Origin of the sequence: Psychrobacter sp. P11F6 (assembly GCF_001435295.1) — a bacterium.
Taxonomy (GTDB): Bacteria; Pseudomonadota; Gammaproteobacteria; order Pseudomonadales; family Moraxellaceae; genus Psychrobacter.
This window is the reverse complement of the sequence record NZ_CM003594.1, coordinates 1,903,160-1,960,830: the sequence shown is the minus strand read 5'-3', so window position 1 is coordinate 1,960,830 and position 57,671 is coordinate 1,903,160. Positions and strand designations below refer to the sequence as shown.

43 protein-coding genes (2 of these 43 running past the window's edge) are annotated in these 57,671 nt (G+C 43.3%); 22 read left to right on the top strand and 21 right to left on the bottom strand.

Annotated elements, in window-relative coordinates:
• The 5 genes from AK822_RS08015 to AK822_RS07995 form a co-directional block, all read right to left on the bottom strand.
• Positions 1-129, bottom strand: partial view of a tRNA nucleotidyltransferase/poly(A) polymerase-related protein gene (locus AK822_RS08015; RefSeq protein WP_060491230.1) — the beginning only. The gene continues 1,047 nt to the left of window position 1, outside the view; 129 of the gene's 1,176 nt are visible here — the first part of the coding sequence; the start codon lies at positions 127-129; the stop codon falls past the left edge of the window.
• A gap of 207 nt (positions 130-336) precedes the next feature.
• Positions 337-2,658, bottom strand: a complete 2,322-nt coding sequence (locus tag AK822_RS08010) for an NADP-dependent malic enzyme (RefSeq protein WP_060491229.1) — start codon at positions 2,656-2,658, stop codon at positions 337-339.
• Between the two features lie 359 nt (positions 2,659-3,017).
• Positions 3,018-4,484 (bottom strand): protein adenylyltransferase SelO, encoded by a 1,467-nt coding sequence (locus AK822_RS08005; RefSeq protein WP_060491228.1) that lies wholly within the window; start codon positions 4,482-4,484, stop codon positions 3,018-3,020.
• 323 nt (positions 4,485-4,807) lie between these two features.
• Complete coding sequence (locus AK822_RS08000; RefSeq protein WP_201615329.1) at positions 4,808-5,986, bottom strand: acyl-CoA desaturase; 1,179 nt, start codon at positions 5,984-5,986, stop codon at positions 4,808-4,810.
• 449 nt (positions 5,987-6,435) lie between these two features.
• Entirely contained in the window at positions 6,436-7,164 is a 729-nt protein-coding gene (locus AK822_RS07995; protein ID WP_060491226.1) for a glycerophosphodiester phosphodiesterase, read from the bottom strand.
• A gap of 438 nt (positions 7,165-7,602) precedes the next feature.
• Between AK822_RS07995 and AK822_RS07990 the strand changes: the two genes are divergently transcribed.
• Positions 7,603-8,538, top strand: a complete 936-nt coding sequence (locus AK822_RS07990; protein ID WP_060491225.1) for a hypothetical protein — start codon at positions 7,603-7,605, stop codon at positions 8,536-8,538.
• A gap of 182 nt (positions 8,539-8,720) precedes the next feature.
• Here the strand turns inward: AK822_RS07990 and AK822_RS07985 are convergent, their stop codons facing one another.
• Positions 8,721-9,317: a cob(I)yrinic acid a,c-diamide adenosyltransferase gene (locus AK822_RS07985; RefSeq protein WP_060491224.1), complete on the bottom strand. Its 597-nt coding sequence runs from the start codon at positions 9,315-9,317 to the stop codon at positions 8,721-8,723.
• Between the two features lie 218 nt (positions 9,318-9,535).
• On the opposite strand from AK822_RS07985, the gene cysS reads away from it, so the two are divergent.
• The 5 genes from cysS (at position 9,536) to pdxH (ending at position 17,395) form a co-directional block, all read left to right on the top strand.
• Complete coding sequence (gene cysS, locus AK822_RS07980; protein ID WP_060491223.1) at positions 9,536-10,996, top strand: cysteine--tRNA ligase; 1,461 nt, start codon at positions 9,536-9,538, stop codon at positions 10,994-10,996.
• A 239-nt stretch (positions 10,997-11,235) separates the two neighbouring features.
• Complete coding sequence (locus tag AK822_RS07975; protein WP_228138986.1) at positions 11,236-13,248, top strand: mechanosensitive ion channel family protein; 2,013 nt, start codon at positions 11,236-11,238, stop codon at positions 13,246-13,248.
• Positions 13,249-13,650: 402 nt separating this feature from the next.
• The gene (gene guaB, locus AK822_RS07970; RefSeq protein ID WP_045454296.1) at positions 13,651-15,123 is read left to right on the top strand and encodes an IMP dehydrogenase; all 1,473 of its coding nucleotides are present in this window, start codon (positions 13,651-13,653) and stop codon (positions 15,121-15,123) included.
• A 213-nt stretch (positions 15,124-15,336) separates the two neighbouring features.
• Positions 15,337-16,707, top strand: a complete 1,371-nt coding sequence (gene glmM / locus AK822_RS07965) for a phosphoglucosamine mutase (RefSeq protein ID WP_060491222.1) — start codon at positions 15,337-15,339, stop codon at positions 16,705-16,707.
• Positions 16,708-16,750: 43 nt separating this feature from the next.
• Positions 16,751-17,395: a pyridoxamine 5'-phosphate oxidase gene (gene pdxH, locus AK822_RS07960; protein ID WP_060492228.1), complete on the top strand. Its 645-nt coding sequence runs from the start codon at positions 16,751-16,753 to the stop codon at positions 17,393-17,395.
• A gap of 672 nt (positions 17,396-18,067) precedes the next feature.
• Here the strand turns inward: pdxH and AK822_RS07950 are convergent.
• From AK822_RS07950 to AK822_RS07920, 7 genes are all read right to left on the bottom strand, one after another.
• A complete protein-coding gene (locus AK822_RS07950; protein WP_060491220.1) occupies positions 18,068-19,363 on the bottom strand; it encodes an HlyD family secretion protein in 1,296 nt (431 codons plus the stop codon).
• Positions 19,364-19,470: 107 nt separating this feature from the next.
• The gene (locus AK822_RS07945; protein ID WP_060491219.1) at positions 19,471-21,087 is read right to left on the bottom strand and encodes an efflux MFS transporter permease; all 1,617 of its coding nucleotides are present in this window, start codon (positions 21,085-21,087) and stop codon (positions 19,471-19,473) included.
• Between the two features lie 472 nt (positions 21,088-21,559).
• The gene (locus AK822_RS07940) at positions 21,560-22,189 is read right to left on the bottom strand and encodes a glutathione S-transferase family protein (protein WP_060491218.1); all 630 of its coding nucleotides are present in this window, start codon (positions 22,187-22,189) and stop codon (positions 21,560-21,562) included.
• A 47-nt stretch (positions 22,190-22,236) separates the two neighbouring features.
• Positions 22,237-22,914, bottom strand: coding sequence for a type 1 glutamine amidotransferase domain-containing protein (locus AK822_RS07935; protein WP_045446333.1), 678 nt, complete (start codon positions 22,912-22,914; stop codon positions 22,237-22,239).
• Between the two features lie 219 nt (positions 22,915-23,133).
• Complete coding sequence (locus AK822_RS07930) at positions 23,134-24,183, bottom strand: NADP-dependent oxidoreductase (RefSeq protein WP_060491217.1); 1,050 nt, start codon at positions 24,181-24,183, stop codon at positions 23,134-23,136.
• A 156-nt stretch (positions 24,184-24,339) separates the two neighbouring features.
• On the bottom strand, positions 24,340-25,560 hold the full coding sequence (locus AK822_RS07925) for an iron-containing alcohol dehydrogenase (protein WP_060491216.1): 1,221 nt from the start codon (positions 25,558-25,560) through the stop codon (positions 24,340-24,342).
• A 208-nt stretch (positions 25,561-25,768) separates the two neighbouring features.
• Positions 25,769-26,371, bottom strand: a complete 603-nt coding sequence (locus AK822_RS07920; RefSeq protein WP_060491215.1) for a TetR/AcrR family transcriptional regulator — start codon at positions 26,369-26,371, stop codon at positions 25,769-25,771.
• Between the two features lie 407 nt (positions 26,372-26,778).
• Here AK822_RS07920 and AK822_RS07915 point away from each other — a divergent pair, with 407 nt between their 5' ends.
• Positions 26,779-28,269 carry an aldehyde dehydrogenase family protein gene (locus AK822_RS07915; RefSeq protein WP_060491214.1) on the top strand — a complete coding sequence of 497 codons (1,491 nt, stop codon included), beginning with the start codon at positions 26,779-26,781 and terminating at the stop codon, positions 28,267-28,269.
• Positions 28,270-28,363: 94 nt separating this feature from the next.
• On the opposite strand, the gene AK822_RS07910 is transcribed toward AK822_RS07915, so the two are convergent.
• Positions 28,364-28,594 (bottom strand): hypothetical protein, encoded by a 231-nt coding sequence (locus tag AK822_RS07910; protein WP_045446342.1) that lies wholly within the window; start codon positions 28,592-28,594, stop codon positions 28,364-28,366.
• A 200-nt stretch (positions 28,595-28,794) separates the two neighbouring features.
• On the opposite strand from AK822_RS07910, the gene AK822_RS07905 reads away from it, so the two are divergent.
• The 3 genes from AK822_RS07905 (at position 28,795) to AK822_RS07895 (ending at position 32,424) form a co-directional block, all read left to right on the top strand.
• Positions 28,795-30,198, top strand: a complete 1,404-nt coding sequence (locus tag AK822_RS07905; RefSeq protein ID WP_087945600.1) for a DASH family cryptochrome — start codon at positions 28,795-28,797, stop codon at positions 30,196-30,198.
• Between the two features lie 199 nt (positions 30,199-30,397).
• Positions 30,398-31,630 carry an NnrS family protein gene (locus AK822_RS07900; RefSeq protein ID WP_060491213.1) on the top strand — a complete coding sequence of 411 codons (1,233 nt, stop codon included), beginning with the start codon at positions 30,398-30,400 and terminating at the stop codon, positions 31,628-31,630.
• 284 nt (positions 31,631-31,914) lie between these two features.
• The gene (locus tag AK822_RS07895; RefSeq protein WP_060491212.1) at positions 31,915-32,424 is read left to right on the top strand and encodes an Rrf2 family transcriptional regulator; all 510 of its coding nucleotides are present in this window, start codon (positions 31,915-31,917) and stop codon (positions 32,422-32,424) included.
• Positions 32,425-32,518: 94 nt separating this feature from the next.
• On the opposite strand, the gene AK822_RS07890 is transcribed toward AK822_RS07895, so the two are convergent.
• A complete protein-coding gene (locus tag AK822_RS07890) occupies positions 32,519-33,265 on the bottom strand; it encodes a hypothetical protein (RefSeq protein ID WP_060491211.1) in 747 nt (248 codons plus the stop codon).
• Between the two features lie 301 nt (positions 33,266-33,566).
• On the opposite strand from AK822_RS07890, the gene AK822_RS07885 reads away from it, so the two are divergent.
• Entirely contained in the window at positions 33,567-34,358 is a 792-nt protein-coding gene (locus AK822_RS07885; RefSeq protein WP_228138985.1) for an ankyrin repeat domain-containing protein, read from the top strand.
• A 151-nt stretch (positions 34,359-34,509) separates the two neighbouring features.
• Here AK822_RS07885 and AK822_RS07880 read toward each other — a convergent pair whose 3' ends face one another.
• On the bottom strand, positions 34,510-35,499 hold the full coding sequence (locus AK822_RS07880; RefSeq protein WP_060491210.1) for a dienelactone hydrolase family protein: 990 nt from the start codon (positions 35,497-35,499) through the stop codon (positions 34,510-34,512).
• A 412-nt stretch (positions 35,500-35,911) separates the two neighbouring features.
• Between AK822_RS07880 and AK822_RS07875 the strand changes: the two genes are divergently transcribed.
• The 8 genes from AK822_RS07875 to mmsB all read left to right on the top strand — a co-directional run bounded on the left by AK822_RS07875 (position 35,912) and on the right by mmsB (position 47,513).
• The gene (locus AK822_RS07875) at positions 35,912-37,111 is read left to right on the top strand and encodes an MFS transporter (RefSeq protein WP_060492227.1); all 1,200 of its coding nucleotides are present in this window, start codon (positions 35,912-35,914) and stop codon (positions 37,109-37,111) included.
• Positions 37,112-37,288: 177 nt separating this feature from the next.
• Positions 37,289-38,959: a fatty acid--CoA ligase gene (locus AK822_RS07870; RefSeq protein ID WP_060491209.1), complete on the top strand. Its 1,671-nt coding sequence runs from the start codon at positions 37,289-37,291 to the stop codon at positions 38,957-38,959.
• Positions 38,960-39,167: 208 nt separating this feature from the next.
• Positions 39,168-41,222, top strand: a complete 2,055-nt coding sequence (locus AK822_RS07865) for a propionate--CoA ligase (protein WP_060491208.1) — start codon at positions 39,168-39,170, stop codon at positions 41,220-41,222.
• A gap of 359 nt (positions 41,223-41,581) precedes the next feature.
• Complete coding sequence (locus AK822_RS07860) at positions 41,582-43,066, top strand: CoA-acylating methylmalonate-semialdehyde dehydrogenase (protein WP_060491207.1); 1,485 nt, start codon at positions 41,582-41,584, stop codon at positions 43,064-43,066.
• Between the two features lie 63 nt (positions 43,067-43,129).
• Positions 43,130-44,290, top strand: a complete 1,161-nt coding sequence (locus tag AK822_RS07855; protein WP_060491206.1) for an acyl-CoA dehydrogenase family protein — start codon at positions 43,130-43,132, stop codon at positions 44,288-44,290.
• Between the two features lie 81 nt (positions 44,291-44,371).
• Positions 44,372-45,154: an enoyl-CoA hydratase gene (locus AK822_RS07850; RefSeq protein ID WP_060491205.1), complete on the top strand. Its 783-nt coding sequence runs from the start codon at positions 44,372-44,374 to the stop codon at positions 45,152-45,154.
• Positions 45,155-45,215: 61 nt separating this feature from the next.
• Positions 45,216-46,445: an enoyl-CoA hydratase/isomerase family protein gene (locus tag AK822_RS07845; protein ID WP_060491204.1), complete on the top strand. Its 1,230-nt coding sequence runs from the start codon at positions 45,216-45,218 to the stop codon at positions 46,443-46,445.
• Positions 46,446-46,568: 123 nt separating this feature from the next.
• Positions 46,569-47,513, top strand: a complete 945-nt coding sequence (gene mmsB, locus AK822_RS07840; RefSeq protein ID WP_060491203.1) for a 3-hydroxyisobutyrate dehydrogenase — start codon at positions 46,569-46,571, stop codon at positions 47,511-47,513.
• 75 nt (positions 47,514-47,588) lie between these two features.
• On the opposite strand, the gene AK822_RS07835 is transcribed toward mmsB, so the two are convergent.
• Positions 47,589-48,347 (bottom strand): IclR family transcriptional regulator, encoded by a 759-nt coding sequence (locus AK822_RS07835; RefSeq protein WP_045446365.1) that lies wholly within the window; start codon positions 48,345-48,347, stop codon positions 47,589-47,591.
• A gap of 626 nt (positions 48,348-48,973) precedes the next feature.
• On the opposite strand from AK822_RS07835, the gene AK822_RS07830 reads away from it, so the two are divergent.
• Entirely contained in the window at positions 48,974-49,849 is an 876-nt protein-coding gene (locus AK822_RS07830; RefSeq protein ID WP_060491202.1) for a hypothetical protein, read from the top strand.
• A gap of 119 nt (positions 49,850-49,968) precedes the next feature.
• On the opposite strand, the gene AK822_RS07825 is transcribed toward AK822_RS07830, so the two are convergent.
• The 3 genes from AK822_RS07825 to AK822_RS07815 form a co-directional block, all read right to left on the bottom strand.
• Positions 49,969-50,769 (bottom strand): 4'-phosphopantetheinyl transferase family protein, encoded by an 801-nt coding sequence (locus AK822_RS07825; RefSeq protein WP_087945599.1) that lies wholly within the window; start codon positions 50,767-50,769, stop codon positions 49,969-49,971.
• 121 nt (positions 50,770-50,890) lie between these two features.
• Positions 50,891-51,409 (bottom strand): peptidoglycan-associated lipoprotein Pal, encoded by a 519-nt coding sequence (pal, locus tag AK822_RS07820; protein ID WP_060491200.1) that lies wholly within the window; start codon positions 51,407-51,409, stop codon positions 50,891-50,893.
• A gap of 155 nt (positions 51,410-51,564) precedes the next feature.
• Entirely contained in the window at positions 51,565-52,161 is a 597-nt protein-coding gene (locus tag AK822_RS07815; protein ID WP_060491199.1) for a DUF6231 family protein, read from the bottom strand.
• Between the two features lie 395 nt (positions 52,162-52,556).
• Between AK822_RS07815 and pepN the strand changes: the two genes are divergently transcribed.
• Positions 52,557-55,157, top strand: coding sequence for an aminopeptidase N (pepN, locus tag AK822_RS07810; protein WP_060492226.1), 2,601 nt, complete (start codon positions 52,557-52,559; stop codon positions 55,155-55,157).
• Positions 55,158-55,316: 159 nt separating this feature from the next.
• On the opposite strand, the gene AK822_RS07805 is transcribed toward pepN, so the two are convergent.
• Complete coding sequence (locus AK822_RS07805) at positions 55,317-56,399, bottom strand: 3-deoxy-7-phosphoheptulonate synthase (RefSeq protein WP_060491198.1); 1,083 nt, start codon at positions 56,397-56,399, stop codon at positions 55,317-55,319.
• A 427-nt stretch (positions 56,400-56,826) separates the two neighbouring features.
• Here AK822_RS07805 and lpxB point away from each other — a divergent pair, with 427 nt between their 5' ends.
• Positions 56,827-57,671: the 5' portion of a lipid-A-disaccharide synthase gene (gene lpxB, locus AK822_RS07800; RefSeq protein ID WP_060491197.1), read on the top strand. Its footprint extends 463 nt past the window's final position; 845 of the gene's 1,308 nt are visible here — the first part of the coding sequence; the start codon lies at positions 56,827-56,829; its stop codon lies off the right edge, out of view.

The following is a 57,671-nucleotide window of genomic DNA, read 5'->3' as shown; positions in this document are numbered from 1 at the left end:
ACCCACTTGCTGGAACCCTGCATCAAGCATTTCTGCAACAGTTGCACCAACGACGACAAAATCTTTATCTTTAATAGGACGTGCTAACAGTTGATCGCGTACCGCGCCGCCAACAAGGTAAATTTGCATGAATGCCTCTATCTTTTGTTTTTATTGAGCAAGTGATGACTGATATTGAATAAGGCTACGTTGCGTCTTAGCCAATGTATAACAAGCAAAAAAAACCAGTCAACGCTATTTAATAGCATTGACTGGTTTTAGTATAGCAGACGGTCTCTATAAATGAATAACAGAGACCATCTTGATAATACATACTACTAGGTAGCGCAGGATGAATTACTGATTTTCGCTCGCCAAATCTTGAGCTTCAGTAACGGAAAGAGCGGTCATATTAACGATACCACGTGCAGTTGCTGATGGTGTGAGAATATGTACCGGTTTGCTAGTACCTAATAAAATAGGACCAATAGAGGCGCTACCAGTTGCTGTCTTGAGTAGATTAAAGGCAATATTTGAGGCGTCAAGTGTTGGTAAGATGAGCAGATTTGCAGCACCTTTTAATGGACTTGATGGCATGTTGTTTAAACGAATATGTTCATTCAACGCGGCGTCACCTTGCATCTCGCCGTCGAATTCAAAGTCTACATTCATGTCTGTTAGCAGTTCATAGACCTTGCGCATTTTTACAGCACTGGTGCGATTTGAAGCGCCAAAGTTAGAATGAGAAACGAGCGCGACACGTGGTGTGATACCAAAGCGACGTAACTGATCAACTGCCAAGACAGTCATTTCAGCCAATTGTTCAGCCGTTGGATCTTCGTGGATATAAGTATCGGCGATGAAAATATTACGATCTTGCATGAGTACCGCATTCATAGCATAGAAGTCATTCACACCTTCTTTTTTGCCAATAACGCTTTGTACATATTTTAAGTGCAACTGATAATGGCTAAACGTACCACATACCATGCCATCTGCAGCGCCATTTTCGACCAATAGTGAGCCGATCAATGTGGTCTTACGACGAACATCACGACGAGCAAGTTCAATACTCACACCAAGACGTTTGTTCTTCTCGTAGTAACCCTGCCAGTAGTCTTTATAACGAGGATCGTCATCGATATTGACGATAGAGATGTTCACACCATCTTTTAGACGTAACCCTAGTTTTTCGATATTGGCTTCGATGACTGAAGGACGACCAATTAAAATAGGTTGGGCTAGCTTTTCATCAACGACCACTTGCACAGCAAGTAAGATATTATTGTCTTCACCTTCACAGTAAACGATGCGTTTTGGATCGGCTTTAGCGCGAGCAAAGATTGGTTTCATCACGAAGGCAGAGTTATAGACAAACTCAGACAGACGCTGACGATAAGCTTGCATATCAGCGATAGGTAAGGTTGCAACGCCTGAGTCCATCGCAGCTTGAGCGACCGCAGACGCGATCTCGATGATTAGGTTTGGCTCTAAAGGTCCTGGAATCAAGTAATCACGACCGAAACTTTGCATTTTTTCAATGTTTCTAGCGCTGGTGGTCGGCGTTGCTTCAACGTGTGCCATCGCAGCGATAGCTCTTACACAAGCAACTTTCATCTCTTCGTTAACAGTCGTGGCACCAACATCTAATGCGCCGCGGAAGATATAAGGGAAGCATAAAGCGTTGTTTACTTGGTTTGGATAGTCTGAGCGACCCGTTGCCATGATGACATCTGGACGTACGGCGTGCGCCAATTCTGGCATGATCTCAGGCGTTGGGTTAGCAAGTGCAAAGACGATAGGGTCTTTTGCCATACGGCGAACCATATCTTCAGATAACGTACCAGGCATCGATAGACCAAGGAACATATCGACATCATCCATCACTTCGTCGATAGTGGTCGCAGTCGTCTCACGCGCATAGCGCTGTTTGGTTTCGTCAAGATTTTCACGGATAGTCGTAATGATACCGCGTGAATCTGAAACAAAGATATTGTTTTTGTTTACACCAAGTGCGCAAATAATATCTAAACAAGAAATGGCGGCGGCACCGGCACCTGAACAGACGATTTTAATCTCTTCGATTTTTTTGCCAGTAATCAATAGCGCGTTGAGCATCGCTGCTGCAACAATGATTGACGTACCATGTTGGTCATCATGAAATACTGGAATGTTCATGCGCTTACGTAATTCACGCTCAATTTTGAAACATTCTGGTGCTTTGATGTCTTCTAGATTGATGCCACCGAAAGTAGGCTCAAGAGAGGCGACCGCTTCGATGAATTTGTCTGGATCATTTTGTGCAATTTCAATATCAAAAACATCGATACCTGCGAATTTTTTGAATAGAACCCCTTTACCTTCCATTACAGGCTTCGATGCCAATGGCCCGATATTACCTAGACCCAGTACCGCTGTACCGTTGGTGATAACACCAACCAAGTTGCTACGGGCGGTATATTTAGCCGCTAACGTCGGATCTCTTTGAATCTCAAGACAAGGAACTGCCACACCTGGTGAATAGGCAAGTGCTAAGTCACGTTGGTTTGCCAACTGCTTAATAGGGGTGACAGAGATTTTGCCTGGACGTGGGAACTCATGATAATGTAAGGCAGCTTGTTCAAACTGCTCTTTTTCTGTACTAAGGTTATCCGTATTCAAAGTGGTATCGTCATTCATAATAATTGCCATGGTTAGAATAAATTGGAATAAAGTAAATGGAGATAAAAATAACGTTTTACCCTCAAAAAATCATGGAATAATAATCCTCTAAGGGCAACGTGACGCTAAACAGTTAATAATTCAAAGTGTCAGGATTAGCGATTAAGCATTGAGCCAAAAAAGTAATCTAGTGGAATAGTTATTCTAGCACTATTGCCAATTCACTGCCTAGTCAGCTGCCGTGAACGGCGAGAATAATATAGTAAAATGATATTCATTATTTAGCCAATTAATAATGCCAAAAAATAGGGTTAAATATCAACCTTAATCTCATAATGTTTCAAAATATTACAGAATAGCAGTTTAATAACATATCATTAAGACGAGCAACTAATCGGCATTTGCGGCGCATGTGGGGTAGGCGGCATCGTGTCGAGAAGGGTAGCGATTGCTTGTACCTGATAAGGGTTAGCCAGTAAATCGAATACTCGACTCACTTCTTCAAACTGTCCTTGTTCTGCTGCCGTAATGGCACGCTGCGCCATACTATTACGCAGTACATAAACAGGATTGTTGTGCTGCATATCATCGATAACTTGCTCAAGTGGCAGCTGTTGTATTTGAGCCACATAACGAGTCGACCAATCTTGCCAGACTTGTTGGGCATCATCGCTAAGCTCATTTGTCATGGTTGACAATAGCTGCTCTTCATAATGGTGCTCATTCGGCGCGACCAAACCGAGTAGCGCACGGAAGCTATTGGTATAGTCCAGCAAGTTGTCTTCTAGTAAGGTTAGCCATTCGAAAGCCAAGGTTAGACTCTCTTTTGCATGCGGCAGCCCAAGTCTACGGCACAATCCTTGCTGATAATGCTGCATAAAGGTAGCCTCATAAGGCGCTAGACAGTCTGCTAACGCCTCACGCGTTACGCCCTCTAAGCGCATAAAATGTGGCAGCCAAGCATTGAGATTCCAGTGACCAATAGCAGGTTGATTCTGATAAGCGTAGCGACCAGTATGATCAGAGTGGTTGTTGATCCAAGCAGGGTTGAAGCGCTCCATAAAACCAAATGGACCAAAGTCTAAGGTGCTACCAGTGATAGAGAGGTTGTCAGTATTCATCACGCCATGCGCAAAGCCAATCAGTTGCCAGTCAGCAATCATTCGTGCGGTTCGCTCAACCACCGTGGTTAAAAATGTCAGTATGGGAGCGTCACTATCACGGCACTCTGGATAATAAGTGTCGATCATATAATCAGTGAACTCAGCGAGTAAATCAGGAGCAAAGCTGGCAATCCACTCGATATGACCTAAGCGAATGTGACTATCAGCCACGCGCATCAATGCCGCACCTGCTTCCATGCGCTCACGGCGCACCCTCGTATCGGAGACAACAAATCCCAAAGCATTAGAGGAAGGAACACCTAATTGTGTAAGGGCATGACCACATAAATACTCGCGAATAGTGCTGCGCAAGACAGCGCGACCATCACCCATCCGCGAATAAGGCGTCAGACCAATACCCTTAAGGTGCAAGTCTTGCAATTGATTATTGTGATCGAGCACTTGTGCCATCAGCAAGCCGCGCCCATCACCCAATTGACCTGCCCATTGTCCAAACTGGTGACCCGCATAAACCATGGCCAATGGCTTAAAATCCGCTGGCACGTATTGACCACCGAGTATCTCTACCCAATGTGTCATCAGATCTTCATCATCTGTCCAGCCTAACTGCTGCGCAACGTGCATGTTGAAGTGTCCAGCACGTGGATTGTCCAGCGGCGTCGGCGGTTGCTCATGATAAAGGCGTGTGTCTAGATTGATATAGGTATTTTGATAGCGCATACAAGCCGTTCCTGCTTTTGAAGTATAAGTAAAGTGTAGGGGCGATAAAAGCACTATAGCATAGCCTTGATATTACATCATTTCACTCTGTCCATCTCTTGTAATAGCGCACCCAAAAACCATGAGTAATATTGAATGCATTTAGCCTATCAAACAAAGATATTGCTTCCACTTGTCCTTTTGATTTCTATAAATCAATGTTCGACACGATCTATAAAAGATGAGCAAAAAAATCCCTCTATCTGTAGCAGATAGAGGGAAGGAGAAGCTTTACAATTATCGTTCATCACAAAGGTAATAAAATACAGTTTAATAATCAGCGATTATGCCGCTTTTTTACTGATTCCGATAGAGCGAAACGCGGTTTTTAAGTTGCTGTTATGCTCAAGGATTTTCTGTTCAATTTTGGCATAGTCATGCTTTAGCTCATCTTCCACTTCATGCAAGCGATCGGCATATTCTGTCTTTTTCAGCTCAATCGTTTTGGCTTTGAGTGCTTGCCATTCTTCAACAGTCTGCATAAAGGCATCATATTCAAACTTAATACGGTCTTGGAAGCTCTTCATCGCATGAGGAAGATCAATGCCGCTTACTGCTGCTGTATCGATTTGCTGCTGAGCCGCTTTAAATTGCATTTGTACTTCTGCATGCTTGATAGTGGTGTCATCAACGGTACGTAGCTCACTGGTTAAGCCCAGCTTTGATAGGCCAGCAATCAACCATTTAGTAGGATCATACTGCCACCATTTTACACCGTTACGATAATCGTATTGGAAGAAGTGATGGTAGTTATGATAACCCTCACCCCACGTAAAGATAGCTAAGAAGAAGTTATCGCGAGCAGTATTGGTATCCGTATAAGGACGCGTGCCAAACATATGACATAGCGAGTTAATAAAGAAGGTAAAGTGGTGCGTCAGTACCAGACGTAGTAAGCCTACGATGACCAAAGTACCCCAAACATCACCCAATAACCAACCGATCGCAGCGACTGCACCGATGTTCAATGCCGCAACCCAGAGACCGTAATATTTATGCTGAATCTGTAAGGTTCTATCTTTGGTTAGGTCAGGGATATTTTTATAGTCAAATTTACCGCTAGGATAATTGCGTAGCATCCAGCCCATATGACTAAAGAAAAAGCCACGCTTTGCTGAGTACGGGTCTTCTAAGCGGTCATCGACATGACGATGATGCGTACGGTGACCAGAAACCCAATCAAATGCTGAACCTTGTACGGCAAAGGTGGAACCTAGCAATAAAAAGTTTTTGACGATTGGATGCGCTTTATAAGCACGATGCGATAGCAGGCGATGATAACCAGCGGTAATACTAATGCCTGTCCATACCATAAAGGCACCAAATACGCCCCAAACTGGCGCGCTAACATCATGAGTAAACAAATACCATGGTGTAATGATCGCAGCAGCAATAGGTGTGGCTACCAAGATAGTCGCTGGAATCCAGTTGATCGGCGCTTTTGTAAACTCAAACTCGCGCATATCAATGCTGTCTTCTTTAGTAGAGACATCTTGCTCTCCCGCAGCATGGGCGTAGTTGCGTTTGGCAACAGGCTGCTCATTAAGCGAGCTTGCAGTTTTACTCTCGTCAAAACGTGTCTTAAAACGTGTGGCTTGAGTGCTGGCGGCTTTGATAAGCGTATCACCAGATTTGATAGCGAAACGTAAGCCTTTAAGCGGTAAGCCAAGTGCTTTTTTTGCAATCATATAATATCCCTAGCGGTATTAATTTAAGCCTATATGATACCTTAAAAAATCAATAAAGTGAACAGTTATACACTGTAAAAATATTGCTAAATAACAATAACTTGTATTGATTATGGAATGTATTAACGAAAATAATGGATGACTTATCAGGCATTGAGGAGAAGTGTAAGTAACACCGTAGATATGTAGATGATTTTAAATAAATCAAATAAAGGCGATGCTTATTAACCCAGCAGTAAATGACTTGGATAATCAGTGATGATGACGTCAGCTTGCCATGCGATCAGCTGTTTAATCGTGTCAATATCATTGACCGTCCACGCACTCACTGGCAAGCCATAACGGTGGCTATGTTTAATGACTGCTCGACTAATCAGCGGATAGTGGATACCTAGCTGAATACAGCCAAGTTGCAAGGCGGTATTCGGTGCAGTCATTAAGACTTCAGGTGTGCGAATGAGCAAGCCGCGGGAGATATGCTTTAGTAATGGATGACGTTGCAAGCGAGCATGTAGCTCTACATCGAAGCTGGTCAACACAATGGGTAGTTTGGCAAGTGGGCTATCGATGAGGTTGTGTGTCAATGCTTTTACCAATTTAGCATAATCAGTACGGTCATGCGTTTTAATCTCCAGTTCAATATCAGTAAAGCCCTTTAGCAACGGCGCTACCTGCCCTAATGTGATAATCTGATGACCAAACTGCGAATGGCGTTGAATCTCAGTAAGATTTAACTGATCAACACGTGCTTGCTGACCACACATGCGTTGCAGCGTGTCATCATGAAAGACGATTAAATGACCATCCGCACTCAGTTGTACATCAAACTCAACCCCTGCTAGACCCTGAATGTTAAGACGTTGAGCGTACTCAAAGCCTGAAAAGGTATTTTCTAATGCCTCGCCGCGCGCACCGCGATGACCCAATAAAAGCGTGTTTTCAAAATTTATCATAATTTATATGGTTGGTTAGTGATACGCGCAATCATATAGTGCTAAAACAACAGCGTCTAATAAAATTTGCTCGATAGAGCAATATTAATATGTGGTTCCTTTTATCCAAAAACTTTATAGATATGAGCTGAGCGAAATCTTAGAATAGGTTTACTGTCTGTCAAACATTCAACAGACCCTAGTTGATCGCGGTAGTCTAAAAGCGTATTTATAACGAATTCATAAGTATGTATTTGTTATGTTTTTGCAACTAAATACAGGTTTTACCTATAATGAGGGGCGTTATTTGTATATCCATGGACTACACTAATGAACATTTTATTTAAACACCGTATAATAATCTGGTTTTCAAACCTAGGGCAGCTAGGGTTGCGGTTTGAACATCAATCACTGTCCATCAGTGGCGGTACGTATTAGTAAATTGGGAGCAAAAGAAATATGAGCGTAGCAAATAAAAACGTGAGCAAGTGGTATAAAGTGGCTGGTATTGGCATGGTATGTGGTTTAGCGCTTGCTGGCTGTGATCGCTCAGAGAAGGAAGATACCACTGAGGCGGCAGAGCTCACAGAGCAAGAGTCTGCGTCTACTGAAAACACCGCAGCTACTGCGGTGAGCTGTGATGACCCAATGGTACAAGATCGTCTCAAAACGGCTCTAAAAAACACGCTCAATCAACAAGCACAAACGCTGGCTGCCAACTACGCAAATGATGCAGAGATCAGTCTCGCTAGCGGCGCTATCACTAATAAAACCAACGGCATTGTGATTGATGTACAAAATGCTGCAGTTTTACAAGCAGCCAATGACAATGGTATGACGACTTGTCAGGCAAGTGTGAGCATGACGTTGCCAAGCGAAGATTTGTATCAAGCCAGTCAAGTACAAGCAGCCAACAATCTGCCGAGCCTACAATCACGCTTAGCGCAAAATAACATTCGTATCAACAATAACATGTTGGTTGATGATGCCTTTACCTATGTCGTTGGTACTCAAGGCGGTCAAGTACGCACACGTATTGCTGGGCAGCCAGCATTGATTACTGTGGTCGCTGATGTGATGGCAGGTTCTGTATTTAAATCAGCGATGGATGAGCAGCGCGCCCAACGTAGCACTGAGCGCCGTGCAGCACAAAACGATGACAGTCAGTCAGCACCCGTTCGTCAGCCTCAAGTAGTTAAGCCAGTTGAGCCGATTCGTCCTACTCAGCCTGCCACGCCGCCGACTATTAACAATCCAAGCAGTAGTAATACGGATAGCAGCGCGTCAGCCACTCCTGAGGTTAAAACCCCAGCCACACCCGCTGTACCGAAATCAGTACCCAAAGATGAAAGTATCGATATGGTCATTATTGAAGATGACAGCGCTACTTACTAATTGGTAAGATTTAAGCTGTTCTCGAATGATATTGTCGTGACTGAATAGTATCGATTAGTCAGTAAAAAGCCCGCAGTGTTAAGGTTGCGGGCTTTTTTATATTTTATTCTAGGGCTTGATTCTAGGGCTTGATTCTAGGGCGTTATTTTAGCGTTTTAGTCCACTGAAGTATTCATGCGCAATTAGTTTTTATCAGCGAATTTTTGTAATACTTGACTGTCCCATAAGACTTCAGAGACTTTGTTGGGATCTGTACAAAAGCGAGCAGCGACAAACAACCAATCCGATAAGCGATTGATAAAGCTCACGGCCGTACTGCGAATCGCTTGTGGACGCTCTTGCTGTAATAGCACTGCTTGGCGCTCAGCACGGCGACAGACCGTACGCGCAACGTGCAGTTGGCTGACCAATACCGAACCTGTGGGCAAGATAAAATCTTTTAGCGGCGGCAAGGTCATATTCATCGCATCAATTTGCTGTTCTAACCATGTAATGTGAGTGGCATTGACGCCTTCATATTCTGGCATAGCCAGCTCACCACCGATATTAAACAATAAATGCTGAATGATGACTAACGCTTGAGAAAACTCTTTCTCTATAGATTGCCCTTTATTATGCTGTAACTGAGCACGTACCAGACCAATGTGTGAGTTAAGTTCGTCGATATCACCTATTACGCTAAATAGATTGTCTGCTTTGCTAACGCGGCTGCCGTCTGCCATGCCAGTACTACCGTCATCTCCAGTACGCGTATATATTTTGCTTAAACGATTGCCCATATCTAAATCCTTAACAGTTTTTTATGATTGAATGATGTTAGTTGCGGGCTCATTGTAGTATTTTATGGCTGTTTTCGCTAAGATAATGGGTTAGGTTTTATGTTGCCGCTATTTTTACAGTTATAGCGACCATAGTCAGTACTGTTTAATATCCAAACATTGATTATATTTTTGTTTTTATTTTATCTATTTCATTTATATTAAAAGGCTTTTTAACCATGACCACACCACTTGCCGATGCGATGTCTCAGCTTGCTATTCATGACTCACTGACTGGCGGAAAACGTCAGTTTGTACCACTCAAATCAGGGCAAGTAGGCATGTATGTGTGCGGTATGACCGTTTATGATTATTGTCATATTGGGCATGCGCGGGTGATGGTTGGTTTTGACATGGTAGTGCGCTGGTTGGCTCAGTTAGGCTATGACGTTAATTATGTGCGCAATATCACCGATATTGATGACAAGATCATCGCTCGTGCCACCGAAAACGGCGAAGAGATTGGTACGTTAACGCAGCGTTTTATTGAAGCCATGCACGAAGATGCAACCGCTCTTGGCTGCGAGATGCCAGACGCTGAGCCGCGCGCGACTGATCATATCGATGATATGCAGCAAATGATTGAGACCTTGGTCACAGGCGACTATGCGTACGCTGGCGACAATGGTGATGTCTACTATGCCGTCGATAATTTTGCAGATTATGGTAAATTATCTAAGCGCAATCTCGATGAGATGCAAGCAGGTTCACGTGTCGATGTCGAAAATGACAAGCGCAATCCGTTTGATTTTGTCTTATGGAAGGCAGCAAAACCTAATGAGCCACAATGGGCGTCACCATGGGGTCAAGGGCGTCCAGGTTGGCATATCGAATGCTCAGCGATGTCGACTAAGTGCTTGGGTAGCACCTTTGATATTCATGGCGGTGGTCATGACTTGCAATTTCCGCATCACGAAAACGAGATAGCGCAGTCTGAAGCCGCGACTGGCTGTGAATACGCGCGTAACTGGATGCATGTCGGTTTCATTAATGTCGATGGTGAAAAAATGTCCAAGTCGTTGGGTAACTTTTTTACCATTCGTGACGTGATGGCAAGATATCTGCCTGAAACGGTGCGCTTTTTCTTATTATCAAGCCATTATAGCAGCCAAGTTAATTTTTCTGATAACGCATTGGACGAAGCACATAATAGCCTAAGCAGATTATATAATGCGTTAAAATTGGCCGAGCAGCAAAAAGGGCAGATGCTCGTAGTCAGTGATACGCTGATAAATGATGCTTATAGCAGCAGTGCTGGACAAGACTTCATCAAAGCCATGAACGATGACTTTAATAGTTCAACGGCAATTAGTGTACTGTTTGGGCTGGCGCGTGATATTAATAAAGCCATTAAAGCCGAAGAGGTAGACACTGCATGGCAATTAGCAGAGCAGCTCAAAGCGTTGGCACAGGTACTCAATATTTTACAGCAGCCAGTTCAACAGTTTTTGCAAGCAATAATTGGTGAACAGGCGGATGATGGTTTAACCGATGACACTATCGATAATTTAATCATTGAGCGTGCGGATGCCAAAACCAATAAAAACTTTGCGCGTGCTGATGAGATACGTGAGCAGCTAAAAGATGCTGGCATTGAGCTTGAAGACAGCCGTGCTGGCACGACATGGCGCCGCGCTTAAGGCAATCACGTTACAGAACACTCATATAGATAGTCATAAACTAAGTCAGCTTTGAGCTGGCTTTTTTTATAGGCTAAACTAGGGTATATCATCATTCTAAAAATGGTGCTAAGAACAAAGCAAATTGCAGTCAAACAAGAAAGATGAAGCTAAATTGGCTATGCAATATATGTAAGAATAAGCTTTGTAGGCAAACTTCAAGAGATGCAAACATCAAGTGAATTAATGGCTTTTAAAATATGAATATTCTCAAAAAGAGCATTGTTGGCGGTCATCGTATAGCAACTGATACCGACGATGACTACTATCCTAAAGCCCAGCGTTGGAATGTGCGCGCCAGTACCTTGTCATTACTATTGGTTTTTTTCATAGTCAGCATGAGTGCTGTGTTTGCACCCGCTAATGCCGCAAGCACTAGTGATAGGCAAAGCGATAGCGAACAAGCTGCGGATGAGCAGTCCAGCTCGTCATCGACCTCAGTCAGTAAGCCCGATAATCTAGCTGAATATGCCACTCAGAAAATCAATACAATTAAAGATGAAAGCCTCAGCATCTCTGGTGTTGCAGAAGAAATATTTGATCCTACCGAGCGCAATGTAGTAGAGCAAGCGGGTAATTTGCAGGGAGATTCTGGACTGACGGGTGAATACAATGAAAGTTATTATTTGCTAGACAAGCTCAATGTAGGCTTGCCGCCATTATCGGAGCCGCCAAATTTAACCACGCCACTGGCGACTTTAGAGTTTTTTCAGTCAGCGGTCATGAAGCAACAATACGACTTGGCTGCTTATGCACTCAACATGAATTTAATCGATCAGAAAATTCAGCGTAACCACGCGCTTGAGTTATCAAAACGGTTGGATTTTTTGTTAACGGAAAAAGAGCTTTACGTTTTTGATGATCTGCCAGATCGCCCAGATGGTTTAATCGAGCCGCCACTTGGCAATACCAGTAGTATCATGGGCATCCCTAGACGTTCGATTCAGCTAGGCTATATCGACTATCGTGAGCGCCGTGTCCCCATCTATTTGCAACGAGTACGGGTTGGTGAAGCTGCGCCTATTTGGGTGTTTTCTGCACAGACAGTTGATAATATCGACAATCTCTATGAGCAATATCATCCAGCGGAATTTGAGCGTTATTTACCTGGGTGGTTAAAACTTAAAATTTTCAGTATCGCACTATGGGAGTTTTTGGCATTAGCATTGTTTTTCTTAGTGACCATGGGAGTAGGATGGTTACTCAGTAAAGGCACGGAAAAAATCATCAGCCGTTATATCGACGATGAAAAATACAGCAATTATGTTGGTAGTACGAATGGCGTGGCAGATTTGGTTAATAAGCTGACCGTGCCGTTGACTTTTACCATCAGTTTTTTGCTCGTCTTTACTTTGGTGTCAGGGGGCTTTCCTTATTTGGATGCGGTAGCTTCATCGACTCGTCCGCTTATCTGGATTGGGCTAGTATTTAGTACCTTATGGCTTGGCATTCGCATTATTAACTTTTTTGCTAATCGCTATCAAAGCCTACAAATTGAAAATCTGGCTGAAGAGCACTTTGATAAAGAGCGCCGTCGCCGTACTTATGTATCGATATTTCGCCGCGTCTTTATTTTTGTCATGATTTTGGGCAGTATTTGGATTGGCCTCAGTGAATTTGCCAACATGGAAGGTCTTGGCAAAACGCTATTGACCTCGGCTGGTATCGCAGGCGTGGTCATCGGAATTGCCGCGCAGCCGATACTGGGTAATATCATTGCTGGGGTACAGGTGGCAGTGACCCAGCCGGTACGAATTGGCGACAGTGTGATAATGGATGGCAACTTTAGTACCGTTGAAGACCTGCGTTATACGTATGCGGTACTCAAAACATGGGATGAACGTCGATTAATCGTGCCGATGCGTGAACTGATCACCGAAACGGTAGAAAACTGGTCACATACAGAAGTACATCAGACCTGTCCTGTGTTTTTATATGTCGATTATGGCGCAGATATTGACGCCATTCGCCAGCAATTTATATCGGCGGTTAAAGACAATAAGCTTTGGGACAACAAAACTGAGCCTGAAATGTTTGTCGTTGAGGTGACTGCCAACATTATTCACCTGCGCGGCGCTGTTTCAGCGGTAGGTCCCATAGAAGCATGGACACTGGCCTGTGAGATACGTGAGCAGATGCTGAATTATTTATATAGCAAACAAAAAGCTTATCTGCCTGCTGAACGTTTAATATTGAAGGGTCAAGACCAGTAACCGACGATTAAGTATATTTTCTATGCTTTTAAACAGCTGAGATTTACAGACGTCGATATTGATAGATAAGCGCTAGCAAAATAAGCTGACAAATATAGCATGCGATTTGTCTGATTATTTGTTATAATATGGCGTTATTTTTAAGGGATAAATGAGCGATTAAGAGTAGGGGCGCGCTATATTTGTGCAAACTTATTAGCATCAATCAATTGCAATTTTCGAGTGTCTCTGTTTGTTTAATCACAAACACCGGCTGGCTCATTGCTGATTATCTAAAACTTTGTGACACGAGGTCTTTAATTTTAAGACTTTAGCTTCATAAAGTCATATCGGTGATTTTGGTTGATTGTCTTAATGCCAAAAATATCCCACCCATCAAAATAACCACCACTAGGGGTCTGTATGTTGCGAATTGTCGATGAAGCCTTAACCTTTGATGACGTTTTATTGTTGCCAGCTTATTCTGAAGTCTTGCCAAAAACTGCCGATCTGACCACCCGTTTGACCAAAAATATCACGCTGAATCTACCGCTGATTTCTGCCGCGATGGATACCGTGACCGAATCTGAAATGGCCATTACGATGGCACAGTTAGGCGGTATGGGTATCTTGCACAAGAGCATGGATATCGCCAAGCAAGCCACACAAGTACGTCGCGTCAAAAAATTTGAAGCAGGTACGGTCGTAGATCCGATCACTGTGCATCCAGAGATGACGATTGGTGATCTGCTACAGCTGACGCAAGATAATAATATCTCAGGCGTACCTGTGGTAGAAAGAGGTACTGATAATGTCGTGGGTATTGTGACTCACAGAGATTGGCGCTTTGAAACCAATCTGTCTTTGCCAGTCAGCAAAATCATGACGCCAAAAGATCAGTTGGTCACAGTACATGAAGGTGAAAGCAATGAAAACATCAAGCGTCTGCTACATGAACACCGCATTGAAAAAGTCATTGTTATCGACGATCATTTCCGCTTACGTGGTTTGATTACGGTTAATGATTTTGCAAAAGCTGAAAACAATCCAAATGCTTGTAAAGATGAGCAAGGTCGTCTACGTGTTGGTGCTGCTGTTGGTACTGGTGCAGATACCCAAGCGCGTGTTGAAGCGTTAATCGCTGCTGACGTCGATATCATCGTGGTTGATACCGCACATGGTCATTCAAAAGGCGTGATTGATAAGGTGTCTTGGATTAAAAAGCACTATCCACACGTACAAGTCATCGGTGGCAATATCGCAACAGGTGATGCTGCACTTGCACTACGTGATGCAGGCGCTGATGCGGTAAAAGTCGGTATTGGCCCTGGTTCTATCTGTACTACGCGTATCATCGCTGGTATCGGTGTGCCGCAAATCTCAGCCATCGATAACGTCGCTAGCGCATTAAAAGACAGTATTCCACTGATTGCTGATGGTGGTATTCGCTATTCAGGTGATATGGCAAAAGCCATTGCCGCTGGTGCTTCGTGCATCATGGTAGGCTCATTGATGGCTGGCACTGAAGAAGCGCCGGGTGAAGTTGAGCTGTTCCAAGGTCGTTACTACAAAGCTTACCGCGGTATGGGTAGCCTTGGTGCGATGTCAGGCTCAAATGGCTCATCAGATCGTTACTTCCAAGATGCTAAAGATGGCGTAGAGAAATTAGTCCCAGAAGGTATCGAAGGCCGAGTTCCTTATAAAGGTCCAGTTGCTGGTATTGTTAATCAGTTGGTTGGCGGTTTGCGCTCATCAATGGGTTATACTGGCTCTGCGACCATCGAAGATATGCGTACCAATCCGCAATTCATTAAGGTGACATCGGCGGGTATGAAAGAGTCGCATGTCCATGATGTACAAATCACCAAAGAAGCACCGAACTATCGTGTGAATTAAAAAGTGTTTTATAATCCTGCATTACGTCAACGATAGCTGTTTTGCAGGGCTGCAGTGACCTTAAGATACAAACAGCCAACAATGCCTTGTTATTGTTGGCTGTTTTTTTTGTAAAATACACAAGCGGATTATAATAATAACTACTTAGACTGTTTATACGTTATTGTTTGCGTATTCGTCTGGTTTTCACTCTTAGATTTGGGAGCATACATAATGAGCTACTTTGGCACCGATGGTATTCGCGGAAAATTCGGTGAGTCGCCGATCACACCAGACTTTATTTTAAAATTGGGCTATGTGACGGGACGTGTGCTGATAGAGAATAATGACAACCCTGCTCGCAAGCCAAGCGTGGTCATCGGTAAGGATACGCGGCTGTCAGGTTATGTGATTGAAGGCGCATTGCAAGCGGGGTTTAATGCCGCTGGTGTCGATGTGCATATGCTGGGACCATTACCCACACCAGCGATTGCGCATTTGACTCGTAGTTTCAATGCAGATGCTGGGGTGGTCATTTCAGCGTCGCACAATCCTTACTATGATAATGGTATCAAACTGTTTTCAGGTGATGGCAAAAAGCTGACTGATGAGATGCAAAACTCTATTAATGACAAGCTAAAAGCGATTATGAGTGCCTCTGAAGCGGACAATAATGTGATCATGCCTATTCTTGATCCAGCACAATTGGGGAAAAACAATCGAATCAATGATGCCAAAGGTCGCTATATCGAATTCTGTAAAGGCAGTTTTCCCTATCAGTACGACTTGAGTCATCTGACTGTCGTCGTAGATTGTGCCAATGGTGCAGGCTATAGCGTGGCACCAAGAGTCATGCGTGAGTTGGGTGCCAATGTGATTGCTATTAACAATACGCCTGATGGCATCAATATCAATGCCGACTGCGGCTCTACCCATCCTGAAGGCTTACAGAAAGCAGTGATTGAGCACGAGGCAGATGTTGGTATCGCACTAGACGGTGATGGCGATCGTATTGTGATGGTTGATGAGGCTGGTAATCTGGTTGACGGCGATGGCATTTTATACGTACTTGCTACCCAAGGTCAGACTAAGGCGAAAGGTGTGGTTGGTACGCTCATGAGTAACATGGGCTTAGAGTTGGCACTCAAAGCGGCAGACATTAAATTTACGCGTGCGAAAGTAGGCGATCGTTATGTGATGCATGAGCTTGAAGCGAATGGCTGGATACTGGGCGGCGAACCATCGGGTCATATTCTATGTTTGGATAAGAGTCGTACGGGCGATGCAATTATCGCCGGCTTGCAAGTGCTTGCGGTGATGGAAGCACGTGGTAAAGCACTCAGTGATTTGACCGAAGGCTTTGAAAAATTGCCACAAAAACTGGTCAATGTGCGCTTAAGTAAAATGCAAGATCCGTTTGAGCATGAAGAGCTGGTTGCTGCTTTTGCAAAAGCACAGGCCACTTTAGAGGGTCGTGGTCGTCTGCTCATTCGCCAATCAGGTACAGAACCTATGATACGTGTGATGGTTGAGTTGGATGATGAAATAGAATGTGATGTATTGGCAAATGATTTGGCTGACCATATCAAAGCAGTATTGGGTTAACGTCATAATATAGTTGTATTAAAATAAGGAATATTTTATGAGCATGGATTTTACCGATCAGCGTTTGTCATACGAAAAAGGTGAGCTTGATCAACAGTTCGTCCCAGACTCCCCATTTGAGCTACTAAAAGAATGGATGAATGAGGCAATAGCACAAAAGGTGCAAGAGCCTTATGCGATGAGTCTGGCGACGTGCGGTGCTGATAATAAACCTAGCGTGCGCATCGTACTTATGCGCGAGATTACCGAAAATGGTGTGGTGTTTTATACCAATTATGAAAGTGCTAAAGGTCAAGATATTGCCGAAAACCCGAATGTCGAAGCGCTATTCTTTTGGCAAGAGCTGGAGCGTCAAGTACGTATTAGTGGCAGTATTGCTAAAATCGATGCTAATAAGTCAGCTGCTTACTTTCAAAAGCGTCCTCACGACAGTCAAGTGGGTGCGTGGGTCAGTCAACCTCAAAGTGGTGAAGTTGCTGATCGTGAGGTGATGCAAGCCAAGTTTGATGAGCTGCAAAATCAGTATCCAGAAGGTAGCCAAGTGCCAACACCAGAATTTTGGGGTGGTTACGAGATTAGCATTCATGAGATTGAGTTTTGGCAAGGTCGTGCCAATCGTATGCATGACCGTATTGTCTATACTAAAGACAATGGTGAAAGCTGGACTACCAAGCGCCTTTTGCCTTAAACATACTTGCTACTGATATTTAGATATGAGTAGAGAGTAGTTTCTCTAAGTGCTGTTGCTATTCAGAGCAGCAACAGCACCTAATTTTATTAAAAGCTTTATGGTATAAGCTCGAGTATTTGCGACTTTTTTAGCTTTCCTGGGAAGTTTCCTGTAAATATACGGCAATATAAAGTTTTGTCGTTCTCTAAGTATGTTGAAGAATCAAGTTTGATGCTATAGATGTATTGAGCTGAAAGTGTATCAGCAGTAGGTTTGGTGTTTTTAGGAATATTGCCGCTCAAATAATTATTCGAAGAGTAGTCAGGAATGTATTTATCACCATAGATGTGTTTCTCGTTGATACAATGTATATAACTCCCTGTATTTCTAGTTGATTCACGTATTGAAAAATTAGCTTCTGATAGGAAAGTTATTTCATAATATGATGATGTCCGTTTAAATTCGACCAATTGAACTTCCGTATTCTTATGATTTTTTATGCATCCTGATAAAATTAGTAAAATGCTTAACCCTATTATTTTATGTCGCATTATCGTTCCTTTCATATAGTAAATTCATCATAAATTGACTGTAGGTGTAAGCAGCATAACAATTGATTGATAGTATCAAGATTTTCTTGCTCTAGTCTTACCATTTAAATAGGAGAAAGGCCGAGTTGCAGATATCCCTTTATTTTTTATTTTTTTTGGTATCGACATCGACTGAAACTGACATACCGGGGCGCAACTGAGCAAGCTCAGGTTGTCCTTGCTCTAAATCTATTCGTACCGGAATACGCTGAGCGATTTTAATATAATTGCCAGTCGCAGGGTTTGATGCGCCTGCGCTAAATTCACTGCCAGTCGCTGGTGAAATATTACTGACATGACCACGAAATTTAACGCCGCTCAGCGCATCGACATGAATAGTTGCAGGCTCACCGACAGTCATATTTGCCACTTGGGTTTCTTTAAAGTTGGCAATAATCCACACGCCTTTTGGCACCACATACATGAGCTGTGTACCCGCGCTGACATATTGCCCCGCTTTGACGCTGACTTGACTCAGTTGTCCTGATTCAGGGGCAGTAATAATCGTATTGTCTAAATTAATCTGTGCTTGCTTAGCAACTGCTTCTGCATTTTTAATATTGGCATCGAGTGATGAGCGGCTACCACTGGTTTTTTTGCTGGCCTCAAGGGCGACTTGTAGATTGGCTTCTGCTTGCTGCACGCCAGCTTGTGCTTGAGCGAGCTGAGCTTGGGCATGAGCAACTTCTGCTTTGGATACTGCGCCAATCGCATCAAGCCCTTGATAGCGCTTTACATCTTCGCGTGCACTATCAACGCTGACTTTGGCACTATATAAGTCCGCTTTACGTGCTTCGATTTGTGCCTGACTGGTGCCCGTATCTTGCGCATTGCTTGAGCGGTCGGTCATAGCGACTTCGATATTGGCTTGTGCTTGTTCGAGCTGCTGCAAAAAGGCACGGTCGTCTATCTTGACCAATAAATCACCTGCTTGTACATTTTCAAAATCTTGCACTGCCACTTCTGTGACATAGCCAGAAACTTGCGGGCTGATAATCGTTGTTTGACCTTTTACAAAGGCATTATTAGTCTGCTGAACCGTAGGCGTAAAGGGCGGTAGCTTCCATGCATAAAGAATCAAAAGGACGCCAATAATGATTAGTGCAATCAATAAGCCTAGGTTAAAGTAAGATTTCTTTTTAGGCGACCAACCAGTAGCGTCAGGAATAGGCTCTTTTGGCGGCATTGGCGTTTCATCAGTATCAGCAACTGACGTTATTACCGAGCCCTCTTTTTTCGGTACGGTCACAGTATCATCATTTTTCGATTGGTTTAGAGGCATCTCTATTGCTGCTGCATTGGATGATGTCTGATTGTTTTCAGCAGTATTTTGGGTGGCATCTTGAGCAGTGTCTTGATTATGGTCATCAAGATCATTTAATTTGTCTTCGCTCATGACGCGCTCCTAATGAGATTAGTAAACATAGTGGATAACTTTTTAAAATATAGTGATTAGCATAAGAAGAAAAGGTAACAGCAACAAATCGATATGATTATCACCTGTTATTTTTTGCCCATCATTTCTGCCAATGCGGCAAGTTCTTTACCAAGTGGATTGCGTTTATGATAAAGGTAATAAAAATAAACCATCAATAAATATAGCGCGGTGATGGTGGCGCTCACGGCCATCAAAAAGAATAAATCGTCATAAGCGGCGACCGTTGCTTGACGTTGCACACCCTGTAGCATTTGGGTCATCGTAGCAGGATCAGTGGTATTCATTGAACTGACCATATCGGCATAATGCATCTGAGTACGAATGGTGGTAAATGCTTGAATACCTGCCGCGCCTGCCAAACCGCCGATCGTTTGTGAAATACCAAAAATCACCGAAAAGCTAATAATATAGGCAGGTCCGTTAGCAATGGCGCGAAACATACCTTCAAATACCATTGGTCCCATGAAGTAAACGGCAGCAAAAGCGATTATAAACTGACTGAAATAGAACATATAAGGGGCAGAGTTTAGCGACACACCCGTATCTATCCATGCACCAATCGCAATCAATGCAACCGCAAAAATCACTGGTCGGCGCAGATCCGTCGCTTTGGTGGTAAAAATGCTAATCACTAATGCCAGTATGCTAGCCACCAAGATGATGGCATAGAAAACAATCAGCTGGTCATTACCATAACCAAGGTTTGCTAATAATCCTGCGGCGCCCACACTTTGCTCAGACAACAAAATACGCATCACAGCGCCTGTTATCATAAAGGCAATAATGGTGCGGCTACGCATCCAGCGCACTTGTAACATAGGGTTTTTGCGGTGCGTTTCGATCCATAAAGCAATTGAGATAGTTACGACGGCAATGATCAATGGATAGCTAAGCCAAGGCATCGTCCACCATTGAATTCTACCTTGTACTAAAAATACGGATAGGGCGGCAAGACCACTGGCAAAAAAGCCAAAACTCACCAAATCAAGTTTTTCAAAGACCTTTTCCGTGTTGCCCGGTGGTAGCTCAAGAATGTTAATAAGCCCAAAGCAAATCAGCGATAATCCCACTTGAAATAAAAATAAACCTTCAAGCTGACCATCAACGGCTAAATAAGGCGAGATAATCCGTGACAGTGGAATGCCAAACTGCACCAAGCCAAAGCCCAAAATAAGTCCGCTGATACGCCGAGCAGTTGGCATGCCTTGTAGACAATAAAAAATAGACAATACTGTCATCGCACTAGCCACCACACCACTAAAGCCACGGGCAACCAGCTCTAAATAATAAGGCTCGATGCTGATGCCAGTCATTGTACTGAGCAGATTGCTACTGACCAGCCACTGCATACTGGTGGCTGCCAATAAAAAGAACAAAGTGATTTTGCTAAATAACGACATGCCAAATTGCTGGCGAATTTTGTACAGCAGCACCGTGACACAAGCATTGGTCATATTGTAAGCGACTGATATCCAGCCACCTTCTACTGGTGTTAAGCCCATTTCACCTTGGATTTGAGTGAGATTCGCGACCAATAGACCATTCTGAAAGCTGGCAGTTAAGCCGATAAAAATACCAATCAGTAAATAAAATACTTTACGGCGCACAGGGTGATCAGGGGTGGCAGGCGAGCCAAGCATGAATGGTCGTTCATGGGGCTTAAACTGGTATTCAGTACTCATGGATGGATAATCTGCGTAGAGGGATAAAATGGTATATAGCAGTTGTTAAAGAAGCATCACGCTCATCGGATAGTCATAAGACTCAAGACGTTCAAAGTCATTTAGTAGACTGATAAAACCAAAAAAGTATTCTAAACCCTGTTTTGAATACTTTATCATAATTTTTGTTGAGCATTTATCACGCATAACTAACACATTGAAAATCAAGTTAAAAGATAGATGCAGCTGTCTGTCAATGATAGACGATAAGAAACACAGTGCTATAGTCAGAGCACTTTTAAACCGCTACGGTGTTACTCGCCCTAGATGTACTCAGTGTACTATCTGCGGTCGGTCGCCTTGTAGCGATTCTAAAATTCCTTGACTATATGTCACATAGCTACGACTCAGGTCATTTTTACCCATAAAAAACAGCTCTATAAAGAGCTGTTTTTTATACATTAAATAGTCGATAAACAGTTAGACCATGGTACTAAATAGAGTGATCATAATTCGCCTCTAAACGCATGCTGCGCTGATAGCTATCAAGACTGGCAAGTTGTAAAGCATACTGCTTGATATGCGGATAATCATCTAACGCTTCACGCTTAGCCAGCATGATTAAGTCAAAAGACAGCATAAAGTCAGCGCCGCTTAGCTTATGACCAACGATAAATGGCTTATCTGCAACTTCCTCGTTTAGATAGCTCAACAGTCTGTGTTTTTCTTGACTGATATAACCATCTAAAAACTCGTTATCGACGATACCGGCTTTTTTGGTAAATAGCTCCAGTAATAACGGCAACATGAGCGAGCTTTCAGCAAAGTTAATCCATTGCAGATAATGTCCATAGTCTACGCTATCAGTCGCAGGACGTAAGCGCTCTGGCGCAAATCGCTCAATCAATAACTCAGTGATTGCACCCGACTCGGCATAAAATTGACCATCCATCTCGATAACCGGAGATTTACCGAGTGGATGTACCGCCTTTAAACTGTCTGGTGCCAAGTGAGTATTAGGATCGCGTTGATGACTAATGGTCTCATAAGGCACGCCCAGCTCTTCTAAAAGCCATAAAATACGTAATGAGCGAGACTGGTTGAGATGATGTAAGCGAATCATGATAGTGGCCTTTTTGCATGGTCTATTATATTAACGTTAAAAAGATATTAACCTTTCAGCTTAGTGATTAAGCGCTTGGCAGCTTCCTCTGATGACGCTGGGTTTTGCCCAGTAATCAGCAAGCCATCTTCGACCACAAATGATTCCCAATCAGCGGCTTTTTCATAGTTACCACCATTGGCTTTTAGTGCATCTTCTACTAAGAATGGCACGACATCTGTTAGACCAACGGCGTCTTCTTCTGAATTGGTAAAGCCAGTCACTGTTTTGCCTTTGACTAAATACTCACCGTCAATTTTGACATTTTTAAGAGCGGCTGGAGAATGACAAACAAAGGCGACAGGTTTGTCTTGTTTGACAAACGTCTCAATCAAATTGATCGAATTTTTATCAACTGCCAAGTCCCATAGTGGACCATGACCGCCTGGATAAAAGACTGAATCAAAATCTTCAGCGTTCATATCAGCGAGTTTTTCAGTATTGGCAAGATGCTTTTGAGCATCGCTGTCTTCTTTAAAACGCTTGGTATCTTTCGTTTGGGTGTCTTCAGTGTCACTGCTCGGATCAAGCGGTGGCTGCCCGCCAGCAGGAGAAGCAAGTGTCACATTGACGCCCGCATCGATAAAAGCGTAATAAGGCGCGGCAAATTCTTCTAGCCAAAAGCCCGTTTTTTTGCCAGTATCGCCCAACTTATCATGTGAGGTTAGTACCATTAAAATATTCATAGTCGTCCTTATTTATTATTGATGTTGTTCTTAAATCATGGGTTGTTAGCAGTCATGCTTAATTAATCATCTGTAATCAATATGAGTATTTGCAATGACTGCTAGCGGTATTCATAGAACAGTATTCATGGTTGAGAGGTCATTTTCAGTGGTTGTCTTAGCAAGTTATGTTGTTAAGTCGTTATTTGCGATTCAACCAACTGGTAACCATTGGTTCGGTTATTCAACCTCAGAAACTTTAACCACTGTTTTACCAAAGTTATCGCCATTTAGCATGCGAACAAAGGCGTTTGGTGCATCGTCTAAGCCTTCAGCGATATATTCTTTGGTTTTAACATCGCCTGACTCGACCCATTTACTCATGGTTTTTAAGAATTCTGGGAAGTGATCGCCATATTCTTCAAAAATAATGAACCCTTTAATGGTGAGACGACGGCTTAGAATGTTGCCCATTAATACGCCTAGACGATCTTTACCATCAGGCAGCTCGGTGGCGTTGTATTGCGAGACCAGACCACAGACTGGGATACGTGCATGCGCATTTAATAATGGCATAACGGCATCAAATACTTTGCCACCGACGTTTTCGTAATAGATATCGATGCCATCTGGGCACGCCGCTTTTAATTGCTCGGCAAAGTCATCAGCTTTATGGTCAATACAGACATCAAAGCCTAGCTCATTGACAGCAAAGTCACATTTTTCTTTGCCACCAGCCACACCAACGGTACGTAAGCCATATTGGTTGCCAACTTGACCTACCGTTGCACCAACGGGACCCGTTGCGGCAGCGACGACCAAAGTTTCCCCTTTTTGCGGCTTACCGATGTCGGTCAAACCCATGTAACCGGTAAAGCCGGGCATACCTAATACACCTAAACCATAAGAAGGATTTGACATATTTTTGTCAAGCTTTAAGACGCCTTCGCCATCACTGACGCTATAGTCTTGCCAGCCTGAGTTTGAGACCACTAAGTCACCCACAGCAAATTTATCGATATTGGATTCAACGACTTGGGCAACCGTTCCACCCATCATGACATCACCCACTTCTAGCGGATCAGCATAGCTTTTTGCATCGCTCATACGTCCACGCATGTATGGATCTAATGATAAGTAAACGGTACGCAGCAGCATTTCATTGTTATTTGGCGATGGGATATCGCTGGTTACCATATCAAAGTTTTCAGCTTTTGGCTCACCTGTTGGACGGCTTGCCAATTTGATTTGACGGTTTGTTTTTTGATTTTGTTGTTTATCAAAGCTCATTATCAGATTCCTTTTCTATTTATTGATTTTAAGATTCTATTGATTTTAATATTTACTGGTTTTGATATTTAATAGTGAATGGAGTAGTTACTCAGTGCTGAGCAACTACTATAAATAGCATAACAATATGTGTTTCTTATTACGGTGGTGTTTTTATTAAGCAGCTTTGCTACTAATAGCACGTTGTAGAATACGGCGTGACACTTCTAAATCATTGTTGCTGTGCTCGCCTAACTGAACCATGTTGTGCGCTTCAAGCTGCTTGATAATCGGGTCAATAGCTGAGGCATCAAGTTCTGCATCTTCTAAACTGACGGGCAAGCCAAGGTCGCGGAAGAAGTTTTCTGTACGGACAATAGCGGCTTCAATGACAGCGTCTTCGTCTTGATGGGTATCATCAAGCGTAATATTCCAGACATTATGTGCATATTGAAGTAATTTCTCTTTTTTACTTTCTTTCAACTCACGCATTACTGAGGGTAATAAAATGGTTAGGGTGCGAGCATGATCGATGCTGTGTAACGAGGTCAGCTCATGACCGATCATATGTGTCGTCCAGTCTTGCGGTACGCCTGCACCGATTAGACCATTGAGTGCCATGGTCGCTGTCCACATAATATTCTTACGAGTTTCTAAGTTTTCTGGATCTTGTTTAACGATACGACCTTCATCAATGAGAATTTTCAGCAAGCTCTCAGCAAAGGCATCTTGCACTTTTGCATTGACTGGATACGTTAGGTACTGTTCCATGACATGGACAAAGGCATCCGCAACACCATTCATCACTTGACGTTCAGGTAATGTCAGTGTTTTGATTGGATCTAATATTGAGAACTTAGGGAAGGCAAGTGCGTTGCCAAATGGGAGCTTAGCTTGACGTTCACTATAATTGATGACGCCGCCTGAGTTCATCTCAGAGCCAGTGGCTGGAATGGTCAAAACAGCACCCAAATCGATGGCAGAATCAATGTCTCTGCAATAGCTGGTTAATGCATTCCATGCTTGTTCGCGTGAGACTGTCGTGCCATCTTCTTCAGTAAGTGACGATACCAATGCCACAAATTTACTACCATCAATGACTGAGCCGCCACCGACCGCTAGCAAAAAGTCAATATTGTGCTCATTGACCATATCTGCTGCTTTTAAAAGAGTCGTGAATTCTGGATTGGCTTCAATACCACCAAATTCGAATACGGTACGTGTACCGCTCGCAGCCAAGGCTTCTTTTACTTCGTCTAGCGTACCTGTGCGCTGTGCCGAACCGCCACCATAAGTGATAAGCACACGGGCATCAGTCGGGACCAATTCCGATAGTTGTTTGATTTGACCTTCACCAAAGACGATACGTACTGGATTGTAATATTGGAAGTTATTCATAGTATTCCTAAAATTATTAAATATTTGTGTTGGGCGTATGGGGTGCAAAAATCTCAGTGGCAAATTAGCCATTCGTTTTTGCAACTGTGGGCATTGTACATTAAATAGACCAGTCGTCTAGTGATTTTTACAAAACTCTCTTATAACTCAATTTTTTGCTTTAGATATGGGGAAGTATAAATGGCTAAAAAGCGTTTAACGCAAGAGATTAGCGTCCCAATTGAGAAGTAGTCATCTGCCATACTTCTGCAAGCGGTGTATTGGTTTGGCTAATCTTGGCGATTAAACTGGCACCAAGCCAAGCAAAATACCAACGTTTTGCCATGCTCTCGGCCGCGATATTGTCAGGTTGTGGTACAGAGTCATCCGCCCAGCCTGCTTTGATTTGTTCGGCAAGCCAGCTGATGGTCTGCTGGTAACCAGCATTCAGTGTGATGCGCATAGGTTCAGACAGATCTGCAACCTCAGCGCTGAGCTTAACCACCAAGCACTTCTCATGATCACAGCCATTTTGCTGGGTGTCATACCAGCTTTGAAAGTAATCATAAATCTTTTGCTGAGCATTAACTTTTTGACGACCAATGGTGTCTAAGCGTATCTTATAATCAGTGAAATAATGACTGATAATAGCTTCACCGAACGCTTCCTTTGAGGCAAAATAATGGTAAAAAGAGCCTTTAGGAATACCGGCTGTGTCTAGTATTTGTTTGATACCGACGGCAGTAAAGCCTTTTTTAGAAATCAGTTGATAGCCTGTTTCTAACAGATGCGTTTTGGTATCTGGTGGGATTGTGGTTGAGGTCGCAGACATAATGGTAATGTCCTCCTATATTTTTTATAAATGTATTTCAGAGATAAGGTATGGCGAATAATGCTACTTAGCGCGCTATTAACAATTATTCATGATACTTTCTATGGGTCGATGCAGATTTTTATCGTTGCTTATAATGAGGGCTTATTGTAAGGGCTGATTATGGTCACGTTACGTTTTTTCAACAATACTTGCTGACAAAATACGCTTATTTGTATGAGGTCTATGGTAGCATTAGACCAGTCGTCTAGCAAGTCTCGTTTTGATGTGTTTAATCAAATGTCGCGAGCGCAGGCTATTTAATATAAATAACTGTGTTAAGGATTATTTTTTAGCTGCCTCAATTTGCTAGTCATACTGTTCTATTGACAACCACCATAACATCCATAAAATAAATGAGAAGAATTATGTCAACTGATACCGATAATACGAAAGCCAATGCCTATAATGATTTCCACCTCCAGTACATTGCAGGGGAATGGCAAAGCGGTCAAGACGATAGCGTTAATACCAATACCAACCCCTACAATGGCGATACACTTGTGAAGATTCAGCAGGCGACAGAAGCACAGCTTAATGAAGCGTATCAAGCAGCAAGTGCGGCACAAAAAGAGTGGGCACAGCAAACGCCAGCGACACGAGCAGGTGTACTATATAAAGTGGTTGAGATTTTAGATCAGCGCCAAGATGAAATGGTCGATTGGCTCATTAAAGAGTCTGGCAGTACCCGTGTTAAAGCCATGGTTGAGTTTGCTGCTACCCGCGCCATTACCCTTGAGGCGGCGACTTTCCCCAGTCGTGTACATGGCGAGATTCGTCCCTCTAACACCTCTGGCAAAGAAAACTTTGTTTACCGTGAGCCCATCGGTGTCGTCGCTGTCATTAGTCCGTGGAATTTTCCATTACATTTGACCCAACGTTCTATTGCACCAGCCTTAGCACTTGGTAACGCCGTGGTACTCAAGCCTGCGAGTGATACTCCAGTGACTGGTGGTTTGCTGCTAGCAAAAGTATTTGAAGAAGCAGGTTTGCCAAAAGGCTTGCTCAACGTGGTGGTTGGCTCAGGTAAAGAGATAGGAGATGCGATCGTTGAACACAAAACCCCAAGCTTTGTATCATTTACTGGCTCTACTTCAGTCGGTAAGCGCATTGGCGAGTTGGCCAATGGCGGCGACTACATTAAACAAGTAGCGCTTGAGTTGGGTGGTAACAGTCCATTTGTGGTACTAAAAGACGCTGATATTGAGCAAGCGGTCAAAGCAGCAGCCTTTGGCAAATTCTTACATCAAGGTCAAATCTGTATTGCTATTAATCGTATTATCGTTGAAGACGAGATTTATGATGACTTTGTTGAGCGTTTCTTGGCACACGTTAAAACGTTAAATGTCGGCGATCCGAGCAAACAAGACACGGCGGTTGGTCCGATTATTAATAAAAAACAAGTCGAATCGTTGAAAGAGAAAATCGCTAATGCGCAGCAAGAAGGCGCAAAAATGATATTAAGTGGTGAGATTAAAGGACAAGTTGTACCGCCGCACATCTTTACTGAAGTGACGCGCGAGATGGATTTGTCACGTAATGAGGTATTTGGACCATTGGTCGGTATCATCCGTGCCAAAGATGAAGATGATGCGTTATCGATCGCCAATGACTCAATGTTTGGTCTGTCGAGTGCGGTATTTACAAAAGATATGGCAAAAGGCATGCGCTTTGCTCGCGGTATCAGAGCAGGCATGACACATATTAATGATATTTCAGTCAATGATGAAAGTAACTTACCATTCGGTGGCGAGAAAAACTCAGGTATTGGTCGTTTTAACGGTGAGTGGGTGCTAGAAGAGTTCACTAGAACGCACTGGATATCTATGCAACATGAGCCACGCGAGTATCCGTTTTAAGCGATGTATATTTTCAATGCTCTAAATTAAAGTTTCAATAATAAAAAAGCCTGCAAATCAGCGGGCTTTTTTTATGGGAACGTTGAAAGTGTGATTATTTAAGGTGAAAGCCTAGCAAGCCTTGTATCTCCTCGACGGTCATATGTCTAACGAGCGCCTGATCTTCTACCGACAAGCGATTGGTGTGCTCTTTTATCATAGTATGGATGCTACGAGCGACCTCAGAGGTGCTAGCATAATACATTTGCGGCTCTTCTTTGGTGAGTTTCATCAAAAACTTATCGATGATTTTGCGCTTTTCATGGGAAGCGTGTTCTTGAGTCATGACATTCTCCTAATTATAAACCATCTAAGCAGTCAGCTCAGTGATAGTCAATGCTTATGGCTAGTATAACGCAGATAACAACGAGGATAGCGACTTAAGTTGAACGGGTAACATGCTCTATACTGTGTGTCACATTCTAAAATATTATAGTTTAGACTCAGCTTCAAGTGAGCGCGTTTAACTACTTGGGAATCGAGAGTATGTCAAATCACCAATCAGACAACGCATCAAATAAGTCAGTCAAAAAAACGGTATTGGTCTTATTTCATAACGATTTGCGCATAAAGGACAATGAAACGTTAGTCAAAGCGGCGACATTGGCTAAAAGTAATCAAGGCAACCTGATGCTCATCTATGCTGGTTTTTTGGCTGACTGCATTGAACCGAAAGAGAGCCGTCAAGCTTACCACTTTAATGAGATGGGCGCTGCTCGTCAGCAGTTCTTGTCTGAGAGCTTGGCTGATTTGGATCGATCGCTTCAGCGCCTTGGTAATCGATTGCTGTATCTGTCGCCAAGCTATTCATCAAAGAGTCATTTGTCAGCAGATAAGGTAGAGTCTGCCTTAAACACCTTTACGCAGTTATGCCAGCTCATTGAGCAGCAACAAGTCACCGATATCTGTGTCAGCCACACCGCAGACTATAATCAAAATAAAGGCTATGCTGCCTTGCAGAGCAAATATCCGCAGATAATATGGCACAGGCAATCAACCCATACGCTATTTGCTGATTTACCGACACAAGACTTGCCCAAAAGCTTTACCCAGTTTCGCAAAAAGGTTGAAGCAAGCCATGATTTATTGAATGCTGACGACGAGGTGGCTGTTTCTCCTACGCCAAAGTCGCTACCGCCAATGCCTGATGCGTTGATAGCTCATAGTAAATACCTTTTTAAAACACAACCATCTGATGAGCAAGCGCTTAGCTTTAAAGGTGGTGAAACAAATGCAATGCTTCATTTAACTCACTATTTTGATTCTGCTGCGCCGCGCACTTATAAAACCACACGTAATGCACTGGATGACTGGACGCATTCCACTAAATTCTCGCCTTGGCTGGCAAATGGTTGCTTGTCTGTGAAAATACTGTTGAATCGCTTACGTCATTATGAGCGTGAGATTATCGCCAATGAGTCAACGTATTGGATATGGTTTGAGCTGCTGTGGCGCGAGTATTTTTATTGGTATGCGATTGAACATGGTAGCAAGCTATTTTTGTTTAAGGGCATTGGTCATCAATTACCAGCTACTCATTTTGACGATCAGCGTTTGCAGCAATGGCTGAATGGCAGCACGCCATATCCTATCGTAAATGCCTGCATGAATCAGCTAAAGCAAACAGGGTATATGTCCAATCGAGGCAGACAAATCGTTGCTAGCTGCTTTATTCATGAGCTGGGTTTAGACTGGCGTTACGGTGCAACCTATTTTGAGCAGCATCTTATCGATTATGATGTCGCGAGTAATTGGGGGAATTGGCAATATCTAGCGGGCGTAGGCGCTGATCCAAGAGGATGTCGGCAATTTAATCTTCGCAAGCAAACCCAGCAATATGATCCCAATGGTGAGTTCATTGATAAATGGCAAGGCGGTCATGTAAGTTAAAGCAGTTTATGGATTTTAGAGCACAAATACTAAATAGCACTTTCTAAACCGCTTAATAGTCTTATTAGCGATTATTTTTTATGCTAATAGCAAACCGTTATAATGAGTTATAAAATTATCACTATTGTATAACTTATAACATTCATTTAAAATGAATCTTTATATTAAACTCTATTCACATGCTTCTAAGAAGAGTGCCATGCAATCGATCAACTTACCCAGCAACTCTCTGCATCCCATTTTGAATTTGAGCTTTCGAATATTTTTTAGTGCTGCCGCGCTATTTGCCGTGATAACGATGCTGCTATGGTCTTTTGTATTTACTGGTCATACAGATATTGACGCACAAGCACTGAATCCGTTGTACTGGCACGGTCATGAGATGGTCTACGGTTATGCCTTGGCGGTCATTGCAGGATTTCTCCTCACGGCAGTGAAGACGTGGACAGGGGTAATGATGCCGCATGGTTATAAGCTGCTGGCTATATTTGGCTGTTGGCTGCTGGCACGTTTGAGCTGGGCAGGTTTTGGGCTTGGTATGACGGTTGCGGGTAGCAGTATATCGTTGTTATATATCGCCGCAGTATTTGATTTATTGTTTATCGCTTCGATGGCATTTGTGATATGTCGAGCGGTACTACAGGTCAAGCAGTATAAGCAAATGGGCATCTTAGCGAAACTGGCATTATTGACCGTTGGCAATGGAATCTGCTACTGGGGTATTATCAATGCCGATATGAGTATGACTAAAATAGGTATTTATCTAGGGTTTTATTTGATTATCGGTTTGGTGCTGACCATTGGTCGCCGCGTGGTGCCATTCTTTATTGAACGTGGTCTGAGTGTTGGAACGACGGAAGTCATCAAGTTGCGCAATAGTAAAGTACAGGATATTGCGAGTTTATTGTTTTTCTTAGCGTTTTTTATCAGTGACTTGTTTTATCCTAATCATTATCTGCTGACTATTACGGCGCTTGGCGTAGCAGTGGTTAATATCGTTCGTCTGGTAGGCTGGTATCATCGCGGTATCTGGCAAAAGCCATTGCTTTGGTCATTATATGTTGCATTTTTGGGCATGTGTTTGAGTTTTCTGCTGTATGCGCTGCAACCATGGTTGGGCTATACTCATAGTATTGCGATGCATGGGCTTGCCATTGCAGGCGTTGGTATGATGACCGTGGCGATGATGACGCGGGTATCGCTTGGCCATACGGGACGCAGCATTCATCAGCCGCCCAAGACGGTGAATATTATGTACGGTCTGATGGTATTGGCATTTGTCAGTCGCGTGCTATTGCCACTTGCTGATATGAGTCACTATCTATTATGGATCATTATTGCCCAAGGGGCGTGGATTGCTTGCTTCGTGCTATTTTGCATCAGTTATTTGCCGATGCTGGCACGTCCTAGACCTGATGGTCTGTTTGGTTAAAGTCTGTAGAGCCGTTATAATACTATCGCCAAAAGAATAGGGGATTTATCCAAGTCTATCGACTGATTGTTGATATTTTTAAGTAGGTTATTTTGCAAATGTTATAAGGTTTTAAGACCTTTGTTTTCCAGACACTGTTTGTTTAAAATACCGTTTATCCGAAATACCGTTTGTCTGAGACACTGATTCTTCAAGACCCTCATTTTCAAACTTATAGAGTTACATTGCTAAAATTTAAGCTGATACATACTTGAGAGATTTATATAAAATAGGAGCGCAAATAAATGCGATTGACCAATTATAGCGATTATGCGCTGCGCTCATTGATTTACTTGGCAGTGAGACCAGAGCCGCCATTACTTGCAAATATCAGTGATATTGCTGACAGTTATGGCATTTCTAAAAGTCATTTGACCAAGATTATTCATCAGTTGGGTCAGCTTGGTTATATAGAAAGTGTGCGTGGTAAAAATGGCGGTATACGTTTGGCTCGTGCGCCAAAAGACATCAATTTGGGTGTATTAATTAAACAAATAGAGCCAGACTTTGATTTGGTCGAATGCTTTGCGACACCCGCGAATGATAAGAGTAGTGATGGTGGACAGACTGGTTTGCCTATTACGCTTATTGATGAAACGACAAATAACGCTAGAGGCTGCATCATTAGCCCAGCATGCCAACTAAAAAGTGTGTTCTTTGAAGCGCTGACGGCATTTATTAACGTCCTTGAGCGCTATACCTTGGCAGATATCATCAATAACCAAGATGAGCTAGCGTCTTTATTGTTTCGTTAATAACTTTTGATGTTGATGGCGTCATTGCAAAAAAGGGAGCGACCATCTTGGTCACTCCCTTTGTTATGCTTCTAATGTAAGATTATACGGTCAATTAAGCTTTTTCTAATTTTGGACGGGCTTTATCAATGGCTTTTAATAGCGCCACTTCAAACTCACCGTCATTAAATGTCACTAAATAGGAATGTGCGGCGCAGAAATTACGCACATCGCGCCATTCATGTGCCAAATTGCTTGCCCAATCGCAATATTGCTTGCCTGCATCGGGCTCATTTTTTAGCGCTTTTTTGGTCGTTGGGTGTAGTATCAGTTCAGGTAATATCGTCTCTAATAATTTCATCGGTGGACTCATAAAGGTATCATCGACGTGCAAGCTTTGACTGGCAGGATGATAGGCTAATAGTGAGCCTGCATGAATCATCTCATTGGGTGAGATATAGTGGATGCCTTGTGACATTGAGAACTTAAGCTCAGGGTAACGCTTGGCGACCGCATCGCTTTCAACTAAGTCATCTGCCCATTGTACTTCAGGTACTTTTTTATGGTGGCGGCTACTGCCATAAAAGGTCGCCTGCGGGAAGTCTTTTGCCATTTGTGCACAGTGCACCGTATGGAATGGGTGGACGTTCAGTACTGCTTCGACATCTTGACCATTATTGGTTAATGCCATCACCTCATCGCGTACGTCACCAGTCAATGAATAGCTATCCAAAAATATAAACTTTCCTGAGTTTAACTGTATAAGTGAGCACTGAGTACCAATGTTTAGAACACCGCCAATGCGAAAAGATCCGCGTATATTCCAAAATCCTGCCCCTAAATCATGAATTTTATCGGCCATTGAAATTATTCCTTAGTGTTTTTATTCGAGTTTCTTGATGTCTTAGCAATTTTAATAATGAATATTTCTCATCAATAAATGACAATTTATTATAAATGACCTCTTATTATGGTGAGTCATGTACCTAAAGTCTGTTATAAAAAAGATGTTGATTGTTAGGTTCAGTGTATAACGTTAAAGTCGGATATAAGCCTATATTAACTGAGGGTCATTGTCATTCATAGCTTATAATTTATAGATTATTATTTAATTAATCTGTATAATATCTCTCACTATTTAATTTGTATTTGAAGGTTGAGTCATGAGATTTTTTGGAAAAATGAGCGCATCAGCGGTTATGGCAACGATGTTACTAGCAGGTTGCTCAAGCCTAAACAATGATAACAGCGTCACTAAAATGGACACTATCCAAGCTGCTCAAACCGTACCAGTCCCACAAGTGGGTTTTCGTTTCAGCACTACTGAGAATGTTGATCTTGCCAATCAAAACAAACTTTCTTGGCGTGTGTTTTATGACAAACCCTCTATAGGTGCAGATGCTACTTGGTTTGACGCCGTAAAACATGGTGATCTAGCCAAGGTTAAATACATGGTTAACAATGGTCAAGACTTAGAAGTTAAAGATACAGGTAGCCTTAACCAAACGGCGTTAGGCTGGGCTGCTTTTATCGGCTATGAAGATATGGTCGATTACTTAGTCAGTAAAGGCGCTGATATCTATGCTAAAGATGACGGTGATGTGTATAACGTCATGAAATCTGCTGTACTGGGAAAAAATACCAATATTGTCAAAAAAGTACATACGTTATTGAATGAAAAAGCGCCTGTGGACTTAAATGATCAGACGGTAGAAAGTGATGGTGAAACCTTGATTATGGTTGCAGCTAGTAATAATCGCCTTGAAACTGTCAAATATTTATTGGCGCAAGGTGCTAATCCAAATCTAGTGGCAACGACCAAAGACAAAAAAATGGGCTCGTATAATCAAGGTGCCTATTCATATGCGTGTTCGCGAGATTTGGTTGATATGCAAAAGCTATTAGCCGCCAATGGTGCTGTGAATCATCGCACTGGCAAAGCGAGCTGTGAATAATTGGGTTAATGACTTTACAAAAAAGGCTACCATTTCGGTAGCTTTTTTCTATGCTCAGTGCTCCTAAGTCAGACGTTGACCAGCGGATCGTTTATAAGTGTCTAGTTTATCAGTACCTAGTTTATCAGTGCTTTTCTCATGAGCGCCTTGTTTATGAGCAGTTTTTATAGTCGTAAGCGGATATACGAGGATTGTTACCATAATTGTCGTTACGACATAAAAACTGCTCGAAGCGGGTATCGCCATTAATATAGCGATGCATCCAAGCAATACCTGGCTTGCTCAGCAATATCTCATTAAAACGATAACTTGGACAAAAATGGCTACCGTTCTTTATCTCAATCTTCATTTTTGCGCCTGTAGCTTTATCATAAAAACGACTGCTGTATTTTTTATTTGAGGCAATACGGTCATTCTGGCAAGTAATGAATAAAGCAGGCGTGTTCATTTCGCCATAGTCTTTATCGTGATAGGGCGTTTGTGGAATAATCGCTCGAACCGTCTGACGTTTTGTCGCTAGATCGAGAGCACCGCCGCCGCCCATTGACCAGCCAATAGCACCCAAGCGCGTACTATCTATCTGAGCGCCTACCGTATTGTCACGAAGCATATGATCAAGCGCGGCACTTAACTGCGCCGCACGGCTCTCTGGGTCATCATAAATGGAGTTGGTATCGATGGTAATAACCACAAATCCCCAAGATGCCAAACGTGGCCCCCACCATTTAATAGAAGATTCGTAGGACACATAACCGGGTATCACGGCGATTCCGCCTAACAGACCACAGCCGCCTGCGTTGGTTGGATAATAAATGGTTCCGCCACCAAAGCCGTTGGCTAACTGACGAGGAACGGGTTTTTTGGCCACCGAAAAAGGCCCCTTACCACGCGTATCTGACAGACTAGCCGCTGTAATAGTACTGTCGGCGATACAGTTTGATGGCACGGCTGGTGTTGATACAGGCGATGTTATTACAACCGCTGACGCTATCGGGGTTGATACTATTTTGGTCGATTGCTCTTTAATTGTGAGCTTGTTCGTTGCGGCTACTTCGTCTAACGTAACTGCCGACGCACTTATAGAGAAAACCAGTGCACCTATAGCGACAATCCATTGCGAATAAGAAGGATATTTGGGCATGATAGAGCGTCTGCTATAGGTGAGTTGGATTTCGCTGCAGGTTATATTTTGTTGGTATAAGTTTTTGTGGATCGCATTTATATATAATAGATCAAAATAATAGTAGACAGTAATCTGTTTGCTGTCAAAAATATACGTCACCTATGCAGTATATAAATCAGCAGTTTTTAGTGTTCAACAGACCCTAAGCATCAATAAAGCAATAGCGATAACACACCGAAACCAGAGTCTGGTATTTGGTGTGTTAAAATCATACCTGACGGCTATCCCTAGCATCAGCCATTATTGTCATTATTGTTTTTGTCATTATTTCAGCTATTATCGTCCTATTTCTATTACTCACGCCAGATCATCCGCGTCCAACATAGCCTGTATCCCTGTGAAAAATACCATCAGTAAACCCCAGAATAATATGCCAGAACCTCTATCTACGCCAATCAATAATGCAACATCATGGGTCTTAAAGCTCACCATTGGCTTGATTGGGATGTTTGCCTTTTTGCAGGTGTATTCTATTCAAGCTGTATTGCCAGTACTAATGGTAGATTTTTCAGCTACTGAAGTGCAAGCTGGCATGATCGTCGGTGCAACGGTGATGGCGATTGCTATCATGTCGCCATTCTTGGGCATGCTGTCTGACGCTGTGGGGCGTAAATCCTTTATCGTTGGCGCGTTATTATTTTTAGCGATACCAACTGCTTTAATTGCCCAAAGTCCGAGTATTGGTTGGATGGGCATGTGGCGGTTTATGCAAGGGTTGTCTGTACCGGGCATTACCGTGGTGACGATTGCTTATATCGGTGAAGAGTTTGAGGGACGTGCTGTCACGGAACTGATGTCGTTCTATGTCTCAGGATCGGTACTTGGCGGCTTTATGGGGCGATTTTTGCTTGGGCATTTGCACGAGATTATCGGCTGGCGTGCAGGCTATTATGTGATGGCAGCGATGACCCTTATCGGTGCGCTGTGGGTCGGCAAGATGCTACCATCGTCACAGCAGTTTGTGGCCAATCCGAATTTTCGTTCCGCGATGCAGACGCTCGGTGAGCATTTAACCAATCGTTATGTGGTGACGGCGTGTCTGCTAGGGGCGTGTGTTTTATTCTCACTCGTGGGTTGTTTTACCTTTATCAATCTACATCTTGCTAAGACGCCATATGAGTTGAGTACGGGTGCGCTTGCCAATATTTTTGCCGTTTATTTGATAGGCGTTGTCATCACGCCATTGTCGACGACTTTGCTACGTCGCTTTGGTTCAGCACGCACAGTTCGCGTGGCTGTTTTCGTTTCTATGATTGGGGTGCTGTTAACGCTAGTAACGCCGTTATGGGGCATTATTATTGGTCTTGCTATTATGTCCTCAGGTGTCTTTATCACCCAAGCTGCCACCATCAGTTATATCGCCGTCAATGTTAAAAAAGGGCGCTCATTGGCGTCTGGTTTATATTACATGGGGTATTATGCTGGCGGTACGATGGGTGCGTGGTTATGCGGTATGGCTTATGCGCGCGGGCAGTGGTCGCTCACAGTATGGCTGCTCTTATTTGTACAGATTTTGGCATTACTGGTTGCCAGTTTTGGTATGATAAAAACAAAATCACGCGCGGCTTGATGGTTGTTTTTGAGCAATTTTCATCAAGCTATTGCCTCTTAGGATGTTTACGTAAGGTTGCTTTACATAGCGCCTATTTTTTCTTACTATCGATATAGCCTGTTCAATACGCCATCAATTATCCATGATTCACCCGCATAATAACTTATCCGCATGACCAACAAGGACGTCACATCTATGTCAAATATTTACCACAGCGCCCCTTCTGCTTACGATTATCCCTTATTAGTTAAGCAACTATTGAACCGTGCCAAAACGGTGTCGCTAGAGCAAGAAATCGTTTATGCTGACAAAAAACGCCTCACTTATAAAGATTTATTCAATCGTATCAATCGCTTGGCCAATGTCTTAGCAGGTTTGAATCTGGATGCAGGTGATATAGTGGCGGTGATGGATTGGGACAGCCATCGTTATCTTGAGTCGTATTTTGCGGTACCGATGTCAGAGTATATTTTACAAACCGTTAATATCCGCCTATCGCCAGAAAAAATTCTTTATACCATCAATCATGCTAAGCCGAAAGTGCTGCTGCTTAATTCTGAGTTTGCGCCATTGGTCAAAAGCTATCAGTTTGAAAACTCTAGTATTGAGCATATTATTTGGCTAGATGATGATGGCGTGACATCTGAAGGAGTCTTCGGTGGTAATCAAAACCGCGTAGTAGGTGAGTATGAAGCGTTATTACAAGCTGCCTATAGTGAGTTTGACTTCCCAGATTTTGATGAAAACACCATTGCCACAACGTTTTATACCTCAGGCACGACGGGCGATCCAAAAGGCGTATTCTTTAGCCACCGCCAGTTAGTATTGCATACTCTTACCGAAGCGGCGACATTAGGTATGCTGCCCGACAAGCAAGGCGTCAGCTACGGTGATGTCTATATGCCGATGACGCCGATGTTCCACGTGCATGCGTGGGGCTTTCCATTTACCGCGACCATGGCTGGTCTGAAGCAAGTGTATCCGGGACGCTATGCACCAGATGTGTTAATGGACTTGATTATTAATGAAAAAGTCAGTATTACCCATTGTGTCCCAACGATTTTGCAAATGGTGCTCAAAGAAGCGCAAGATCGTGGTGCTAGCTTTAATGGTTTAAAAATGATCATCGGTGGCTCACGATTGACAGAAGGTCTGGCAAAAACCGCCATGGCACAAGGCATCGAAGTATATACTGGTTATGGTATGTCAGAGACAGCGCCCCTTATTAGCTTGACAGAATTTAGTCTCGACGAGCCTGAAATGAGTGAAGATGAAGATATCGCTCGCCGTTGTATGACTGGTAAGCCCGTACTGATGGTGGATGCTCAAATATGGAGTACCAATAATGAGTCGGTTGGTACCGGTCAAGACAATACGGGTGAGCTGGTATTGCGCGCACCTTGGCTAACGCAAAGCTATCTAAAAAATGACGATGCGGGCAAAGAGCTGTGGGAAAACGGCTATATGCACACCCAAGACATTGCTTATATACGTCCTGATGGTTATATTAGAATTACTGATCGCTTAAAAGATGTCATTAAGTCAGGCGGCGAGTGGATATCGTCATTAGAGATTGAGACGATTTTGTCGTTACATCCAGCGGTCGCTGACGTATCTGTGATTGGGATACGTGATAAGCAATGGGGCGAGCGTCCATTGGCCTTGATTGTGTTAAAACCTAATGCTCAAGACACGAGCGTTGATGATATCAAAGCCATTGCCGAGAAAGCCGTAGAGCGGGGTATTATTCCGAAATATGGTGTGCCAAGTCAGTTTAAGTTCGTCAATGAGTTGCCAAAGACTTCTGTTGGTAAGCATGACAAAAAAGTGATGCGTGAGATGTATGCTGATCAAACTGAGGTATAGGTTCAAAGTGGCTTAACTATTGAGTAGATAACTGGCTTAATAGTTGACCTTTATTGTTAGCTCTGCTACATTTTAAACCGATACCTACTAAATCGATACGTAGTGTATCGGTTTTTTGTTCTATTAGAGATAGCTGGCAGGGATAGCCAATCTTTACTATGACATTATTACATCGTATTACCCATCATTTATGCTAAGGACAGCTATTATGAGCGAGCAAACCGCCACTTCAGTGACCAACCAATCGTCAGACCAAGCTCAGACTTCTCAAGCGTTATCTAATACCACTCAAACCTTTGCTGAAATTTATCACTCTTCTATTGAAAATAAAGAGCAGTTTTGGGCAGAGCAAGCAAAGCGTATCTATTGGCATAAAGAGCCTGAACAAATCCTTGATGACAGCAATCTGCCATTTGCGCAGTGGTATGTCGGTGGCGAGACCAATCTTTGCTATAACTGTGTGGATCGCCATCTTGCAGAGCGCGCAGAACAGGATGCTTTTATCTGGTTATCCTCTGAGATTAACCAAGAGTTAATAGAAACCTTTCCTGCAGTCGTCGATGCGTTTAAAGACTTGGGTAATAACGTTGAGCTTTATACGGACTATACCAAGCGTCGGCTGACCTATAATGACCTATATAAAGAAGTCAATTATTTTGCCGATGTGCTACAGCGTCATGGTATTGGCAAGGGCGATCGTGTCGTCATTTACATGCCGATGATTCTAGAAGCCGCTTATGCCATGTTGGCTTGCGCTCGTATCGGTGCGGTACATTCTGTGGTGTTTGGTGGATTTGCGGCTCATAACTTAGCCATTCGTATGGATGATGCCGAAGCAAAAATGGTCATCACGGTGGATGCAGGTTTGCGCGGTGGTAAAGTTATTAATTATAAAAATCTTGTCAATCAAGGGGTAGAGCAAGCAACGGTCAAGCCCGAACATGTATTGGTCATCAATCGTGGCATTTTACCATTTGAGCCAAAAAATATTGATGTTGATTATGCAACCCAGCGCCGTATCAGCTGTCAAGCCAATGCGATTGTCGAGCCAGTTTGGCTTGAGTCAAATACGCCGTCGTATCTTCTGTATACTTCAGGCACCACTGGCACGCCAAAAGGTGTACAACGGGATACCGGTGGTCACGCGGTTGCGTTAACGACGTCGATGGACTATATCTACGATGGCAAGGCGGGCGAGACATTTTGGGCGATATCAGATATCGGCTGGGCGGTCGGGCATTCTTACACCATTTACGCACCATTGCTGGCTGGTATGACGAGTGTGATGTATGAAGGTCTGCCGCATCGCCCAAATCCCGGTATTTGGTGGCGAATTGTCGAAGCAAACAAGGTCAATATCTTATTCACGGCACCGACGGGTGTCCGTATGCTGAAAAAACAAGATGAGACATGGATGACGCGCTATGATGTCTCCAGCGTAAAATCCTTCTTTTTGGCAGGTGAACCACTGGATGAATCGACAGCCAATTGGCTGACTAAGCATTTAGGTGTGCCAATTTTAGACCATTATTGGCAAACAGAGTCTGGCTGGCCCATCCTGAGTAACACACCCAAATTTAATCATAAGCCGCACAAGCAAGGCTCACCTGGTTATCCCATGTATGGTTATGATGCGCATGTCATTAATGAAGAAACAGGCGAACCGTGTAAAGCTGGCGAAAAAGGACTGCTCGCGATTCGTGCACCATTGCCGCCCGGTTGTCTGACCACGGTATGGCGAAATGACAAACGCTTTATTAGCAGTTATTTTGGTCTGTTTGATGGCAAGCAATATTCAACCTCAGACTATGCCGTGACTGATGAGGAGGGTTATTTTTATATTTTAGGACGAACTGACGATGTCATCAACGTCGCCGGACATCGTATTGGCACGCAAGAAATTGAAGAAGCAATTAGTACGCATCCAGAGATGGCAGAATGTGCGGTTGTGGGTATTCATGATGAATTGAAAGGAGAATTGCCGATAGCCTTTTGTGTGCTGAGAGATCATGAACAAGTCACGACCACCGAAAATCGTTTCCGTATTGAGCAGCAGGTCATCGGTGCTGTGGTCAAATCCCTTGGCGGTATTGCAAGGCCAGCGGCAATTTATTTCCCGCAAGCACTACCAAAAACGCGCTCTGGAAAAATCTTACGTCGAGCCATTCGTGCTTTAGCAGAAGGCAACGAAACAGGAGATATGTCAACGCTTGATAATCCAACAGCGATTGACGCGATTAAGCAGTCCATGAAAGACTACTAATGTGATGGCGTATTAATTGAAAAAAGCCATCTGACGTTAATATTGAAAAAAGCTCATGCACAATCATGGGCTTTTTTGTTTTTAATTTAAGGTGCCTCCTCATTTTTATCACCACTTAGTCGCTTTCGCTCAAACTGAAAATATACCTTACATAAAGTTTTTCTCGTTAACATAAACTCAGATAAAATTTTGACAAAGCGCTTGACCCTAAAAATGGTTTATTGGTATAGTCAATAACGATACGAAATAAATCATTTTATAAAATACGTTTGATCGATAAAAGCTCATCATTTTTTCTCTCTTTTTGAATATTAAGACACCGCTAAAGGGTAGTCTCGCAAACAAGATAAGGATATCTTATGCACCACGTCAAGCAGCTCATCAATGGTCAATTTGTTGATTCTAATACCAGTGAATGGATTGATATCACCGATCCTGCCACGCAAGAAGTCATTGCTAAAGTACCGCAAACTACAGACGATGAAATAAATCAAGCGGTCGCTGCTGCTCAAGCAGCGTTTCAAACGTGGCGCAAAACGCCCATTACCACACGTGCCCGTATCTTTTTAAAGTATCAAGCATTGATACGCGACCACATGGATGAGCTAGCAGAAACCTTGACCGCAGAGCAGGGCAAGACTATTGCTGATGCACGCGGTGATGTATTCCGTGGTTTAGAAGTGGTTGAGCATGCTGCTGGGATTGCAAATCTACAGATTGGCGATTTCGTTGAAAACGTTGCCTCAGGCGTTGATACCTATAGTATTTGGCAGCCACTGGGTGTCTGTGCAGGCATTACGCCGTTTAACTTCCCAGCGATGATTCCACTGTGGATGTTCCCAATGGCGATTGCCACGGGTAATACTTTTATCCTAAAGCCTTCTGAACAAGATCCGATGGTGACCATGCGTTTGGTTGAGCTGGCCGTTGAAGCAGGTGTACCTGAAGGTGTGCTAAATGTGGTACATGGCGGCAAAGCCACCGTTGATGCGATTTGTGATCATCCTGACATCAAAGCAGTTTCTTTTGTCGGTTCGACCAACGTCGGCAAACACGTTTATGAGCGTGCCAGTCAATCAGGCAAACGCGCACAGTGTATGATGGGTGCAAAAAACCATGGCGTTATCTTGCCGGATGCTAATAAAGAGCAAACCCTTAATCAGCTAGCAGGTGCTGCATTTGGTGCTGCCGGTCAACGTTGTATGGCGCTGTCTGTCGTTGTCCTTGTCGGTGCCGCTGGTGAGTGGATTGATGACATCAAAGCTAAAGCAGAGGGTTTGATTGTCTCAGCCGGTAAACATGATAAAGATTTAGGTCCCCTTATTTCTCCTGCCGCAAAAGCGCGTGTAGAGCATTTGATTGGTATGGGGGTAGAAGAGGGAGCCAGTCTATTGCTTGATGGTCGCGGTATTACAGTTGAAGGGTATGAGAAGGGCAACTTCGTTGGTCCAACGATTTTTGATAACGTCACTGCAGATATGCAAATCTACAAAGAAGAAATCTTTGGACCTGTCCTTTGTATCATGCGTGCCAATAGCTTAGATGAAGCGATTGAGCTGCTCAATGCCAATCCGCATGGTAATGGTACGGCTATCTTTACTCAGTCAGGGGCTGCTGCGCATAAATTCCAGCAAGATATCCAAGTCGGTCAAATCGGGATTAACTTGCCGATTCCTGTGCCACTACCGATGTTCTCGTTTTCAGGCTCACGCGCTAGTAAGCTTGGTGATTTGGGTCCTTATGGTAAGCATGCGGTGCAATTTTATACCCAAACTAAGACGGTTACGGCGCGCTGGTTTGATGATGAAGCAAGTCGCGGCGTTAATACGACTATTTCAATTTAACGCTGAATCACCTATATTTGCACTGACGACTTAACACACCCTATTCAGCACAAGGATGACCCCATGGATTTTTCATTAACCGATGACCAAATTGCCTTTCGCCAAACCGCCAGACAGTTTGCCCAAAAAGAGCTTAAGCCCAATGCCGCTGAATGGGATCGCACTTCGCATTTCCCAATTGATGTGATTAAAAAATCAGGCGAGCTTGGCTTTTTAGGGTTATATACCAATCCTGAATATGATGGCTTGGGCTTGCCGCGTTTAGACTCTGCGATGGTGTTTGAGGAGCTAGCATGGGGCGATACCTCTGTGGCGGCTTATATGAGTATTCATAATATGGCTGGCTGGATGATTGGTGAGTTTGGCAGTGATGTATTGTGCAAAAAATATTTGCCAAATATGGTTAGTGGTGAATGGCTGGGCAGTTATTGTCTGACGGAACCTAATGCCGGTTCTGATGCCGCATCACTGCGTACCAAAGCCGATAAGCAAGGTGATCATTACCTGCTTACAGGTGAAAAAACCTTTATCTCAGGCGCAGGCTCAACCGATGTGTTAGTGGTTATGGCACGTACGGGCGCTGCAGGTCCAAAGGGGATTTCAGCATTCGTCGTTGATGCAGACAGTGCTGGTATCGAATACGGCAAAAACGAGCATAAAATGGGCTGGAAAGCACAGCCAACGCGGACGATTAGCTTTAAAGACGTCAAAGTGCCAGTAGAAAACCTCATCGGCGAGGAAGGCCAAGGTTTTCGTATTGCTATGAAAGGCTTAGATGGCGGCCGGATTAATATCGGTATCTGTGCAGTAGGAACAGCGCAAGCGGCGCTTGAGACAGCGACCAATTATGTACAAGAGCGCAGTCAGTTTGGCAGCCCGATTGCTAGCTTACAGTCGGTACAGTTTAAGCTTGCTGATATGCTGACTCAAACTATCACTGCACGGCAAATGCTCTATTTAGCGGCGAGCAAAGTCGATAATAACGATGTTCAAGCCTCTACTTATTGTGCAATGGCAAAGCGTTTGTCTACTGACTTGTGTTTTGATGTCGCCAACGAAGCCTTACAACTACACGGTGGTTACGGCTATCTCAATGAATACCCGCTTGAGCGTCATGTGCGAGATTTGCGTGTGCATCAAATTTTAGAAGGTACCAATGAGATTATGCGCGTGATTGTCTCGCGTCAGCTCTTACAAGATGATGCGTTAAGCCAGCTGCGTTAACCACTTTATATAAATAGATAGTTTGCCTATTCGAATGTATGGATAACGCAATTTTATAAAAAATTATAACAAGGATATTTCATGACGGATTATGCCAACTTAAAACTATCGATTGATGGTCATACTGCAACGCTAACATTGAACAACCCACCTGCTCATACGTGGACGATGGAAAGTCTACAGGCGCTTAAGCAGCTGGTCACTGATCTCAATACCAATGATGAGGTATATGCGTTAATCGTCCATGGCGATGGCGAGAAGTTCTTTTCAGCGGGCGCTGATTTAAATAATTTTGCAGATGGTGATAAAGGTCGCGCGATCAGTATGGCGATAGCTTTTGGTGAAGCATTTGAAGCGCTGTCAGCCTATCGCGGCGTAAGCATCGCGGTTATCAATGGTTATGCGATGGGTGGTGGTCTTGAGTGCGCACTCGCTTGTGATATCCGTATCGCAGAAGCGCATGCGCAGATGGCTTTGCCTGAGACTGGTGTGGGCTTATTGCCGTGTGCTGGTGGTACGCAAAATCTAACAGCTTTAGTAGGTGAAGGCTGGGCAAAGCGTATGATATTATGCGGTGAGCGTGTCGATACCCAGACTGCACTACGCATTGGCTTAGTCGAAGAAGTCACTGCAAAAGGTGACGGTTTATTAGCAGCACAAGCACTAGCGCAAAAAGTCGCTAAACAATCACCAGTTGCCGTCAGTTACTCCAAAGCGCTTATTCAAGCAGCAAGACACACACCGCCTGCGCAAAACCTTATCCATGAGCGTGAAGCCTTTGTTAAATTATTTGATACCAAAGATCAGCGCGAAGGTGTGCAAGCATTTTTAGAGAAGCGTAAGCCGGTTTGGAAAAATAAATAAACGCCATAAAATCAAACTTAATGATACTATTTTTTTCTTTTAATATTTGTAGGTCACTTTTATGACAACAGCTATAGAAGGCACACTAGAGGCGCCGGTATTATTCAGCACTGAGCCGACAGATTGTGGTCACCTTATTGGGATAATGACGTTAAATATGCCAAAGTCTCTTAATGCCTTGAGCGTTGAGATGTGTCAGTTGTTATCGCAACAACTAGAGCAGTGGGAAGGTGATGAGCAAGTGGTGGCATTGCTATTAAAAGGCGCAGGCAATAAAGCGTTTTGTGCAGGCGGTGATATTCGTAGGTTATATGACAGTATGTCAGCAACAGCGCCTATGCCAAATCCTTATGCGACAGATTTTTTTGGTCATGAATATAGTCTTTATCGACAAATGCATTTTTACCCTAAACCATTAATTTTATGGGGTGACGGCATCATTATGGGTGGCGGCATGGGCTTGATGGCAGGTTGTAGTCACCGCTTGGTCACAGAGCGCACGAGATTTGCCATGCCAGAAGTGACTATTGGGCTGTTCCCTGATGCTTCTGGCAGTTGGTTTTTGCAGCGTATGCCAGCTAAGACGGGCTTGTTTTTAGGGTTAACGGGCGCGATGTGTAATGGCAGCGACGCTTTATTGACCAATCTAGCAGAATACGCCGTTGCCAGTAATGACTATGATGCCGTCATACAAAGTTTAAAACAGAGTGATTGGCAGGTTGCCGCTAGTCGTACGGATAAATGCGATAACAATAGTGCTCATAGTACCGTTAGCCGTGTGCTTGCAGCGCAACCAATTGCTGAGTTGCCTGCTAGTAAATTGGCAATCCATTGGCAATCTATTCAGCAGTTGATGAACAGCGGCGGACTGGGTGATATCGATGCTTTATTACAAAGTGATGTGGCACTCGCAAAAATAGATACAGAGTTTGCAAATGATAGCTGGACGCAGCGAGCAGTAGATACTTATCGCCATGGCTGTCCAGCTACTGCTGCTTTAACTTATGCGCTTTATTATAAAGTCACTGACTTATCACTAGAGCAAGTTCTGTATTTAGAAGCCAATGTGGCCGTACATTGTGCCGCCAATCCTGACTTTAAAGAAGGGGTACGTGCGCTGCTCATTGATAAAGATCGTAATCCACAGTGGTCACGCTCACTAGCAGACTGCCTAAGTAGCGAAGGGCAGACGTACATACAGCAGCACTTTGTGAATCCTTATGCTAAAGGTGAGCATCCGTTAGACGATTGGTTGGGTGATAAGGCTTTAGGCAGTCAGTCTGTGCGTTAAAAATTGAATTTATCAATTCAATATAGACATCAAATTAAAATTACACTCAATTAAATAGTTTACAGCTATATGTGTAGCAACGCCTGCGCGCATGATTAATACTAACCATCAAGGAATGATGAGATGAATACAAAGGATGTAAATGCCACCGATAACGATACTACTAAGCCAAATATTGCTTTTATCGGACTTGGTAATATGGGCGCACCAATGGCTGAAAACTTGCTAAAAGCAGGTTATGCGCTATCGGTCTATGATTTATCTGCAGAGGCAACCGCGCGCTTGCAGCAAGCAGGTGCCAGTGTAGCAGACAGTCCTAAAGATGCTGCACGTCATGCGCAAGTCGTTATCAGTATGTTGCCTGCTGGCAAGCACGTCCATTCTGTCTATTTAGGAGATAATGGCGCTGACGGTCTGCTTGCAGCGTTACCGAAAGGTACATTAGTCATTGATAGTAGTACCATTGCAGCGGCTGATGCAAGGAAGGTCGCAGAGGCGGCAAGTAAGCTTGGCATAGACTTCTTAGATGCGCCAGTCTCTGGTGGTACGGGTGGTGCTATCGCTGGTACGTTAACTTTTATTGTCGGTGGCAGCACTGATGCCTTTGCCAAAGCTGAGCCGATACTGGCTGTAATGGGCAAAAATATCTTTCATGCAGGCGAGCATGGTGCCGGACAAGTCGCAAAAATCTGTAATAACATGCTGTTAGGCATTCTCATGGCAGGAACGGCAGAAGCAATTAATCTGGGCGTCAAAAACGGTCTAGACCCTAAAGTGCTATCAGATATTATGTTGCAAAGCTCAGGTCGTAACTGGACGCTAGAGGTCTATAATCCTTATCCGCAAGTAATGGAGAATGTCCCATCTAGCAATGGCTATCAAGGCGGGTTTATGAGTAAGCTCATGCAAAAGGATCTTAACCTTGCCATGCAGACCGCTGAAGATACTCAGGTAGAGACACCGATGGGCGCTAAAGCGACAGAGCTATATGAAGCACATGCAATTGACAATGGCGACAAAGATTTTTCGAGCATTATGGCGCGACATGACAGCTCAGTATTGACTTAAATTATCAAAGTACCTATGAAAAAGGTCTGCATTATTATCTTAATGCAGACCTTTTTTTTGCTTATATTGCATCATCTAGCTGGGTAGGTCATAGACGAGCGACTGAATATCTTTCGCTGCTTTTTGCAGTCGTGGGACATGGGTTAAGAGATCATCTAAAGACACTCTTATGGTCGGTGCATGAAGATACAGCGAGGCAAGGTAGCGCGACTTTCTATCCCGTATCGGTACGGCGATTGCCACCATCTCAGAGATAAACTCTTCATTATCGATACCAATACCTGTTTCAGCGATACGATCAAGCTCAGCGTTTAGCGCATCGATATCGGTAATCGTATTTTTGGTAAACTTATCCAGTGACAGGTTTTGCAATATTTTGTCGCGGCTTGTGCGCGGCAACTGACTTAAATATAGCTTACCAGTCGCTGTACACCACATTGGTGATTTTGCGCCCACTGGCAAATAAATCTGTATCGGCAATGTCGTATTTGCACGGTTGGTATAGATCATGTTCATCTGATAAGGCACACCGATCCCGCAAGTCTCTTTTAGCTCATCAACCAGCTTTTGCAAAATCATTTGTCGCTCATTAAAGAACAATCGCTGCTGCCAAAGCTCAACACCCAAGTTGCGTACCCGCTTGCCCGGTATAATACCGCCGCCAATATCCACAGTCACAAACCCTTCATCGAGCAGATTTTGAATCAATCGATGAATGGTCGGCTTTGGAATATCAAGCTCTTGCGATAGCTCAAGTGGAGAGAGCGGTTTTGAGGCATAGGACACCGCCTCGATAATCTCTAACACACGGGTAATCGACGATACTTTAGGCATATGAGTGGCTCAATAAGAATAAAAAGAATACAGTAGGAAGCACAACAAGGCATCAACAGATAAAAGTAAATACGCATCCTTGCGATACATTTTCCTAACCTCTAATTTAGCATAATATCAAGCCTAGACAAGATCTAGTTACTTTATATGCCAATACTAAATGTATCAATACTAACGTCACACAGTCATACAATATTGAAAACTGATACCAATACTTTTTTCTGAAAAGTTTTCTAAAAGCAATAATTACTACACCAACTCACAAAATACAACAAACTGTAGTAATAAGCTATATAACTGTCATTGAGTTGAATAAAGAGGTAGGTCATTATAATGACATATTTTGTAATATCCTTACATGAAGATTAAGCTAACCAATATTCATGTTTGCGCTGTTGAGTTACTTTAAGAGCATTGTGTAACAGAAAGTCGAAGTTTTGCGGATTGGTGTAGTAATTATTACAATATCTATGCAATCTTTACATAACGGCAAATAAAAAGCGCTCCTAGAGGGGTGACTTTTCCGGCCAAAATTGTTTTAATCTGCTCAACAAAATGATCGATTTAAAAAAAGCTAAATTGTCATTTTTTATGGGCGACTTATTCCAAACTTTAGGAGAGTATTTATGAGACTTATTAAATTAACAGCAATTTCTGCTGCCGTTTTAGCGTCAACTGCTGCACTAGCTGCTGAACCTGTTATCGTTGTTGATGGTAACGATGCAGTTGTTTACGAAGCTGAGCCTGTTGCTGTTGCATATGAAGCTGAGCCTGTTGCTTATGCATACAATGCTGACGCTGGTATCGTTCGCAACACTACTGGTGCTGTTGTTGGTGGTACTAAGACTTTCTTCCAAACTGCTATCAACCCAGCTTCTGTTAGCGCTGAAGTTGGTACACTAGGTTACGGTGCTAACATCGGTTGGTCACTAAATGAGAAAACTGAATTACAAGCTGGTTGGGCTGGTGGCGATGTTGCTGACCTATTCGGCGGTGACTTTGACGCAAACGACGTAAACTATGACGTTGATGCTGACTTCAGCAACCCATACCTAGGTGTGCAATTACGCCCTACTGGTAACTGGTTCACAATGGGTGCTGGTATCATCGTACCTGACAACGATATCGATGTAACTGCTAACGCTGAAGGTAGTTTCTTCAAACTTGATGGCATTCAATATAATGCTGCTCAAACAGGTGCATTGCAAGGTACTATGGAACATCGTAACAAGTTAGCGCCTTATGGTACTATCGGTTTCCGTCCTAACATCGGTAACAACTGGGGTGTGTTTGGTGAAATCGGTGCAGCCTATATGGGTAGCACTGATGCTACTGTAACTTCAAGTAATCCAAATGCTGACGTTAACTATACAGATGCAAACGGCGATACTCAAACAATCAAAGGTAGTGAAGTTGCTAAGATTGCTGAGCGTGAGCTAGAAGACAAAGATTGGTTAGAGTGGATGCCAATTGTTAAGCTTGGTGCAACTTACCGTTTCTAATCTAATCACAGTTTAAGTACTGTTATTAGAAGAAGAGTAAGAAAAAACGATCCTTTTTTGGGTCGTTTTTTTTGTCTGTGAAAGGGTAGTTGTTAGAATAAATTATATGTATAAATAATCTAGAAAATAACGATGGTTTGTTGCGCTGACAATACCGCGATACGGTAATCGGACTTAATGTCTGCTATGACCATTAAAGATGGCGGTTCTCTAATGGCATGAATCAAATCAGCAATCAGGTAGGAGTAATCTATTCCTAACCCTTGTGCCAGTTTGTATTGATGAATTTTGATAAAACTTTCTTTTATTTGCCATAGTAATTTAGCGATAATCTTACGCTGAAGTGGGGATAATGCTTGTAAAGCAGCCATTTCATGCTCAGAATAAAACCGCTGTGCCACTCGCCATGCTACATGATTGGTTTCAATATCAATACCAATGGGACGGTGACGACTAATGACCACGGTTACTTTACTGTTTGATGATGTATTGATTGTCTGAACAGTATTTTGATTAATATCATGATTCTTGCTGCCTGTATGACTAAAGCATACGTAATATTCACTGCTGCTAAGCCGATACGGGAAATTTGACTCATCCAAAGTATCGCGTAACTGTAGCTCACCCAGTAATTGTTGTAGCAATAATCGAACGCCTTTACGTTGTAGGCGACGTTGATGCTGCGCCATTTCACGCATTGATAAACTTACTGGTGACAGGCAATAATGCCAATTAATCTTGTAAAGTTTCTGAAAATATACCTGCGATATATTGTTAGCGGATGACCACAGTAATTCATCCCACAGTCTTTTAAGGTTGAGGGATGAACGCTCGCTTACTTGTGCAGTGGCGCACCACGTTGCAGGATCGAGCTGGGTATATTGTACATGGGTCAGGTTTAAGATAGAGCTTGGCATCATTGATTACATCTATTGGATTGGTTCGCTTAGTAACATGCAAAAAGCCCAGCGATATATTATTGCTGGGCTTTCAATTATAAAATATATTGAGCTTTATCGACTGTGATTGGTTTTACTGGTGTTAGTAAGACAATTCAGCACGGCGATTTAGTGCATAAGCTTCTTCAGTATTACCAGCGGCAGCAGGGCGCTCTTCACCATAGCTGATGACGCGGATATTGTTTACTGCGACGCCTTGAGTAGCAAGGTAATCACGTGCTGCTGCAGCACGGCGCTCACCTAGTGCCATGTTGTATTCACGGCTACCGCGATCATCAGTATTACCTGCGATAACAACGCTGGCTGCTGGATTTGAGTTTAGCAAGCTGGCATGTTGATTAAGAATGCTCGCTGCTTGTGAAGTAATTTCGCTGCTATCAAAAGCAAAGTAAACAACCGCCTGTAGGTTTTCTGCGCCTATAATAACCGCGCTTGAGTTATCTACGATGACTGCGCCAGTGTATCCAACTTGACCACCTGGGATACCTAGTGGGGCAACCACGACCTCAGAAGTAGCACGTTTGGTCGCACAACCTGTGGTTAGTGCCACAGCGCTTGATAATACAGCGAGGGCTGCGATCTTAGAAAAACTGGTTGACATAATGAGCTCCTAAAATTTTAATTAATTAAAATTGTTTTTTTGAACTGCTTACGATAAAACTTAGGCAATTGCTATCTATCATATACTAAATGTTACTTTATGTAAGTAGTATTACTGTAAATAATGCTAGAATTTACAGATAGATATGAGATCGACTACCAGCGGTGCTTGCCCCAATTTTCAGGATTGGCCCAATAATCCGCATTTAACCAATTTGGCAGCTGTTTATAATCATATAAATTGAACTGCCAAAGTCTGGCGGACGCTGATGACTTTGCAGATAAAGGCTGCTCTGTTTGGTCAGTAGTATTCATCTCTAAAGATGGCTCATGCAAGATATCAAATGGGGTAAAGCCATAAGCTTTTAGATCTAGGGTGTCATCAAGGGCGATGAGCAGGTGTGCCGCATAAAGATCTCGATAGCGCATGAGCAGCGGAATATACTGCTGCAGCAACTCTGGTGAGAGTGTGGGCAACCAAAAACAGGCGAGCTCATAACGTTCAGGCAATTGTCGTTGATTGAGCTCTAATAATGTCGATATTTGTGGTGAGCGGGTATTTTTTAGCAGTGTCTTTAATGCTAACCGCGCATTTTGATCTGGGACGACCCATAGCAACTCAGTGTCATTATTAGTATATTCAATGGTTGTGGATACGTTCGTTTGTATGGTTAGTGAGGGCAAAAGAGCCTCAACGTAATTTATCATTAATGGTAACGTAATTTCTGAGCGACTGGCAGTTTGCTTTATCATGTAATAGGCCGTTTATCGAGTGTTGGTCATCAGTGACTCTATTAAATCATTTTAATCGCGATTATCCAATGGGTGATTGATGCTGATTATGCCGCTCTTTTGATATATCGACTCTCCCAATCTTTTGATATATCGACTCTCTCATTACCATCGCATTTTGATACGTGTCATGGACGATGAACATAATAAAATTGGGGTATGCTCTTGAAATTTGGCAGTTTAGGTCAATGTAGCAAGATACCATTATCATGTTAATGGTCATAAGATTATGCTAATTGATGACCTGCCTTAACCTAAATTATCCCGCTTTTTACCGTATATATTTTTTGCCACAAATAATAATAGGAATACCCATGTCTATTGCTGAAACTGATGCTCAAATCATTAATCCTGATATGCCAGATGTGCCACCGCATGTACCAAGTAAAATTAATTTAAAAGATTACCAGAAACCTAGCTTTGATGTGGAAACGGTTGATTTAGATATTAAACTGTTCGAGAATCATGCACAGGTAGACAGCACTCTGAAGATGGTACGTCAAACAGCAGGAGATCTCGTATTGTTCGGTGAAGAGTTGGAGCTGATCGCCATTACGATGAATGGTAAGCCATTGACGGCTGAGGATTATCAACAACAAGCAGGCACGTTGACGATTGCTAATGCACCTGATGAGGTTGTTTTAGAGATTCAAGTACGCATCTGTCCGCAGACCAATACCGCACTTGAAGGATTCTATATGGCGGGAAGTGGTGATGAGACGATGTTTGTAACCCAGTGCGAGCCGGAAGGTTTTCGTAAAATCACCTTTTATCCAGACCGCCCCGATGTATTGGCGATATTTACTACGCGTCTTGAGGCGGATAAGCGTTATCCAACACTATTGGCCAATGGTAACTTGGTTGAAGCGGGTGAGGTGGCAGATGCCCCAGACCGTCATTATGCGATATGGCATGATCCAACCAATAAGCCAAGTTATCTATTTGCCTGTGTTGTCGCTGATTTAGACGTATTGACAGATTCTTATACCACCAGCGAAGGTCGTGAGGTGTTGCTGGAAATATACGCAAAGTCTGCTGACATTGATAAATGTGATGTCGGTATGCAAGCGTTGAAAGATTCGATGAAATGGGATGAGGTCAATTATGGTCGCGCCTACGATTTAGATCGCTATATGATTGTTGCTGTGAGTCAATTTAATATGGGTGCGATGGAAAACAAAGGTCTAAATATTTTTAATACTGCTTGTGTGTTATCCAGTCCTGAGACGACAACGGACTCGCGTAGCTTTAGTGTGAAAGCCATCATTGCCCATGAGTATTTTCATAACTGGACAGGCAATCGCATCACTTGCCGTGATTGGTTTCAATTGTGCTTAAAAGAAGGCTTTACTGTTTACCGCGATCAATCATTCTCAGCGGATCAGCAGTCGAGTGCCGTACAGCGTATCGACGATGTGGCGACATTGCGTGCTCATCAGTTTGCGGAGGATGCAGGCCCACTGGCACATCCAGTACGCCCTGAGAGTTTTGTCGAGATTAATAATTTTTATACGACGACTGTTTATGAGAAAGGCGCTGAAATCGTACGCATGATTGCTAATACGTTAGGAGCCGAGAATTTTCGTAAAGGCACGGATGAGTATTTCCGTCGTTATGATGGGCAAGCAGTCACGGTTGAGGACTTTTTATCTGCGCTTAGCATCACGGATAGCAAGATTGAAAGCTTTATCGACTGGTATCGTCAGCCAGGCACACCAATGGTGTCTGGTCATCAATATTATGACCATGCAGCGCAGACACTGACGATTACGTTAAATCAGCAAACCCGTCATGTCAGTGGCTTTGCTGCGCCAAAACCCTTGCCTATTCCGGTCGCGACTGCGCTATTTGATAAAGACAGTGGTGACATTGTGGCTGAGCGTATGCTGCTACTCGATCAAGCCACGCAAACCTTTACCTTCGAAAATATAGCACGTGAGCCTGTTGTATCATTGCTACGTGATTTTAGTGCGCCAGTACAGCTCAATTATGATTATCAAGATGCAGATTTGGCATTTTTGCTCAAACATGAAACCAATGGTTTTAACCGCTGGCAAGTGACGCAGATGCTGGTCAATCGTATCTTGCTGCAAGGTCAAGGCGAGAAGAGCAGTCCTGATATCTATCTGCAAGCACTAGCGCAGACATTGCCTGTGCTCGCGGCTGAGGATGCGATGTTGGCTGCCCGCTTGCTTGATATTCCATCAGCGCAAGAGCTGGCGTCTGCTATTCATAAAGATTACGATCCAGCATTGGTGAAAGCGCAGCGCGACGACTTGTATCAGCAGCTGGCAGATGCTTTAAAAAATCAGTGGGAAACACTTTATAAACAGCTGCCAATGCAGTCTTATGAAGATAGTGCCGAGGCTCGTGGCACCCGTGCCTTGCGTAATGTGGTGCTCGATATGGCTCTGACCGCAAATGTCGATGGCGCAGATGAATGGGCGCAGCAGCAGTATGATGATGCAAGCTGTATGACAGAGCGTTTCGGTGCGTTAAAAGCGATGGTCAATCATCAATTGCTAAATGCTGATGAGTATTTGGCGGACTTTTATAATCGCTTCCAAAATAATGATTTGGTCATCGATTTATGGTTTAGTGTGCAAGCGTCTGCTGATACTGTGACCGCTGATACTATCCAATCCTTGATCGCTCACGCAGATTTTGACTGGAATACACCCAATCGTGTACGCTCAGTGGTCAGCGCCTTCACCTCGCAGCCAACGGCTTTATGGACGGCAGAAGGGTTAGAGCTTTATATTTGTGTGATTAAAAAGTTGGATGATGCCAATCCTGTTTTGGCGTCGCGCTTATTGCAAGTGCTAGCGCGTTGGAATACCTTGGCGGAGCCACGTCGTCAAATGGCGCATGAGCGGTTGATTGAGTTGCAAAAGCAGGCTTCTTCTAAGCATGTACTTGAAAGTCTAAACAGTGTTTTAGGTGCGGCAAATGTATAAAGCGTAATATTTTATCAGTTACGTTGAAAAGTTAAACGTGATAATCTAATAAGTTAAAGCATACAAAAAAGCCCGTCTGACATATCATGTCAGACGGGCTTTTTGCTGAGCAACTTATCAAGATAGAGTGATCTTTATCGTGATGAGGGACTGTCAATATTAACGGTTAGGCAAAACGTCTTTAACCATATCACGTAGATTATATAGGGCAGTGACCGTACTCTCCCAATCTAAGCAACCGTCAGTGATAGACTTGCCATATTCGAGCTGACTTAAGTCAGCGGTCAGTTTTTGATTGCCACCCTTTAGATGACTCTCAATCATCATACCAATGATAGATTTATTGCCGTTTTGAATTTGTTCAGCAACGTTTTGGATAACCATCGGTTGTAGATACGGGTCTTTACCTGAGTTGGCATGGCTTGAGTCAATCATAATCTTGCTATTGGTTTTGCCTTTTGCCAGCTCGTTTTCCACTTGTGCAACCGCAGTTTCGTCATAGTTGGGCTTGCCGTTACCACCGCGAAGTACCACGTGCGCGTAAGGGTTGCCTTTAGATTTGATGATTGAGACTTTGCCATCTGCTGACAGACCTAAGAAGCTATGACCTTCTTTTACGGCTTGCATTGCGTTAACAGCGACTGTCATGCCGCCGTCTGTTCCATTCTTGAAGCCTACTGGGCACGATAAGCCTGAACTCATTTCACGATGCGTTTGGCTCTCAGTGGTACGTGCGCCAATCGCTGACCAGCTGATCAAATCCTGCATGTACTGCGGGGTATTCGGGTCTAGTGCTTCGGTGGCGCAAGGCAGACCTTTTTCATTCAAATCGAGCAGTAGCTTACGGGCAGTACGCAGACCTTTTTCGATGTCGAAGCTGTCATTCATATCAGGGTCATTAATCATGCCTTTCCAGCCAACGGTTGTGCGCGGCTTTTCAAAATATACGCGCATCACCACAAATACGCTATCTTCGATTTCTTTTGCTAATATGGCCAAACGATCGGCATATTCGTGAGCGGCTTTGATATCATGAATAGAGCAGGGGCCGATGACTACAAAGAGGCGCTTGTCTTTACCATCCAAGATGTTTTGGATGGTATTACGACCGTTTAATACGGTTTTATAGGCTGCATCTGATAAAGGTAGCTCAGTTTTTAGCTCAGCGGGAGTGATCAAAGGAATGAACTTTTCAATATTCACGTCGTCAATATCTGCATTATGGGTAACTGATGTTGTCATGGTTATATATCGTCTAGCTGATTTATAGGGAGTTTCATTATGCGGACAAAAGTGTTGGTTGACAAGGGCAGTCGCGCAGTTAATTGACTGATAACTGGAATGAGGAAACCAAAACTTAGTTATACTTGTTCAGCGCCAATCGTATATGAGCGCTTCAACAAGCAAGATTGTTACTCAATTTATCTGTCCGTGTAGAAAAACGAATTAACCCGTTAAGTAGTCATTTCTAGCTTTTATCAGCTAATTTAGCTATTTGTATCATCGTCACGTATGATGACAATATAAAAGGTATGACGATAAAATAGTGAGTATGGCGAATGCTTAGGTATCACAGAGCTTTCGCGCAGATTTTATGCGTCGTATTTTATAATAATCATTCATTTATTTTATATGCATTTATTGTATTTTTTAATATCGAGAGCTTGTCATGACAGATTCTGCTACGCCTGATCAATATCATAACCTTATAGACCAAACAGAGACTGAAATTCAACGTGCTGAATTACAGACTGTGCCATTGGTCATCGGTATCGTCGCAGGTGAGGTGTCAGGGGATAGCTTGGGCGCAGACTTCATGCAGCAGATGAATAATCTACGTGGTGATATTGTGTGGGTCGGCGTCGGTGGTACAAAGATGCAAGCGCAAGGGCTGCAAAGCATTTTTCCGTTAGAGCGTTTGGCGGTGATGGGTTTGGTAGAAGTCATGGCGCAATTGCCTGACTTACTTAAAGCTCGCCGTGAATTACTGAGCGCATTTAAAGCCGCTGATATTGATTGGTTTATTGGCATTGATGCGCCTGATTTTAATCTTAGAGTGGCTAAAAAGTTAAAACCGCAAGGCGTATTCTGTGTGCAGTATGTCAGCCCTTCTATTTGGGCATGGCGTGAGTCACGTATTCATAATATTAAAGCGGCGACCGACCTTGTGTTGTGTTTATTCCCCTTTGAGCTGTCCGTTTATGAGCGTCATAATCATCCAGCAATATGTGTTGGTCATCCGCTGTTGCGTACGATCGATCAAACATTGTTAGAAACACCGATCAATCAGCGCCGTAGTGAGCTGGTTTGGCACAACGATGGCTTGCAGCAGTTTTTTATTGAACGATTTGACGATGTCAGCCAGCTTATTTGTGTAATGCCAGGCTCTCGGCGCGGTGAAATCACGGCTATTTTGCCATTGATGTTAGATGGTATTCAAAAGTTGATATTGCTTGACCCCAAGCTGTGCTTTATCATTCCGACCGTCGACCAGAATCACCAATATATCGTCCA

Bases quoted from the DNA above. Each gene is read 5' to 3' on its own strand.
- AK822_RS08010 (WP_060491229.1), bottom strand. From the start codon at position 2,658: ATGAATGACGATACCACTTTGAATACGGATAACCTTAGTACAGAAAAA.
- AK822_RS08005 (WP_060491228.1), bottom strand. From the start codon at position 4,484: ATGCGCTATCAAAATACCTATATCAATCTAGACACACGCCTTTATCAT.
- AK822_RS08000 (WP_201615329.1), bottom strand. From the start codon at position 5,986: ATGCGCGAGTTTGAGTTTACAAAAGCGCCGATCAACTGGATTCCAGCG.
- AK822_RS07995 (WP_060491226.1), bottom strand. From the start codon at position 7,164: ATGATAAATTTTGAAAACACGCTTTTATTGGGTCATCGCGGTGCGCGC.
- AK822_RS07990 (WP_060491225.1), top strand. From the start codon at position 7,603: ATGAGCGTAGCAAATAAAAACGTGAGCAAGTGGTATAAAGTGGCTGGT.
- AK822_RS07985 (WP_060491224.1), bottom strand. From the start codon at position 9,317: ATGGGCAATCGTTTAAGCAAAATATATACGCGTACTGGAGATGACGGT.
- cysS (WP_060491223.1), top strand. From the start codon at position 9,536: ATGACCACACCACTTGCCGATGCGATGTCTCAGCTTGCTATTCATGAC.
- AK822_RS07975 (WP_228138986.1), top strand. From the start codon at position 11,236: ATGAATATTCTCAAAAAGAGCATTGTTGGCGGTCATCGTATAGCAACT.
- guaB (WP_045454296.1), top strand. From the start codon at position 13,651: ATGTTGCGAATTGTCGATGAAGCCTTAACCTTTGATGACGTTTTATTG.
- glmM (WP_060491222.1), top strand. From the start codon at position 15,337: ATGAGCTACTTTGGCACCGATGGTATTCGCGGAAAATTCGGTGAGTCG.
- pdxH (WP_060492228.1), top strand. From the start codon at position 16,751: ATGGATTTTACCGATCAGCGTTTGTCATACGAAAAAGGTGAGCTTGAT.
- AK822_RS07950 (WP_060491220.1), bottom strand. From the start codon at position 19,363: ATGAGCGAAGACAAATTAAATGATCTTGATGACCATAATCAAGACACT.
- AK822_RS07945 (WP_060491219.1), bottom strand. From the start codon at position 21,087: ATGAGTACTGAATACCAGTTTAAGCCCCATGAACGACCATTCATGCTT.
- AK822_RS07940 (WP_060491218.1), bottom strand. From the start codon at position 22,189: ATGATTCGCTTACATCATCTCAACCAGTCTCGCTCATTACGTATTTTA.
- AK822_RS07935 (WP_045446333.1), bottom strand. From the start codon at position 22,914: ATGAATATTTTAATGGTACTAACCTCACATGATAAGTTGGGCGATACT.
- AK822_RS07930 (WP_060491217.1), bottom strand. From the start codon at position 24,183: ATGAGCTTTGATAAACAACAAAATCAAAAAACAAACCGTCAAATCAAA.
- AK822_RS07925 (WP_060491216.1), bottom strand. From the start codon at position 25,560: ATGAATAACTTCCAATATTACAATCCAGTACGTATCGTCTTTGGTGAA.
- AK822_RS07920 (WP_060491215.1), bottom strand. From the start codon at position 26,371: ATGTCTGCGACCTCAACCACAATCCCACCAGATACCAAAACGCATCTG.
- AK822_RS07915 (WP_060491214.1), top strand. From the start codon at position 26,779: ATGTCAACTGATACCGATAATACGAAAGCCAATGCCTATAATGATTTC.
- AK822_RS07910 (WP_045446342.1), bottom strand. From the start codon at position 28,594: ATGACTCAAGAACACGCTTCCCATGAAAAGCGCAAAATCATCGATAAG.
- AK822_RS07905 (WP_087945600.1), top strand. From the start codon at position 28,795: ATGTCAAATCACCAATCAGACAACGCATCAAATAAGTCAGTCAAAAAA.
- AK822_RS07900 (WP_060491213.1), top strand. From the start codon at position 30,398: ATGCAATCGATCAACTTACCCAGCAACTCTCTGCATCCCATTTTGAAT.
- AK822_RS07895 (WP_060491212.1), top strand. From the start codon at position 31,915: ATGCGATTGACCAATTATAGCGATTATGCGCTGCGCTCATTGATTTAC.
- AK822_RS07890 (WP_060491211.1), bottom strand. From the start codon at position 33,265: ATGGCCGATAAAATTCATGATTTAGGGGCAGGATTTTGGAATATACGC.
- AK822_RS07885 (WP_228138985.1), top strand. From the start codon at position 33,567: ATGAGATTTTTTGGAAAAATGAGCGCATCAGCGGTTATGGCAACGATG.
- AK822_RS07880 (WP_060491210.1), bottom strand. From the start codon at position 35,499: ATGCCCAAATATCCTTCTTATTCGCAATGGATTGTCGCTATAGGTGCA.
- AK822_RS07875 (WP_060492227.1), top strand. From the start codon at position 35,912: ATGCCAGAACCTCTATCTACGCCAATCAATAATGCAACATCATGGGTC.
- AK822_RS07870 (WP_060491209.1), top strand. From the start codon at position 37,289: ATGTCAAATATTTACCACAGCGCCCCTTCTGCTTACGATTATCCCTTA.
- AK822_RS07865 (WP_060491208.1), top strand. From the start codon at position 39,168: ATGAGCGAGCAAACCGCCACTTCAGTGACCAACCAATCGTCAGACCAA.
- AK822_RS07860 (WP_060491207.1), top strand. From the start codon at position 41,582: ATGCACCACGTCAAGCAGCTCATCAATGGTCAATTTGTTGATTCTAAT.
- AK822_RS07855 (WP_060491206.1), top strand. From the start codon at position 43,130: ATGGATTTTTCATTAACCGATGACCAAATTGCCTTTCGCCAAACCGCC.
- AK822_RS07850 (WP_060491205.1), top strand. From the start codon at position 44,372: ATGACGGATTATGCCAACTTAAAACTATCGATTGATGGTCATACTGCA.
- AK822_RS07845 (WP_060491204.1), top strand. From the start codon at position 45,216: ATGACAACAGCTATAGAAGGCACACTAGAGGCGCCGGTATTATTCAGC.
- mmsB (WP_060491203.1), top strand. From the start codon at position 46,569: ATGAATACAAAGGATGTAAATGCCACCGATAACGATACTACTAAGCCA.
- AK822_RS07835 (WP_045446365.1), bottom strand. From the start codon at position 48,347: ATGCCTAAAGTATCGTCGATTACCCGTGTGTTAGAGATTATCGAGGCG.
- AK822_RS07830 (WP_060491202.1), top strand. From the start codon at position 48,974: ATGAGACTTATTAAATTAACAGCAATTTCTGCTGCCGTTTTAGCGTCA.
- AK822_RS07825 (WP_087945599.1), bottom strand. From the start codon at position 50,769: ATGATGCCAAGCTCTATCTTAAACCTGACCCATGTACAATATACCCAG.
- pal (WP_060491200.1), bottom strand. From the start codon at position 51,409: ATGTCAACCAGTTTTTCTAAGATCGCAGCCCTCGCTGTATTATCAAGC.
- AK822_RS07815 (WP_060491199.1), bottom strand. From the start codon at position 52,161: ATGATAAAGCAAACTGCCAGTCGCTCAGAAATTACGTTACCATTAATG.
- pepN (WP_060492226.1), top strand. From the start codon at position 52,557: ATGCCAGATGTGCCACCGCATGTACCAAGTAAAATTAATTTAAAAGAT.
- AK822_RS07805 (WP_060491198.1), bottom strand. From the start codon at position 56,399: ATGACAACATCAGTTACCCATAATGCAGATATTGACGACGTGAATATT.